Origin of the sequence: Xanthomonas maliensis, from assembly GCF_009192945.1 — a bacterium.
In the GTDB taxonomy this organism is placed as follows: domain Bacteria; phylum Pseudomonadota; class Gammaproteobacteria; order Xanthomonadales; family Xanthomonadaceae; genus Xanthomonas; species Xanthomonas maliensis.
The window spans coordinates 1-57,671 of record NZ_NSET01000044.1 but is presented as its reverse complement, the minus strand read 5'-3'; the positions used below and the strand labels follow the sequence as shown (position 1 = coordinate 57,671).

At 66.4% G+C, this 57,671-nt stretch carries 35 protein-coding genes, 1 other RNA gene and 1 pseudogene (1 of these 37 running past the window's edge); 28 read left to right on the top strand and 9 right to left on the bottom strand.

Annotated features, from left to right (window positions below):
• Positions 1-1,790: the 5' portion of a hypothetical protein gene (locus CKY51_RS22725; RefSeq protein WP_244952540.1), read on the bottom strand. 319 nt of this gene lie to the left of the window's left edge; only the first 1,790 of its 2,109 coding nucleotides appear in the window; its start codon is at positions 1,788-1,790; the stop codon falls past the left edge of the window.
• Positions 1,791-2,041: 251 nt separating this feature from the next.
• The gene (gene prpR / locus CKY51_RS13415; protein ID WP_022974625.1) at positions 2,042-3,631 is read right to left on the bottom strand and encodes a propionate catabolism operon regulatory protein PrpR; all 1,590 of its coding nucleotides are present in this window, start codon (positions 3,629-3,631) and stop codon (positions 2,042-2,044) included.
• 145 nt (positions 3,632-3,776) lie between these two features.
• Between prpR and prpB the strand changes: the two genes are divergently transcribed.
• From prpB to pbpC, 16 genes and pseudogenes are all read left to right on the top strand, one after another.
• A complete protein-coding gene (gene prpB / locus CKY51_RS13410; protein ID WP_022974624.1) occupies positions 3,777-4,673 on the top strand; it encodes a methylisocitrate lyase in 897 nt (298 codons plus the stop codon).
• Between the two features lie 32 nt (positions 4,674-4,705).
• Complete coding sequence (locus CKY51_RS13405; protein WP_152249356.1) at positions 4,706-5,311, top strand: DUF1003 domain-containing protein; 606 nt, start codon at positions 4,706-4,708, stop codon at positions 5,309-5,311.
• A 40-nt stretch (positions 5,312-5,351) separates the two neighbouring features.
• Positions 5,352-6,518, top strand: a complete 1,167-nt coding sequence (gene prpC, locus CKY51_RS13400; RefSeq protein ID WP_152249355.1) for a bifunctional 2-methylcitrate synthase/citrate synthase — start codon at positions 5,352-5,354, stop codon at positions 6,516-6,518.
• 163 nt (positions 6,519-6,681) lie between these two features.
• Complete coding sequence (gene acnD, locus CKY51_RS13395; protein ID WP_022974621.1) at positions 6,682-9,276, top strand: Fe/S-dependent 2-methylisocitrate dehydratase AcnD; 2,595 nt, start codon at positions 6,682-6,684, stop codon at positions 9,274-9,276.
• A 182-nt stretch (positions 9,277-9,458) separates the two neighbouring features.
• Positions 9,459-10,658 (top strand): 2-methylaconitate cis-trans isomerase PrpF, encoded by a 1,200-nt coding sequence (gene prpF / locus CKY51_RS13390; RefSeq protein WP_022974620.1) that lies wholly within the window; start codon positions 9,459-9,461, stop codon positions 10,656-10,658.
• Between the two features lie 194 nt (positions 10,659-10,852).
• Positions 10,853-13,069 (top strand): TonB-dependent receptor, encoded by a 2,217-nt coding sequence (locus CKY51_RS13385; protein WP_152249354.1) that lies wholly within the window; start codon positions 10,853-10,855, stop codon positions 13,067-13,069.
• An 82-nt stretch (positions 13,070-13,151) separates the two neighbouring features.
• Positions 13,152-14,171: a nucleoside hydrolase gene (locus CKY51_RS13380; protein WP_238319599.1), complete on the top strand. Its 1,020-nt coding sequence runs from the start codon at positions 13,152-13,154 to the stop codon at positions 14,169-14,171.
• 151 nt (positions 14,172-14,322) lie between these two features.
• Positions 14,323-19,236 carry an alpha-2-macroglobulin family protein gene (locus CKY51_RS13375; RefSeq protein WP_022974617.1) on the top strand — a complete coding sequence of 1,638 codons (4,914 nt, stop codon included), beginning with the start codon at positions 14,323-14,325 and terminating at the stop codon, positions 19,234-19,236.
• A 340-nt stretch (positions 19,237-19,576) separates the two neighbouring features.
• A pseudogene (locus CKY51_RS13370) lies at positions 19,577-22,333 on the top strand (TonB-dependent receptor); the annotation flags it as partial.
• A gap of 38 nt (positions 22,334-22,371) precedes the next feature.
• Positions 22,372-23,322, top strand: coding sequence for a glycerophosphodiester phosphodiesterase family protein (locus tag CKY51_RS13365; protein WP_022974613.1), 951 nt, complete (start codon positions 22,372-22,374; stop codon positions 23,320-23,322).
• 319 nt (positions 23,323-23,641) lie between these two features.
• Positions 23,642-24,721: an efflux RND transporter periplasmic adaptor subunit gene (locus tag CKY51_RS13360; RefSeq protein WP_238319597.1), complete on the top strand. Its 1,080-nt coding sequence runs from the start codon at positions 23,642-23,644 to the stop codon at positions 24,719-24,721.
• Positions 24,722-24,740: 19 nt separating this feature from the next.
• Entirely contained in the window at positions 24,741-25,517 is a 777-nt protein-coding gene (locus CKY51_RS13355; protein WP_022974611.1) for an ABC transporter ATP-binding protein, read from the top strand.
• Positions 25,514-27,952, top strand: coding sequence for an ADOP family duplicated permease (locus tag CKY51_RS13350; protein WP_152249352.1), 2,439 nt, complete (start codon positions 25,514-25,516; stop codon positions 27,950-27,952). The genes CKY51_RS13355 and CKY51_RS13350 overlap by 4 nt, the downstream gene beginning before the upstream one ends.
• A gap of 82 nt (positions 27,953-28,034) precedes the next feature.
• A complete protein-coding gene (locus CKY51_RS13345) occupies positions 28,035-29,429 on the top strand; it encodes a sigma-54-dependent transcriptional regulator (protein ID WP_022974608.1) in 1,395 nt (464 codons plus the stop codon).
• 805 nt (positions 29,430-30,234) lie between these two features.
• Entirely contained in the window at positions 30,235-30,738 is a 504-nt protein-coding gene (locus CKY51_RS22590; protein WP_202902293.1) for a sensor histidine kinase, read from the top strand.
• A 124-nt stretch (positions 30,739-30,862) separates the two neighbouring features.
• Complete coding sequence (gene pbpC / locus CKY51_RS13335; RefSeq protein ID WP_022974606.1) at positions 30,863-33,244, top strand: penicillin-binding protein 1C; 2,382 nt, start codon at positions 30,863-30,865, stop codon at positions 33,242-33,244.
• 271 nt (positions 33,245-33,515) lie between these two features.
• Here pbpC and CKY51_RS13330 read toward each other — a convergent pair whose 3' ends face one another.
• Entirely contained in the window at positions 33,516-34,076 is a 561-nt protein-coding gene (locus tag CKY51_RS13330; protein ID WP_022974604.1) for a ferritin-like domain-containing protein, read from the bottom strand.
• 36 nt (positions 34,077-34,112) lie between these two features.
• The gene (locus CKY51_RS13325) at positions 34,113-34,598 is read right to left on the bottom strand and encodes a peroxiredoxin (protein WP_022974603.1); all 486 of its coding nucleotides are present in this window, start codon (positions 34,596-34,598) and stop codon (positions 34,113-34,115) included.
• Positions 34,599-34,752: 154 nt separating this feature from the next.
• Here CKY51_RS13325 and CKY51_RS13320 point away from each other — a divergent pair, with 154 nt between their 5' ends.
• From CKY51_RS13320 to CKY51_RS13265, 12 genes are all read left to right on the top strand, one after another.
• Positions 34,753-35,226 carry an Hsp20/alpha crystallin family protein gene (locus tag CKY51_RS13320; protein ID WP_022974602.1) on the top strand — a complete coding sequence of 158 codons (474 nt, stop codon included), beginning with the start codon at positions 34,753-34,755 and terminating at the stop codon, positions 35,224-35,226.
• A gap of 139 nt (positions 35,227-35,365) precedes the next feature.
• On the top strand, positions 35,366-36,253 hold the full coding sequence (locus CKY51_RS13315) for a DnaJ C-terminal domain-containing protein (RefSeq protein ID WP_022974601.1): 888 nt from the start codon (positions 35,366-35,368) through the stop codon (positions 36,251-36,253).
• A 539-nt stretch (positions 36,254-36,792) separates the two neighbouring features.
• Positions 36,793-37,179 carry a twitching motility response regulator PilH gene (pilH, locus tag CKY51_RS13310; RefSeq protein WP_022974600.1) on the top strand — a complete coding sequence of 129 codons (387 nt, stop codon included), beginning with the start codon at positions 36,793-36,795 and terminating at the stop codon, positions 37,177-37,179.
• Between the two features lie 414 nt (positions 37,180-37,593).
• The gene (gene hflK / locus CKY51_RS13305) at positions 37,594-38,718 is read left to right on the top strand and encodes an FtsH protease activity modulator HflK (RefSeq protein ID WP_022974599.1); all 1,125 of its coding nucleotides are present in this window, start codon (positions 37,594-37,596) and stop codon (positions 38,716-38,718) included.
• A complete protein-coding gene (gene hflC / locus CKY51_RS13300; RefSeq protein WP_022974598.1) occupies positions 38,718-39,581 on the top strand; it encodes a protease modulator HflC in 864 nt (287 codons plus the stop codon). The genes hflK and hflC overlap by 1 nt, the downstream gene beginning before the upstream one ends.
• Positions 39,582-39,972: 391 nt before the next feature.
• On the top strand, positions 39,973-40,437 hold the full coding sequence (locus CKY51_RS13295) for an REP-associated tyrosine transposase (RefSeq protein ID WP_031341000.1): 465 nt from the start codon (positions 39,973-39,975) through the stop codon (positions 40,435-40,437).
• Positions 40,438-40,563: 126 nt separating this feature from the next.
• Positions 40,564-40,749 (top strand): DUF2065 domain-containing protein, encoded by a 186-nt coding sequence (locus CKY51_RS13290; protein ID WP_022974596.1) that lies wholly within the window; start codon positions 40,564-40,566, stop codon positions 40,747-40,749.
• Between the two features lie 514 nt (positions 40,750-41,263).
• Entirely contained in the window at positions 41,264-42,556 is a 1,293-nt protein-coding gene (locus tag CKY51_RS13285) for an adenylosuccinate synthase (protein WP_022974595.1), read from the top strand.
• A gap of 169 nt (positions 42,557-42,725) precedes the next feature.
• Positions 42,726-43,949 (top strand): DUF1444 domain-containing protein, encoded by a 1,224-nt coding sequence (locus CKY51_RS13280; protein WP_031340999.1) that lies wholly within the window; start codon positions 42,726-42,728, stop codon positions 43,947-43,949.
• A gap of 267 nt (positions 43,950-44,216) precedes the next feature.
• Positions 44,217-46,901: a M1 family metallopeptidase gene (locus CKY51_RS13275; protein ID WP_022974593.1), complete on the top strand. Its 2,685-nt coding sequence runs from the start codon at positions 44,217-44,219 to the stop codon at positions 46,899-46,901.
• Between the two features lie 294 nt (positions 46,902-47,195).
• A non-coding RNA gene (locus tag CKY51_RS13270) (sX9 sRNA) lies at positions 47,196-47,271 on the top strand.
• A 93-nt stretch (positions 47,272-47,364) separates the two neighbouring features.
• On the top strand, positions 47,365-48,156 hold the full coding sequence (locus CKY51_RS13265) for a hypothetical protein (RefSeq protein WP_238319596.1): 792 nt from the start codon (positions 47,365-47,367) through the stop codon (positions 48,154-48,156).
• A gap of 370 nt (positions 48,157-48,526) precedes the next feature.
• Here the strand turns inward: CKY51_RS13265 and CKY51_RS13255 are convergent, their stop codons facing one another.
• From CKY51_RS13255 to hsdR, 5 genes are all read right to left on the bottom strand, one after another.
• Positions 48,527-50,329, bottom strand: coding sequence for a GmrSD restriction endonuclease domain-containing protein (locus CKY51_RS13255; protein WP_152249350.1), 1,803 nt, complete (start codon positions 50,327-50,329; stop codon positions 48,527-48,529).
• Between the two features lie 36 nt (positions 50,330-50,365).
• Complete coding sequence (locus CKY51_RS13250) at positions 50,366-51,709, bottom strand: restriction endonuclease subunit S (protein ID WP_152249349.1); 1,344 nt, start codon at positions 51,707-51,709, stop codon at positions 50,366-50,368.
• Positions 51,702-53,240, bottom strand: coding sequence for a class I SAM-dependent DNA methyltransferase (locus tag CKY51_RS13245; protein WP_022974588.1), 1,539 nt, complete (start codon positions 53,238-53,240; stop codon positions 51,702-51,704). Before CKY51_RS13245 ends, CKY51_RS13250 begins: the two co-directional genes overlap by 8 nt.
• Positions 53,237-54,439 carry a Fic family protein gene (locus CKY51_RS13240; RefSeq protein WP_022974587.1) on the bottom strand — a complete coding sequence of 401 codons (1,203 nt, stop codon included), beginning with the start codon at positions 54,437-54,439 and terminating at the stop codon, positions 53,237-53,239. The genes CKY51_RS13245 and CKY51_RS13240 overlap by 4 nt, the downstream gene beginning before the upstream one ends.
• An 88-nt stretch (positions 54,440-54,527) precedes the next feature.
• Positions 54,528-57,671, bottom strand: a 3,144-nt coding sequence (gene hsdR, locus CKY51_RS13235) for a type I restriction-modification system endonuclease (protein WP_152249348.1), incomplete at its 5' end; no start/stop codon positions are given.

The following is a 57,671-nucleotide window of genomic DNA, read 5'->3' as shown; positions in this document are numbered from 1 at the left end:
GTGCAACTCTTGGGCAGATTTGCAATGCCGAATGCGGCGCGAATCGAATCTGCGCCGCGTTCCTGCAGCCGAGCCCGATCGGTGAGTAGTCCGATCAGATTATCGTGCTTCGCATATTCCCTTTTGATCTCTGTCTCCAGTAGTTGCCTGAAGCGGTTTGCGAAGGTCCGCCAACGCATACGTAAGGGAGTATCGAAGAATTCCCACACCGGAAGGCAATTGTCGTAACCAATGATGTCCCAGGTGGTCGGATCCTCCAGCGACTTGATCCACTCTGTCGGCGATTCCGCCAACCCCGCGGCGCCGCCGATCATATGCAGTCGCCTGCTTGCGGCCTGCTTGCTGTTGCTGATGCTCGACCCTTTGTTGTCCGCGTTGCCAATCTGCGTTTGTGCATCGACTTTGACGCCCACCTCCTTGACCTCTGCTGCCACGTCCTGTTCGAACGTGATCTTCTTCTCATCCTCGATGGAGGTCAGCGATTGGTCGCTTAGCATCTGGTCTTTGATGGTGATCTGCCCGCCAAGCAGATACGTCCTGGGAATCAGGGCGCCCTTGGAGCCAAGGAGGCGCAGCACATCGCTTAGGGCTTGTTCCGGATTCTGCGGGCTTTGTCCAGCGAAGTTTGCACTCCCTTCAAGCGTATCCAGTGCATTCTCGAAGACGGATTGGATGTCCGCGGAAACATGGATCAGCTCGTGAGGCAGGGTGATCGAAGCCTTGGTCACCCGACGTACCGAGGACACATGCACCGAGCGTGTCCGCTGCTTGGTCAGTTGCCGGTTGCTGCTCTGATAGGAGAAGTGGTCTTCGCCGCCTACCATGATGCCGTCCACAGTACCTTCTGCGCCCGCAGCGTAGACCAGCTTGAATGCAGATGAACCGTGCAGATCACGCAGCAGCAAGGACTCGCTGGCCCAGACGTCCTTGATATCCTCGCTGCGCACATTGATTCGGATGCTGGCTTGCAACGCTTGATTGACTGCGGCGCCATCTGCGGCAGGGTCGTGTGGTAGCCCCAGCGAGATGGATTCGTCCTTCAGCGACAGCGCGTTGTCCGCCCTGACCAACAGCGGGAATTTTCCGCGCTTGCGCGCAGAGTCGAAAACCGAATAGGCGGTCTGGGTGCCGCTGGGACTCTTGATTGTCTCACCGCTCTGCAGTGCAGCCTTCCAGAGTTCTTCGAAGGATTTAAACGAGTCGGCCTCCAGCTTGCCTTCTGGAGGTTTCGGCGCGTCGACGACCAAGGCTTGCTTGTTGCTTTTGCGCACTGGCGACGCCTTGGGCGCGGGAGCTGCTGTCTTATCTGGAGTGGCAGATGCGTCGGTACTCTTGGCGGTTGTGGTTTTGATTGTGGTTGTGGTTGTGGATGGCTTGGCTGGTGTCGTCGACGGTGCGTCCGATACGGTTGCGCCTGGAGCCTTCTGGGTTGATGTGCCGGACCGGCCGCTGCTGGCGTCCGTATGCCTGCCCGTACTGGCCGGCGTCGCTGACACCGTTGCGTCGGGCTTGGCGTTGGCCTTTGCTGCGCTCTTGCCTGGCTTTAAAGCGGTTTTGGCTTTCGGTACAGCTGCGATCGTGACCTTGCCGTCGATGGCGATCAGGCTGGCGAGAATTCCGCGTTCCGCTTCCACAGGCAACGCGTCGTCTATTTTCATGAACTGCCAGGCCGGTGGCAGTGAGATACCGAGGCCAGCAATATCTGTTCGCAGTGCCTGCAACGATTTATTGGCGATATCGATGGGCATCTCGTTGATGGCATTGCCTTCTAGGAAAATACGTATCTTCACAGCTGCCCTCCTGGTGTGATCGCTCGGCTATCCAAGACGATGGCATGTGGCTTGATCGCCATTGCGATGCCGTGGATTGATCGAGCATAAGGCAGTGCATCCAAGACATGTGATTGCTAGCGATGTCCGTTGCTACGGTGATGTCTTGCTGTGCGCGGGAGCGGGACTCAAGCGTGATATGCGTCCAGTCCGGGCGGCGAGCGCGAGCGATCGAAGTCGCGAAAGCTAACGAGATGCGTTGCGTCGATGGCTCAACGATCGCCGCGTATCCAACGCCATAGGGTGGTGCGCGATACGCCCAATGCCTGAGCGGCGAGGGTGCGATTGCCGCCGGCATTGTCGAGTGCTGCGCGCACTGCCGCAGCGGTGAGCTGCCTGCGCGATGCAGTCAGCTCGTCCGGCGTTGAGGACTGCGTCGCAGCCCCAGCGTTGCTGGTGTACACATCGAGCAGTTCAGGTGCCCAGCGTTGCAAATGTTCCAGGCTCAGGCGGTGGTGTGCTTGCGCCTTCCAGTGAATGCACAGCCGCTCGACCAGATTGCGCAGTTCGCGGACGTTGCCTGGCCAGGCGTAGCGCTGCAGCCACTGCAGCGTTTCCGGCGCGAGGGGTGAGGCGATGCCGCCCAGCTGCTGGAAATAATGCGCGAGCAATTCGGCGATCGCGTCGGGCCGCTGCCGCAGTGCAGGCAAGACGATGCGCAAGGCGGCCAGGCGATAGAACAGGTCGCGGCGGAACCGCCCCTGTGCGACCAGGTCCTGTAGCGGCTGCAAGCTGGCAGCGATCACGCGTACGTCCACGGGTGTAGGGACGGTGGCACCCACGCGCAGCACTTCGCGTTCTTCCAATACCCGCAGTAGCCGGGTCTGCAACGGCAATGGCAGTTCGCCGATCTCGTCCAGGAACAGGCTGCCCGCGTGGGCGGCTTCGATCAGGCCGGTGTGGCCGCCGCGACGGGCGCCGGTAAAGGCGCCGTCGCTGTAACCGAACAGCTCCGACTCGAGTAGCGCTTCGCTGATCGCGCCGCAGTTGATGGCGACGAAGCGACCACGGCGACGGCTACCGGCGTGCAGCTGACGGGCGACCAATTCCTTGCCGGTGCCGGTCTCGCCGCTGACCAGCACGGTGCCTGCGTGCGGCGCGTACAACTGCACCAACTCGCGCACCTGGCGCATCGGTGCGTCTTCGCCGAGCAGCACGTCGCTGCGTCGCGCTCGCCGGATCGCGCGGCCGCCGCTGCGGTCCTCGCGCGCGGCCGCGGCCAGTGCGAGCGCCTGTTCCAGTGCCTGCCGCACCGAGTCGGCCGAGTACAGCAATACGCCGGGCAGCCCCGCCTGTTCGGCGAAGTCGATCGCCATGCCGGTGCCGACGATGACCTCGATGCCGGCTGCGCGCAGATCGGCGATGCAGTCGCGTGCGTCTTCTGCAGTGACGAAGCGGCGGTGTTCCAGATCCAGTTCGAAGCTGTCCTGGAAATTGCGGAACGAGGGAACGTCGCTGGCGTGGGTGACCACGCCGATGCGGCGGCCGATGCGCCGCGCCCGCGCCAAGGCTTCCAGCAGATCGAAGCCGGTGGCCTGGATGGGCGCCAGCGGCAAGGCCAACCGGCTGCGCAGGTAGGCGGCATTGGAGCCGCCGGCCACCAGCACGTCGCAGCGCTCGCGGCGCAGGCGCTGGCCGATGCGCTCCACCGCCTCGGCGAAGCCGAGATTGACCTGCTCGATGCGCGCGCGTTGGTCGAATTCGGGAATGACATCGGCCAGCAGGCCGGTCAGGCGCGAGACGCTGACGGTCCAGATGATTGGGAGCTCGGTGTCGGCGTTGGGCGGGGATGTGGGCGGCATGACGGCAATGTTACGGGTGTTTCAGATGTTGCGCTTGTTGTTTCAGTGTTGCAACGTATGGCCGTGTGGCGGCTTGCGAATCAATGACTTGGGGTTGGCATGTGATTTGCGATCATGTCGGTGTCTGCCTTCCCAGGATTCCGCCATGACTGCCTCGCCTTCCGCCTCCGCTGGCGCCCGCTTCCGCGTCGCGCTCGCTGCCGAGTCACCGCTGCAGGTGATCGGTGCGATCAACGCCAATCACGCCCTGCTGGCCGAGCGTGCCGGCTTCCAGGCGATCTATTTGTCCGGCGGCGGCGTGGCGGCCGGTTCGCTGGGCTTGCCGGACCTGGGCATCAACACGCTCGAAGACGTATTGATCGACGTGCGCCGCATCACCGATGTCTGCGCGCTGCCGCTGCTGGTGGACGTGGACACCGGCTTCGGCCCGAGTGCGTTCAACATCGAACGCACGATCAAGTCGCTGATCAAGGCCGGTGCGGCTGGTTGCCATATCGAAGACCAGGTCGGCGCCAAGCGCTGCGGTCATCGGCCGGGCAAGGAGATCGTCAGTCAGGGCGAGATGGTGGATCGGGTCAAGGCTGCGGCCGATGCCAAGACCGATCCGGACTTCTTCCTGATCGCGCGCACCGACGCGATCCAGATGGAGGGCGTGGACGCGGCGATCGAACGTGCGATCGCCTGCGTGGAGGCCGGGGCGGACGGCATCTTTGCCGAGGCCGCCTACGATCTGCAGACCTATCAGCGCTTCGTGCAGGCGGTGCAGGTGCCGGTGCTGGCCAATATCACCGAGTTCGGCAAGACCCCGCTGTTCACGCGCGAGCAGTTGGCACAGGCGGGGGTGGCGATCCAGTTGTTCCCGCTGTCGGCCTTCCGTGCGGCCAACAAGGCCGCCGAAGCGGTGTACACGGCGGTCCGCCGCGACGGCCACCAGCAAGCCGTGCTGGAGACGATGCAGACGCGCGAAGAGCTGTACGAGCGCATCGGCTACCACGACTACGAACAGCGCCTGGATGCGCTGTTTGCCCGCAAGGGCGCATGATTCACGCCTGCCTCCCTTGCCCGAGTCCGTGCATGAACACGCAACACGCCGCCACCGCGCGCCCGCGCGGCCGCATCGATCGCCGCAAGACGGCGCAACAGCTGCTGCAGACCGAGCTGGAGAGCCTGCCCCAGGCCGAGCGCGAGGTGGTGGAGCGGTTCATCGCCCGGCGGCATGTGGCGCGCGACATCGTCAAGCAGGCCGATCGGGACCGCTCGCTGGGCGAGCGCATCGCCGATCGCGTTGCCGAGATCGGTGGCAGTTGGAACTTCATCCTGGGCTTTTGTGCGGTGCTGTTGCTGTGGATCGCGCTCAACAGTCTGGTGCTGACGCATGCCTTCGATCCGTATCCCTACATTCTGCTCAATCTGGTGCTGTCCTGCCTGGCGGCGATCCAGGCGCCGGTGATCATGATGAGCCAGAACCGTCAGGCGGCGGTGGACCGCCTGCGTGCGCAGAACGATTACGAAGTGAACATCAAATCCGAACTGGAAATCCTGCAAGTGCACGAAAAGCTCAATCAGCTGCGCGAGCAGGACTGGGCCACTCTGGTGGAGCAGCAGAACCGCCAGATCGCCATGTTGCAGCAGTTGCTCGAGCGCGCCGGCGGCAGTCCTGCCGCCCAATCCGCCCCTTGATCCACATGCGTCGCTAAGACCGCACCCCTGGAGATTTTGCATGAACGACAGCACCACTTCGCAGCCTGCACCCGCCTTCAAGCCGAAGAAGTCTGTGGCCCTGTCCGGCACGGCCGCCGGCAATACCGCGTTGTGCACGGTGGGCCGCAGCGGCAACGACCTGCATTACCGCGGCTACGACATCCTCGATCTGGCCACCACCAGCGAGTTCGAAGAGATCGCCTACCTGCTGGTGCACGGCAAGCTGCCCAATAGCGGCGAGCTGCGCGGTTACAAGGCCAAGCTGCGCTCGCTGCGCGGCGTGCCTGCCGGGGTGAAGGCGGCACTGGAGCAGTTGCCGCCGTCGGCGCATCCGATGGATGTGATGCGCACCGGGGTGTCGGTGCTGGGCTGCCTGCAGCCGGAAAAGGACGACCACAACCATCCCGGCGCGCGCGATATCGCCGACAAACTGATGGCCTCGCTGGGCTCGATGCTGCTGTATTGGTACCACTACAGCCACAACGGCAAGCGCATCGAGGTCGAGACCGACGACGATTCCATCGGCGGGCATTTCCTGCATCTGCTGCACGGGTTTGCGCCGAAGGACTCGTGGGTGCGGGCGATGCACACCAGCCTGATCCTGTACGCTGAGCATGAGTTCAACGCGTCCACGTTCGCCTGCCGGGTGATCGCCGGTACCGGCAGCGATATGTACAGCGCCATCGCCGGCGGCATCGGTGCGCTACGCGGTCCCAAGCATGGTGGCGCCAACGAGGTGGCGTTCGAAGTGCAGAAGCGCTACGACACCCCCGACGAGGCCGAGGCCGACATCAAGGCCCGCGTGGAGCGCAAGGAAGTGGTGATCGGCTTCGGCCATCCGGTCTATACCGTGTCCGATCCGCGCAACAAGGTGATCAAGGAGGTGGCGCGCGAACTGTCCGACGAGCAGGGCAGCCGCAAGATGTACGACATCGCCGAACGCCTGGAAACGGTGATGTGGGACATCAAGAAGATGTTCCCCAACCTCGACTGGTTCAGCGCGGTGAGCTACCACATGATGGGCGTGCCGACGGCGATGTTCACCCCATTGTTCGTGCTGGCGCGTACCGCCGGCTGGAGCGCGCACATCATCGAGCAGCGTATCGACGGCAAGATCATTCGGCCTTCTGCGCATTACACCGGTCCAGAGGATCAGGTGTTCGTGCCGTTGGATCAGCGCTCCTGAGTATCGCTGCCTGCGAGCGGCCCTCATCCGCCCTTCGGGCACCTTCTCCCGCTTTGCGGGAGAAGGGAGAGAGGCGAGACGTACGTGGTGAATAGCAATACCCGCAACAGAGCCCGCAACAGACTCCGCAATAGACCCCGCCCGCTTTGTGATATCGCTAGCCATGAATAGCCAGTACCGCACGCCCTTGCCGGGCACTTCCCTGGACTACTTCGATGCGCGCGACGCGGTCGATGCGCTGCAGCCTGGCGCCTACGCCACGCTGCCGTACACCGCCCGTGTGCATGCCGAAAACCTGGTGCGTCGCGCCGAACCGCAGCGGCTGCAGGAGTACCTGCGGCAGCTGATCGAGCGCCGGCGCGATCTGGATTTCCCGTGGTTCCCGGGGCGGGTGGTCTGCCATGACATCCTCGGCCAGACCGCGTTGGTGGACCTGGCCGGCTTGCGCGACGCCATCGCCGAGCAGGGCGGGGATCCGGCCCAGGTCAATCCGGTGGTGCCGGTGCAATTGATCGTCGACCACTCGCTGGCGGTCGAGTATCCCGGCTCCGATCCGCAAGCATTCGCGCGCAACCGCGCGGTCGAGGACCGGCGCAATGCCGATCGCTTCCATTTCATCGAATGGACCAAGCGCGCGTTCGAGAACGTGGAGGTGATTCCGCCGGGTAACGGGATCATGCACCAGATCAATCTGGAGAAGATGTCGCCAGTCATCGATGTGCGCGACGGTGTCGCCTTCCCGGACACCTGTGTGGGCACCGATAGCCACACGCCGCATGTGGATGCGCTGGGCGTGATCGCGGTGGGCGTGGGCGGCCTGGAAGCGGAAAACGTGATGCTGGGGCGCGCCTCGTGGATGCGGCTGCCGGACATCGTCGGCGTGGAACTGCTGGGGCGGCCGGCGGCGGGCATCACCGCCACCGATATCGTGCTTGCGCTGACCGAATTCCTGCGCCAGCAGCGCGTGGTCGGTGCTTATCTGGAGTTCTATGGCGCCGGCGCCAGCGCGCTGACCATCGGCGATCGCGCGACCATCTCCAATATGACGCCGGAATTTGGCGCCACCGCGGCGATGTTCTATATCGACCAGCAGACCCTGGACTATCTGCGCCTGACCGGTCGCGAGGACAGCCAGGTGGCGCTGGTGGAGGCCTATGCGCGCCAGGCCGGGCTCTGGGCCGACGCGCTGGTCGACGCGCAGTACGAGCGCGTGCTGCAGTTCGATCTGTCGAGCGTGGTGCGCAACATGGCCGGTCCCTCCAATCCGCACAAGCGCGTGGCCACCACCGCGCTGGCCAGTGCCGGCATCGCTGGCCAGTGGGACGACGTGCCTGGGCAGATGCCGGACGGCGCAGTGATCATCGCCGCGATCACCTCGTGCACGAATACTTCCAATCCGCGCAACGTGATTGCCGCCGGCCTGCTGGCGCGCAACGCCAATGCACGCGGACTCACCCGCAAGCCCTGGGTCAAGAGTTCGCTGGCGCCCGGCTCCAAGGCGGTGCAGCTGTACCTGGAAGAAGCCGGTCTGCTGGGCGAGCTGGAACGCCTGGGCTTTGGCATCGTCGCTTTCGCCTGCACTACCTGCAACGGCATGAGCGGTGCGCTGGATCCGGCGATTCAGCAGGAGATCATCGACCGCGATCTGTATGCGACTGCGGTGTTGTCGGGCAATCGCAATTTCGATGGCCGCATCCATCCGTATGCCAAGCAGGCATTCCTGGCCTCGCCGCCGCTGGTGGTGGCCTATGCCATCGCCGGCACCGTGCGCTTCGATATCGAAAAGGACGTGCTTGGCATCGATGCCGATGGCGTGCCGGTGACCTTGCAGGACCTGTGGCCCAGCGATGCGGAGATCGATGCGGTGGTGGCGCGCAGCGTCAGGCCGGAGCATTTCCGCAGCGTCTACGCGCCGATGTTCGCGCGCCCGGCCGGGCAGGGCGCGCGGGTCAGCCCGTTGTACGACTGGCGGCCGATGAGTACCTACATCCGCCGACCGCCGTACTGGGAAGGTGCGCTGGCCGGGCAGCGCACCTTGCAAGGCATGCGGCCGCTGGCGGTGCTTGGCGATAACATCACCACCGACCATCTGTCGCCGTCCAACGCCATTCTCGCCAGCAGCGCCGCAGGCGAGTATCTGGCCAGCATGGGCGTGCCGGAAGAGGACTTCAATTCCTACGCCACCCATCGCGGCGACCATCTGACCGCTCAGCGCGCCACCTTCGCCAATCCGAAGTTGATCAACGAAATGGCGGTGGTCGATGGCCAGGTGAAGCAGGGTTCGCTGGCGCGCCTGGAACCGGAGGGGCAGGTGCTGCGCATGTGGGAGGCGATCGAGACTTACATGCAACGCAAGCAGCCGTTGATCATCATCGCTGGTGCCGACTACGGCCAGGGCTCCTCGCGCGACTGGGCGGCCAAGGGTGTGCGCCTGGCCGGTGTGGAGGCGATCGTGGCCGAGGGCTTCGAGCGGATCCATCGCACCAATCTGATCGGTATGGGTGTGTTGCCGTTGGAGTTCAAGCCGGGCAGCAACCGCACCACGCTGGCGATCGATGGCAGCGAGACGTTCGATGTTCTCGGTGCACGCACGCCCGGCGCGACGCTGACGCTGTGCCTCCACCGCCGCGATGGTACCCAGCTGCAGGTGCCGGTGACGTGCCGCCTGGATACGGCCGAGGAGGTGTCCATCTACGAAGCCGGCGGCGTGTTGCAACGCTTTGCGCAGGATTTTCTGGAAGCGAGCAAGGCAGCCTAGGGCACGACCACAGCAGGCAGCCCGGTCGCGATGGTCAAGCGCCGATGGCCTCCCTGCCATTGGCGCGCCGCGCATGTTGCGCCACTGTCTGGCCGCTGCCTGCCGAGGGATCGCCACGCAGCATCGCTGTCTTCAAGCCGTCTCTCACCGCCGCGACGTACGTCATCCCCGAGGAACCTCCCATGTCATTCGCCCCGCAACTCCGCATTCCTGCCACCTACGTGCGTGGCGGTACCAGCAAGGGCGTGTTCTTCCGCCTGCAGGACCTGCCTGTCGCCGCACAGCAGCCCGGGCTGGCACGCGACGCGCTATTGATGCGGGTGATCGGCAGCCCCGATCCCTATGGCAAGCAGATCGATGGCATGGGCGGTGCGACCTCGAGCACCAGCAAGACGGTGATCGTGGCGGCGAGCGCGCGCGCCGCGCATGACGTGGACTATCTGTTCGGGCAGGTCGCCATCGACAGTGCGTTCGTCGACTGGAGCGGCAACTGCGGCAATCTGTCGGCCGCGGTCGGGCCGTTCGCGATCGCCAATGGCCTGGTGGATGCGGCGCGCATCCCGCGCGATGGGGTCGCCACGGTGCGGATCTGGCAGGCCAATATCGGCAAGACCATCATCGCCCATGTGCCGATGCGCGGCGGGCAGGTGCAGGAGAGCGGCGACTTCGAACTGGATGGCGTGACCTTCCCGGCCGCCGAAGTGCAGCTGGAATTCCTCGACCCCGCCGACGAAGGCGAGGGCGAGGGGGGAGCGATGTTTCCGACCGGCAACCTGGTCGACCGGCTGGAGGTGCCCGGCTTGGGCACGATCGATGCAACCTTGATCAACGCCGGCATCCCGACCATCTTCGTCAACGCGCGCGACCTGGGATACACCGGCACCGAGCTGCAGGATGCGATCAACAGCGATCCGCGTGCGCTGACGATGTTCGAAACCCTGCGTGCCCACGGTGCGGTGCGGATGGGGCTGATTGGCCGGGTCGAGGACGCCGCCACGCGCCAGCACACACCGAAGGTGGCGTTCGTCGCACCGCCGGCCGATTACACCGCCTCCAGCGGCAAGCCGGTGCGCGCCGGCGAGATCGACCTGCTGGTCAGGGCCATGTCGATGGGCAAGCTACATCACGCGATGATGGGCACGGCAGCGGTGGCGATCGGCACCGCCGCTGCCATCCCAGGCACCTTGGTCAACCTGGCGGCAGGCGGCGCCGATCGGTCGGCGGTACGTTTCGGCCATCCGTCCGGCGCGCTGCGGGTGGGCGCGGAAGCGGCCCTGGTCGATGGTCAGTGGCAAGTGACCAAGGCGGTGATGAGCCGCAGTGCGCGCGTCCTGATGGAGGGCTGGGTGCGGGTTCCGGCGGCGAGCGTTTCAGCGGACTGAGATGTACCGAGGCATGACCTGTGACGGGTGTAGCGGAGTGGCTAGCAGAAGAGTGTTGCAATAATTAGAGCGGCTCGGCGCATTTGGGAAGATTTTTCGTACGCGGGCTGCCTTAATTGTGTAAAACGTGTTAATTCTGTTGCATTGCGGCATACAGCCTCAGCCGCCTCACCACCTGCCTCCGGAGTCTTTCCATGTCGCCCATCAGGTCGCTTCAGGTCAGCGCGCTTGCCGTTGCCGTCGCTTCCCTTCTTCCGTTCCATGCCGCTGCTCAGCAGGCCTCCAGCGACGACGGCGTCGTGCGCCTGGATGCAGTCAAGGTGACGGTCGAGCGCCGCTCGGAAGATTCCAAGTCGGTGCCGGTATCGGCCTCGGTGTTGCGGCCGGAATATCTGGACGTCATGTCCACCAGCGGCTCGGATATCCGCGTGCTGGCCGGCAAGGCGCCCAGCCTGAACATCGAATCGTCCAACGGCCGTGTGTTCCCGCGCGTCTATATCCGCGGCTACGGCAATACCGATTTCAATACCTATGCCTCGCAGCCGGTGTCGCTGATCTATGACGACGTGGTGCAGGAAAACGCCTTCCTGAAGGGCTTCCCGATCTTCGACCTGGAGGGCCTGGAAGTGCTGCGCGGCCCGCAGGGTACCTTGTTCGGCCGCAACACGCCGGCCGGCGTGGTCAAGTTCAATTCGGTCAAGCCGACCATCGGCGCCAACGACGGCTACGCCAGCCTGTCCTACGGCACCTACGGCACGATGACGCTGGAAAGCGGTCTCAGCATCGCCATGGGCGACCACTGGGCGGCGCGCCTGTCCACGCTGGGCCAGCGCCGCGACGGCTGGGTGGAGAACCGCGACGGCCGCGATCTGGAAGGCTATACCGATTCGGCCGTGCGTCTGCAGCTGCTGTACCAGGCCAGCGACGACTTCAGCGCGCTGTTCAACGCGCATGCGCGTCACCTCGACGGCACCGCGCGGCTGTTCCGCGCCAACATCTTCAAGCCGGGCACCAACCAGCTGGTAGACGGCTTCGATCCGGAGAAGTCCGAGATCGACGGCGGCAACCAACAGGAACTGCAGACCTACGGCGGCAGCGCCAACCTGACCTGGGACCTGGGCGATATCGCCCTGCATTCGATCACCGCGTATGAGGGCATCGGCAAGTACTACAGCCGTGGCGACATCGACGGTGGCTACGGCGCGGTGTTCGCACCGCCGTCCGGCCCGGGCGTGATCCCGTTCCCGGTGGAGACCGCCGGCGGCATCAAAAGCCTGGACCAGTACAGCCAGGAACTGCGTGCCGAATCGCAGTACAGCGGCCCGCTCAACTGGCAGGCCGGTCTGTACTACTTCCATGACGACGTGGAAGGCGAAAACTACACCTACAACACGCTCAGCGGCGGCGATCTGGCCAGCTACCAGCTGACCCGCCAGCGCAATACCTCGTGGGCGGCGTTCGGCTCGTTGAACTATGCGGCCAGCGATCGCCTCAACCTGCGGGCCGGTATCCGCTACACCTACGACAAGAAGACCTTCGACGTGCTGGCGCTGGATCGCGTCACCCTGCAGACCCCGTCCAACGGCGAGACCGACAACTCCAAGGTCACCGGCGACCTGGCCGCGACGTTCGTGCTCAACGACAACGTCAACGTCTACGCACGTGCCGCGCGCGGTTTCCGCGGCGCCAGCTTCGGCGTGCCGTCGGCCACCGCGCCGCTGACCGTGGCGCAGCCGGAGACGGTGGATTCGTTCGAAGTCGGCATCAAGTCCGACCTGTTCGACAATCGTGCGCGGCTGAGCTTCGATGTCTACGATTTCCGGGTCAAGAACCAGCAACTGACCGCGGTGGGCGGCGCCTCCAACGACATCCGCCTGCTCAATGCCGACAAGACCAAGGCGCGCGGCGCCGAGTTCGACTTCGAGGCGCTGATCACCCAGAACCTGCGGGTGACCGCTGGCGGCGCCTACAACTGGACCCGTATCGACGATCCGGGCTTGTCGGTGGGCATCTGCCGCACCTGCACCGTGACCGACCCGATCAATGCCGCCGGCCGTGCGGAGATCGACGGCAATGCGCTGCCGCAGGCGGCCAAGTGGATGGCCAATGCCACCTTGCGTTACGGCATCCCGCTGAGCGATGCCAGCGAGCTGTTCTTCTACACCGACTGGTCCTACCGCAGCGAAGTCAATTTCTTCCTGTACGACTCGCGCGAGTTCGTCGGCCAGCCGCTGGTCGAAGGCGGCGCCAAGATCGGTTACAGCTGGGATGCGGGTGCCTACGAGGTGTCGGTGTTCTGCCGCAACTGCACCAACCAGATCCGCGCCACCGGTGCGATCGACTTCAACAACCTCACCGGCTTCATCAACGATCCGCGCATCGTCGGTGCGCAGTTCCGCGCCAACTTCTGATCCTGGCGTGGTGTGAGGCAAGCGAACCGCCGGCTATCCTGCCGGCGGTTTTTTTATGCAGCGAGGCAGGGCGATGGGCGGGATGCAGACGAACAGGTGGGTGCTGGCGGCAATGTGCTGGCTGGCCGGCGCGGCCGCCGCGCAGGCACCGGTGGCCACCACCCCGGCGGACGAGGCCGGCGCGCCCGGCTTCGAGCGGGTGGTGGTGTCCACCGATATCGGCGATGACATCGACGATGCCTTCGCGCTGGGGCTGCTGCTGCGCAGCCCGCAGTTGCAGGTGCTGGGGATCGCCTCGGCCTGGGGCGACACCCCCCTGCGCGTGCGCCTGTTGCAACGCTTGTTGCAGCAGGCCGGGCGCGGCGAGGTGCCGCTGGCGATCGGGATGCCGACCACCAGCAGCATCCCCTTCAGCCAGGCGCGCTGGGCCGCGCAGGGCAGGTTGCCGCGCGCGCTGCCGCAGGCATCGGCGTTCATCCTGCAGCAGGCACGCCGCTATCCGGGGCAGGTCACCGTATTGGTGCTTGGCCCGATGACCGACGTGGCGCTGGCGCAGCAACGCGACCCGGCTGGCTTCGCCAAGCTCAAACGCATCGTGGCGATGGGGGGTTCGGTACGCGTCGGCTATGGCAAGTCGCCGTATCGCCCGGCCAGCCCGCCGGCGGCCGAGTACAACATCCTGGCCGACGTGCCTGCGGCCCAGCGCGTGTTCGCCGCCGGCGTGCCGATCGTGCTGATGCCGTTGGACGCCACCCAGCTGCCGTTGGAGGAACCGGAGCGGATCGCCTTGTTCGCGCATGGCGACGGCCTGACCGACGCGCTGACCCAGCTCTATTACCAATGGCGCAATACCGACCAGCCCTGGGCCAGCGCCACCCCGACCCTGTTCGATGTGGTGCCGGTGGCCTGGCTGCTGGATCCCAGCGTCTGCCCGACGACGCCGTTGCATCTGGACGTCGATGCCCAGGGCTATACCCGCGAAGGCCCGGGCGCAGCCAATGTGCAGGCCTGCCTGCGGCCCGACCGCCCGGGACTGACCGCCTTGTACATGCGCCAGCTGCTGCGCGGAGGCGACACCACGCCAGCACCGCCAGCCGAATGACACGCCGGCAGGCGATACGCCTATCGGCCGCGTGGATAGGGGCGACCGCTGCTGTCGGCAGTCGCCGCCGCCACGTCGGAACGCCAGTGCGACTGGCTATACTGCCGTCTTCCATCAACGGACGGCGGATATGGACAGGCAGCGATCAGGGATGAAGCGGTCGGCGACGCGGCTGCTGCTGTGGCTGGTGATGCTCGCGCTGGCGATCGGCAGCGTTGCCTGCCGGCGCAACGAGAGCGGCCAGCTGCCGGCGGCCAGCGGCCAGGCCATCAAGGCCGATCGGCAGGCGATCAGTGGCTTCGCGCTGGCACGCGCCTATCCCGACGAGTCCAGCGACGGCGTTGCGCTGGCACTGGAATTCACTCGCCCGCTGGTCGGCACGCAGGATTTCGATGCGCTGGTGCGCTTCGAGGAAAAGGTCGGCAACGGCGACAGCAGCTGGTCGCTGTCGGAAGACGGCAAGACCCTGCGCTATCCGTATGTGGAAGCGGCCAAGGATTACACGGTGGTGATCGACGCCAACCTGGTGGCCGCCGACGGCAGCCGCCTGGGCAAGCAGATCAAGCAGAAGGTCTATACCGGCGCGCTCAAGCCGGTGGTCGGTTTCGCCTCGCAGGGCAGCGTGCTGCCGGCGCGCGAGAGCCGTGGCCTGCCGGTGGTATCGGTGAACGTGCCGGAAGTGGACGTGGAGTTCCTGCGCGTGCGCGAAAGCGCGCTGCCGGCGTTCTTCCAGCATTTCCAGCGTGGCGGCCGGCGCGGCAGCTGGGAGCTGGAGAGTGAGTACAACGATCGCGTGCCGCTGTCCAAGCTGGCCGATCCGGTCTACGTCAATCGTTTCATCCTTGGCGGCAAGCAGAACGAGCGCGTGCTGACCTATCTGCCGACCCAGGACATCAAGCAGTTGCAGGAGCCGGGGCTGTACTTCGCCGTGCTCAAGCGCGCCGGCAGCTTCGACAATGCCTACGAAACCGCCTTCTTCACCGTCAGCGACATCGGCCTGCACACCCGCGCCTACAAGGACAAGCTGTTCGTGCACACCGCCTCGCTGCAGAGCGGTGAGGCGGTCAAGAACGTGGAGCTGCGGGTGCTCGATGCCAAGGGCGAAACAGTGCTCAAGGGCACCACCGACGCCAACGGCAATGCGCTGCTGAACTACACGCTGGATGCCAGCCAGGTGCTGGTGGCGCGCAGCAAGACCGATCTGTCGCTGCTGCCGTTCAACCAGCCGGCGCTGGATCTGAGCGAGTTCGCGGTGGCCGGGCGGCAGAACGCCTGGTTCGATGTCTTCGCCTGGTCCGGACGCGACCTGTATCGGCCGGGCGAAACGCTGCGGGTGTCGGCCATCCTGCGCGACAACGACGGCAAGCCGACCAAGGGGCCGGGCAAGGGCGGCCAGCCGGTGTTCCTGCGGCTCAAGCAGCCCGACGGCAAGACTTTCCGCGAGACTCGCTTGCAGCCCGGCGAGCAGGGCTATTTCGAGTTCACCCAACGGATTCCGGACGATGCCCCGACCGGGCGCTGGCAGGTGGAATTCCGCACCGACCCGGCCAGCAACGAGGCGGTGCAGGGCATGACCGTGCGGGTGGAGGAATTCCTGCCCGAACGCATGAAGCTGGACCTGGACAGCCCGCAGAAGACGTTGACCGGTGGCCAGCCGCTCAAGCTGGTGGCCAATGCCGCCTATCTGTACGGCGCGCCCGCGCAGGGCAACCGCTTCACCGCCAAGCTCGCCGTCAGCGTCGAGCAGCACCCGCTGGAATCGCTGCCGGGCTGGTTCTTCGGCGATCCCACGCTGGAGCTGCCGCGCGAGGCCAAGGACGTGATCGACACCGAACTGGGCAGCGACGGCGTGCTGCGCGAGGACATCGCCTTGCCGGCCGAGGCCAAGCCGGTCAGCACGATCGCCGCGGTCGTTTCCGGCAGCGTCTACGAGACCGGTGGCCGTACCGTCACCCGCACGCTCAAGCGCGTGCTGTGGCCGGCCAAGGCCTTGGTCGGCATTCGCCCGTTGTTCGACGATGCCGATGGCGCCGACGCCAATGCCGCGGCGCGCTTCGAGATCACCCGCGTCGATGCCGACGGCAAGCCGCAGCCGGCCAAGGGCCTGAAGGCCACCTTGGTCCGCGAACTGCGCGACTACCACTGGAACTACACCGACGATCATTGGGATTACGACTTCACCCGTCGCTTCGAGAACAAGGAGACGCGCACGCTCGACATCGCCGACGGCACCGTCAAACTCGATGTGCCGGTGGAGTGGGGCGAGTACCGGCTGGATGTGTTCGACCCGAGCACCGGGCTGACCACCCGCTATCCGTTCCGCGCCGGCTGGAGTTGGAACGACGAAAACCGCGGCCTGGATGCGCGGCCGGACAAGGTCAAGCTGGCGTTGGACAAGACCGCCTATCGCGCCGGCGACACGCTGAGCGTCACCCTGACCCCGCCGCATCCCGGCAAGGGCGTGCTGTTGGTGGAAAGCGACACGCTGCTGTACGTGCAGGACATCGACGTCAAGGCCGGCAGTCGCTTCGAGATCCCGGTGACCGAGGCCTGGGAGCGTCACGATGTCTATGTCACCGCACTGGTGTTCCGCGGCGGCAGCGCACCGAGCAAGATCACTCCGGCGCGTGCGCTGGGCGTGGCGCACGTGCCGATGGACCGCAAGGCACGGCGGGTAGCCGTTGGCCTGTCGGCAACCAAGCAGATGCGTCCGCAGCAGCCGTTGGCGGTGACCGTGAGCGTGCCGGAGCTGGCCGGCACCGCGGCCCATGTCACGGTCTCGGCGGTGGATGTGGGCATTCTCAACATCACCCGCTTCCCGGTGCCCGATGCCAACGCGCAGTTCTTCGCGCAGCGCCGCCTGGCCACCGATGCCTACGATATCTACGGCCGGGTCATCGAAAGCTTCGACGGCGCCAGCGGCAAGCTCAAGTTCGGCGGCGACATGGCGCTGGAGGCGTTGCCGCAGGCCAAGCGGCCGACCGCGCGCGTGCAGACGGTGGACCTGTTCTCCGGTGCGGTGAAGCTCGACGCCAAGGGCAATGCGCGTGTGCAGCTAGCGGTGCCGGATTTCAACGGCACCTTGCGGGTATCGGCGCTGGTGTATTCCGATACGCGCTACGGCAATCGTGACATGGAAACCATCGTGCGCGCGCCGATCCTGGCCGAAGCCAGCATGCCGCGGGTGATGGCGCCCGGCGACCGCAGCACGGTGACGCTGGACGTGCAGAACTTCACCGGCAAGCCCGGCGAGTTCAGCGTGCACGTGGATGCCAGCGGCCCGCTGGCGATCGGCGAGCCGAGCCGCAGCCTCAAGCTGGGCGTGGACGCCAAGCAGACCTTGAACTTCCCGCTGACCGCCACCGAGGGTTACGGCGTGGCCAAGCTGCGCGTGCGGGTGGAGGGCAACGGCAACAAGGCCGATCGCAGCTACGACCTGCCGGTGCGCGCCGGCTGGCCGCAGGTATTGCGGGCGCAGACCCGCGTGCTCGATCCGCTGGCGCCTGTGACCCTGGACAGCGGCATCGCCGACGGCCTGATGGCCGGCTCGGTGACCGCGCGCATGGTGGTCAGCCCGTTGCCGCCGATCCCGTTCGCCAGTGCCTTGCAGGGCGCGCTGGAGTATCCGTACGGCTGTGCCGAGCAGACCACCAGCAAGGGTTATGCGGCATTGCTGCTGGATGATGTGACCGCGCGCGCACTGGGCACCAAGGGGCTGGATGCGAGCAAGCGTCGCGAGCGCATGGAAGGCGCATTCGGTCGCCTGGCCTCGATGCAGATCGCCAGCGGGCACTTCTCGATGTGGGGCGACGATGGCTACGTCAATCCGGGCCTGACGCCCTACATCGCCGAATTCCTGCTCGATGCCAAGCAGGCTGGCTTTGCGGTGCCGGACAATGTGCTGCAGAAGGCGCTCAACCGCCTCAGCGAGGACCTGCTGTCCGGTGGCAACGAGTTCTATGGCCACGATCGTCGCGAAAACCTCAAATTCGCCAACCAGGCCTGGTCCGGCTACGTGTTGGCACGGGTCAACCGCGCACCGCTGGGCACCTTGCGCGCGCTCTACGACAACCAGCGCGACAAGGCGCTGACCGGGTTGTCGCTGGTGCATCTGGGGGTGGCGCTGTCGCTGCAGGGCGATAGCAAGCGCGGCGAGGCGGCGATCAAGGCTGGGTTTGCCAAGGACAGCGGTGAGCGTCCGCGCTACTTCGGCGATTACGGCAGCGCCATCCGCGACGATGCGTTGATGATGGCGATCCTGCACGAACGTGGATTGTCCAAGCCCGAGTACGACGCCCGCGCGGTCGCCTTGGGCCGCGCGCTGGACGCGCGTCGCGCGTCGGGCTGGCTGTGGCTGAGCACGCAGGAGCAGGTGGCGCTGGCGCGGCTGGGCAAGGCCTTGATGGTCGGCCAGGGCAAGCAGGTGGCTGGCAGCCTGACAGTGGATGGGCAGACCGAGCAGGTTGCCCCGGCGCGCCTGTTCGCACGCAGCTTCGACAGTGCCGCGCTGGCGCGTGGCGTGCAGTTCGTTCCGCAGGGCGAAGCGCCGATGTATGCCAGCCTGGAAGTTGCCGGCATTCCGCGCAGCGCTCCGGAACCGGACACGCGCAATCTCAGTGTGGAACGCAGCTGGTACACCACCGACGGCAAGCCGTGGACACCGGGCCCGCTCAAGGAAGGCGAGGCGCTGATCGTGCGCGTCAGCATCACCGCCAACGAGGACATGCCCGACGCCTTGTTGACCGACCTGTTGCCGGCCGGGCTGGAGATCGAAAACTTCAACCTGGGCGATGCCAAGCAGTGGGCCGACGTGGTGGTCGACGGCATCGGTATCAGCGAGCGCTCCAGCGCTGCCGACGTCAAGCACGAGGAGTTCCGCGACGACCGCTACGTGGCGGCGCTGGCGCTGTCCTCGGGCAGCAAGGCTCAGCTGTACTACCTGGTGCGCGCGGTCACGCCAGGCACCTACACGGTGCCGCCGTCGCTGGTGGAAGACATGTATCGACCCGAGTTGCGTGGGGTTGGGCGTGGCGCTCCCAGTGCCATCACGGTGGTGCAGCCGTAACACCGTGCGTATCGCGGCCGGCATTGCCGGCCGCGATACGCGATCGCCGCGATTCGCAAATGCGGCGATGGTTGCGTTGTGCTTCGCCTGCGGCGACGTGATCGCGCGCTGTCTTGTGGTTGTATTGGCGCTGCCGCAGGAGCGTCATTCGGGCTGACTACGGTTGCCGACTTCGTCACAGAAACGGCGCCTGGCGCGCACGCCCCACTCCATGCAGTGTTCCGTTCCGCGTCATCGATCCGTCACCGTGCTTGCCGCGGCCATCGTCATGGCCATGTCCACCGCTCAGGCGCAATCCAATACGTCATCCCCGGCGATCCAGGCGAGCGCAGAGGTAGTGGCTGCCACCGATGCGACTGCCGCTTCCGCGTCGCCGACGAGCGCGGTGCAGACGCTCGATGCGATGCAGGTCACCGGTGTGCGTCGCGCCAACGCGGCTGCGGTGGAGAGCAAGCGTGCGGCCACCAATATCACCGACGTGATCAGCGCCACCGACGTGCGCGCGCTGCCCGACAGCACCATCGTCGAGGCCTTGCGGCGCGTGCCCGGCCTGTCGGTCTTGCCGGCCACCGACAACGAACACCCGCGCGACGAGGCGGCCACGCCGGTGCTGCGTGGCCTGGGGCCGTCCTACAACAACGTCACCATCGACGGCTTGACCATCGCCTCGCCAGGCACGCCCAATGGCACGCTGGGGTCGATCACCCGCGGCGTGCGGCTGGATCTGTTGCCGGCGTCGATGGTCAGCGAACTGCAGGTGGTCAAGACCTTTACCCCGGACCTGGATCCCAACGCCACCGGCGGTGCGATCAATCTGAAGACGCGCAGTGCCTTCGAGCTCGGCGGCAAGCCGTTCTTCAGTGCCGATGCTGCCCTGGGCCACGCCAACGATGTCGGCAGGCCGCGCCATCAGGACGACCCGGGTTATCGCCTCAATGCCACCGGCAGCCGTACGTTTGGCAGCGAGCAGCAATACGGTGTGACCGTCTCGGCCAACTATCAGACCCTGAGCAGCTATACCGAGACCCATATGACCACCGACACGGTGCATTACGGGTTCTACGACGCCAACGGCGTGCTGCAGACCGGCAGCAACCTCGGCAATGGTTGGGCGGTGCCGCAGCAGGACAAATATTGGTACGTGCAGGACCAGCGCGACCGCTACGGCGTCACCGCCAAGTTCGAGGCCCGTCCCAGCGCGGCGCTGGAAGCGTATGCGCTGGCCGGCTATTACGTGTTCAAGGACAACATGCAGCGCAACGAGGTCATCATCGACCCGCGCAATCGCAACCAGGTCTTCGACCAGACCGCGACCTCCGGCCGCTATCCCGGTGGCGACATCGAGGTCGGTTATTCCAACCAGATCACCACCACCCGGACCAAGGTCGCGCAATTGGGCACCCTGTGGCGGCCAACCGATCGTCAACAGCTCTCCGTGCGCGGGTCCTGGTCCGACGCGACCTACGAGGAGCCGATCCGCATGATCAAGTACGCCACCGGCATCACCCGCCCGGCGGCCGTGCCGGTGGGCCAGACCGGCAATGGCGTGACCCTGCATGCCACGCCGAACTACGCCTTCGACTACGACACCTCCCAACTCAACCAGCGCTTTGCGGTGTCGCCGCAGGCCTACGACAATCTCGACAACTACAGCCTGTCGTACTGGCGCCCGGACTACCAACGCAACGCCGCCGATCGCATCCTCACCGGTCGCCTCGATTACGGCTTCAACCAGGGCGAGAGCGACCAGGGCTTCGGCATGGCCGCCGGCATCGCCTATACCACCGACAAGCCGTCCTTCGATATCTATCGGGTGGAATACCAGCCCAATGCCAGCGCACCCGCACTGGGTCTGCGCGATGTCGTCGGCAGCGGACGCGCGCCGATGCGCTATGTCGGCCTCAACCTGTTGACGATCGATCCGGACAAGGCCAACCGCGTGCTTGCGGCGACGCCGTTGAGCGCCTTCAACAGTACCGACCAGTCGGCCTTCAGCAACCAGGACAACTTCACCCACACCGAGAACATCTTCGGCAGCTACGGATTGCTCAGCTATCGTGCCGAGCGTTTCAACTTGCAGGCTGGCCTGCATTACGACAGTACGCGCATCGAGACGGTGGGGCGGCGGCGCCAGCTCGATGCCGCCAGCCAGCAGTACGTCTATGTCGACGATCCTACGCGCTCCAGCTATGGCTACCTGTTGCCCTCGGCGATCTTGACCTACCACCTGAACGATGCGCTGGACCTGCGCGTGGGCGCCAGCCGCACGTTGGGGCGACCTCCTTACGACGCTTACGCCGCGCGCACCTCGATCGGTTTCGTCAACACCAGCGATGCCGGTAACCCCAATGCGCAGGGCGTCACCGTCACCCTCGGCAATCCGGACATCAAACCGCGCGTGTCCAACAATCTCGACCTCTCGCTGGAGTGGCGCCTGCCTGGCGATTTCGACGGTTTCCTGTCGGCGGCGATATTCGACAAGCACATCGAGGACGAGATCTTCACGCTCTCGCGCACCGACCGCTTCACCTTCGATGGCACCACCTATGCCAATGCGTTGATCAGCACGCCGGCCAACGCCTCCAAGGCGCAGATCCGCGGCGTTGAATTCAACGTCATCCTCAACACGTTGGAGCCACTGGCGCCCTGGCTGCGCGGATTCGGCGTCAGCGCCAATCTAGCCCTGCTCGATGGCAGTCTGCAGGTGCCCTACAGCATCGGCAGCGGCACCACCCTCAGCCAGCAAACACGCACGCTGGATAATTTGGTCGGCCAGCCGGACAACACCGCCAACGCGACGCTGTTCTATAACACCGGTGGTCTGGAGCTGCGGCTGGCATACAACCGCCAGGGCAAGGCACTACGCTCCATCGTCAGCAACGTCGATTGGCAGGATCTGTACTGGTCGCCGCGCACGCAACTGGACTTTTCGGCCACCTATGCGGTCAGCAAGCAACTCAGCGTGATCGGCCAGATCGGCAATCTCACCCATAGTCGCATCACCAGCGTGACCGGGCCGGGCGAGAACCTGCTGAAGGACAGCTATTCGGTCCCGACCACTTACTGGGTCGGCCTGCGCTTCACGCCTTCCCTCTAAAGGCATTCCCTCCTTTCCTCCTGCGGATTCCTGTTGCCATGAAGTCCTTCCTGTTGCCGCTGCTATTGCTGGTCACTGCCCTGGCCGACCCCGCCGCGATGGCGGCCAATGCTGGGGCCGGCACGGCGATCCAGGCACGCCTGGCCAATCCCGACGGCGGGATCTTCGTCGTCGCCCATCGCGGCTGCCATAACCCTGCGCCCGCGCACGGCTTTGCTGGTCATGCGCCGGAGAACTCGCTGGCTGGCCTGGAGCGCTGCGTAGCGATAGGCGTGGACATGCTTGAAACCGACATTCGCCGCGCCGCCGATGGCACCTTGGTGATGTTCCACGACGCCACGGTCGAGCGCACCACCGACGGCAGCGGCAAGGTCGCGGAACTGACCTGGGCGCAGCTGTCGCAACTGCGGCTGCGCGATGACGAAGGCGGCGCCGATGCCGCACTCACCGACCAGCATCCGCTGCGCCTGGAGCAGATGCTGGCGGCGGCCAAGGGCCGCATCATGCTCAATCTGGACGTCAAGGCGCCGATCTACGCGGAAGTGGCGGACGCGGTACGGCGCGCCGGCATGGAGCGCCAGGTCGTGCTCAAGACCGAGGTCGGCGTGTACAGCCAGCCGCTGGCGACGCTGCCGCCGTTCGACCGCATCAACTTCACGCCGATACTGCTCAATCCGCCGGGCAGCGATGACCTGCTGAAGACCTTGCGCACCCAGATGGGCGGCAAGGTACGGCCGGTGGCGATCGAGCTGCCGCGGATACCCGCCGAACAGCTACCGGCGCTGGCCGCGCTGGCCAAGCAGCAGCATGTGCGGTTGCTGGTCAACACGCTGTGGGATGGCTTCGTTGCCGGTTACGGCGGCGACGCCGATGCGGTGCGCGATCCGGATGCGGTATGGGGCCGGCTGCACCGCGCCGGCATCAGCGCGTTCCAGACCGACGAACCCGAAACGCTGCTGCGCTACCGCGCGTCGCTCGAGCAACGCTGAGCACAGGCGTCGCCGCGCAACCGTCCGGAATCGGTCGCTGCGCGTCCACTTGCGGACGCTGTGCCCGTGACCGGCAGACACGCTGTGTAGCGGTTTCAATGACTTATCGCGCTTTTCGACCTGGCATGCGGCCTGCTTTGCAATGGCCATGGATATCGCGAAGTCTCCGCAGCGTTCGTTCTGGCGCCATCGTCGCCGCTGGCTGTCACTGGCCGCAGGCGTCACTGTCCTCGTTGCAGTGGTGGTGCTCGGCGCCGGCCGCGCTGCGCCGCGAGTGGCACGCAGCGAGCTATGGATCGATGCGGCCACGCGCGGCGAGATGCGCCGCGAAATCCGTGCCAACGGCGTGCTGGTGCCGCGGCAGATCCGCTGGATCACCGCCGGCGCCCCGGCGACCGTGCAGCAGCAAGCAGTCGATGCCGGTGCGCGGGTCCAGGCCGATACGCTGATCCTGCAGCTGCGCAATCCCGAGCTGGACGCGGCACTGGATCGCGCCCGCGCTGCGCTGAGCGCTGCCGACGCCGACCTGGCCGCATTGCGCGCGGCGTTGGCGTCGCAGTTGCTGGACCAACGGGCGCTGCAGGCCCAGGCCGCGTCCGATCTGCAGATCGCACAGGTCAAGGCACAAGCCTATCGGCGCGGTCACGCCGGTGGCGCCATCTCGGCAATCGACCTGACCCAAAGCGAGATCGTCGAAGCACAGCAGCGCGGCCGCGCCGCCATCGAGACCCAGCGCGTGGCTGCATTCCGACAGAACATGGCCGCGCAAATGCGGGCATCGCAGGCGCGCCGCGCGCAGGCCGCCAGTGCGCTGGCCATCGCCACGCAACAGGCGGCGTCGTTGCAGGTGCGCGCCGGTAGCGACGGCATCCTGCAGCAGGTGGAAGTGGAACCGGGCCAGCGCGTGGAAGCCGGTGCCAAGCTGGCGCGGGTCGCGCGCCCGGACGATCTGCTGGCGCGCTTGCAGGTGCCCGAGGTGTTGGCCAAGGACGTGATCGACGGACTGCCGGTGGCGGTGGATACGCACAATGGTGTGGTGCGCGGGCAGGTGGCGCGGATCGACCCGGCGGTGCGCAGCGGCAGCGTGGTGGTCGACGTGCGGCTGGCGCCACCACTGCCGCCGGGTGCGCGTCCGGACCTGTCGGTGGACGGTCGCATCCTGCTCGGCACCCTGCGCGATGTGGTCAGCATTCCGCGTCCGGCACTGGCCGTTCCCAACACCGCCGGCACGTTGTTCGTGCTGCGCGACGGTGGCGATCGCGCGCAGCGCACCCGCGTCCGCTTCGGCGCCGCCTCCAGCGATCGCATCGAAGTCCGTGCCGGCCTGGGTGCCGGCGAGCAGGTCGTGCTGTCCGATACCAGCCAATGGAACGCCGACGACACCTTGCGCTTACGCTAGCGCCATCAGGAGAGACCGCATGACCGCCATTGCCGTATCCGTCCCTGCGACCGAGCCGCTGATCCGACTGCACGGCTTGAGCAAGGTGTTCCATACCGACGAAGTGGAGACCCACGCGCTGGCCGAGATCGCGCTGGAAGTGGAACGCGGCGATTTCATCGCCATCACCGGGCCGTCGGGCTGCGGCAAATCCACCCTGCTGTCGATCCTGGGCCTGCTCGATGCGCCCAGCAGCGGCAGCTATCAGCTCAATGGCCGTCGCGTCGCCGAGCTCGATGCGGTCGGCCGTGCGCGCATCCGCAATGCCGAGATCGGCTTCATCTTCCAGGCCTTCAATCTGATTGCCGACCTTACCGTCGAGGAGAACGTGGCGCTCCCGCTGACCTACCGCGACGGTGCCGAGCGCGGCAGGATCCGCCAGCGCGTACGCGAGGTACTGGAGTTGGTCGGCATGCATCATCGCCACAAGCACTATCCAGGGCAGTTGTCCGGCGGCCAGCAGCAGCGCGTGGCGGTGGCGCGCGCGCTGGCCGGTAACCCGTCGATCCTGCTGGCCGATGAGCCCACCGGCAACCTCGACAGCCATAACGGCGAGGCGGTCATGCAACTGCTGGAACAACTGCACGACAACGGCACGACGCTGTGCATGGTCACCCACGATGGGGCATTTGCGCGGCGCGCCCAGCGCATCGTGCACATGCTCGATGGACGCATCGTCGACGAGGACAGCTTCGAACGCCTGCGTCACGCCCAGGACATCACGCTGCCGCTGCGCCCGGTGGAGCAGGCGCGATGAGCGCCGTCCTGTACTGGACCGAGGCGCGCCAATCCTGGCGCGCGCTCGCACGCAAGCCAGGCTACCTGCTGCTGGCGATGCTGACCCTGGCGCTGGGCGTGGCCACCACCACCACGGTGTTCGCGCTGCTCGACCAGGCTTTGCTCAAGCCACTGCCGTTTCCGCAGCCGCAGCAGCTGGTCACCCTGGGACAGGCCGACGGCGGCAGCAACGTCGCCGCACCCGGCTATTACCCCGTGCTGCGGCAGATGGCCGGCATACAGGCCATCGGCATCGCGCGCGGCTTTCCGGTGCCGACCAATATCGCGCGTGGCGGTACCAGCGAGGTGGTCCAGGCGATCAGCGCCGATGCGGGCTTCCTGCACACCCTCGGCCTGCCGATGGCGACCGGACGCAACTTCAATGCAGAGGAGAGCCGGCCCGGCGGGCCGCAGGCGGTGATCCTGGGGTATCGCTTCTGGCTGCGCTATTTCGGCGGCGATCCGGCGACGGTGGGACGCACGCTGCAGGTGGAGGGTGTGCCGGTGCAGATCGTCGGCGTGCTGCCGGCAGACTTTCCCTGGGCGCAACCGTTCGATCTGATCCGCAACATGCAGCCGGACCTTGCCACGACCAATCTGTCCACCAACGAAGTCATCATTGCGCGGCTGCGGCCCGGTGTCAGCGTGGAGGCCGCATCCGCGCAGACCGCGGTGGTGATCAAGCGCTTGCTGCGCAACAACCCGCACATGGACGACGCCTGGTGGCAGAGCCTGCAGCGGCAGCCGCCGAACGCGTTGCCGCTGCAGGACAGCCTGTACACCTCCTACAGCGGCAACACGCTGTGGCTGTTCTTCGCCGCAGCGTGCTGCGTGCTGTCGATCGCGGCGATCAACCTGACCAGCCTGATGCTGCTACGCGCGCTGGGGCGCGGCCACGACAGTGCGGTGCGCGCTGCGCTCGGTGCGCCGTGGATGCGACTGAACCTGCCGGCATTGGCCGAAGGCGTGCTGATCGGTGCGCTCGGCAGCCTGGCCGGGTTGGCGCTGGCCTGGCTCGGCCTGCGATTGCTCGGTGGCTGGGTGCCGTTGTTGTGGATGCGCGGCGAGCCGGCGCACCTGACCGGCAGCAGCGCGCTGTTCGCTTTGTTCGCCGGCGGCGCCACCGCGCTGCTGGCTGCGGCGCTGGGCATCGTGCGCGGGCGTCGCCGCAACCTGGTCGCGGAACTGGCTGGCGGCGGTCGCGGCGGCTGGAGCCTGCAGGCCGGCCGCATCGGTCGCATGCTCGTCGTCGCGCAGGTGGCCATCGCCGTGGTGCTGCTGATCGCCGCGGCGCTGTTCATGCGCACCCTGCAGCAGCTGGCGCAGGTACCGATGGGCTTCGAGAGTCGCTCGGCGGTGGTTTTCACCCTGGCGCCGGTGAAGGAGCGTTACGCCACGGCGCAAGCCGCGGTGGAGCAGACCCGGCGCATCGTCGCACGGCTGCAGCAGGTGCCAGGCATCGAACGGGTCGGCGTATCGAGCAATCCGCCGACGGCAACGCGGCTGAGCTGGAGCGTGGAGGTGGATGGCATGCCCATGGTCAACAGCCAGTACCGGATGGCCACGCCGGACTTCCTGGAGGTGTTCCGCATCCCGCTGCTGGCCGGGCGCGGCATCGCCGACGGCGACGTGGCCGGTGCCGAGAAGGTGTGCCTGGTCAGCGCCACATTCGCCGCGCGTTACCTGCATAGGCAGCCGCTTGGCAAGATCGTCAGCGTCCCCGACGACGGCGGCGATCAGCGGATGTCGATGCGCGTGGTCGGCGTGGTTGGCGACGTACGCCACACCAGCCCGGCCGAGCCGCCGGAGCCGATGGTGTACCAACCGCTGGCGCAGATGAGCGAACCGATGTGGCAGATCATGCGCGGTTTCGGCGCCCTGACCTATGCGGTGAGGTTGCGCGCAGGTGCGCTGGGTGCCGACGAGCGTGCGTTGCGTGCGGCGGTCGACGAAGTGGCACCGCAGCAGCCAATTGCCGATCTGCAGCCGATGCAGGTGCTGGTGGCCACCACCACCGACGAGCAGAAGCTCAATCTGCTGCTGGTAGGCTTGTTCGCGGGATTGGCGTTGCTGCTGGCGGCGGTCGGCCTTTACGCCGTGATGGCAGTGGCGGTGGCCGCGCGGCAGCACGAGTTCGGCGTGCGTGCCGCACTCGGCGCGCCGCCGGCCCGGTTGCGCCAGCAGGTGCTGTACGAAGCCGGCCTGCAGATCGGCGTCGGCTTGCTGCTCGGCCTGGGCGTGGCGATGGCGCTGTCGCGGCTGCTGCAGCGCTTCCTGTTCGAGGTGCGCGTGGCCGACCCGCTGGCGATCGGCACGGTGTTGCTGGTGTTGGCGGCCGCCGGTCTGCTCGCTGCGCTGGCGCCGGCGCAGCGTGCGGCGCGGGTGCCGCCAATGCAGGCCTTGCGCGCCGAATGAGCCGCTCGCTCAACCTCGGCACGCGCGTCGCAGGCGCGGCCATGGCGCCCGTTCGCGATGTCCGCTCGTTAGACTCTGCGCCATGAACGTCGCTCGCACGCCTCCATTGCCACGCATCCTGGTCGTCGACGACCAGGCCGATGTACGCGAGGCCTTGCGCATGCTGCTCAAGAGCGCCGGCTACGGCATGGTCGGCGCCGAGTCGCCGGCGGTGGCGCTGGCCTGCCTGCGCGGCGACGCGTTCGCCGCCGTGCTGGTCGACATGAACTATGCCCGCGACACCACCTCCGGTGCCGAAGGCCTGGCCTTGATCAGGCAGATCGCCGAGCAGTGGCCGCAGCTCCCGGTGATCGCCATGACCGCGTGGGCCAGTATCGAGCTGGCGGTCGCGGCGATGCGCGAAGGTGCGGTGGATTTCATCGAAAAGCCCTGGCAGAACGCGCGCGTGCTATCGGTGCTGGAGAGCCGCATCGCGCTGGATCGCAGCCGCCGCGCCGCGCAACGGCTGGGCGAAGCGCAGTCCCGGCTGCTGCAGGACACGGCCGAGGGTTTCGTCGCCGAGTCCGAACCGATGCGGCGCTTGGTCGAGGACCTGATGCGCATCGCTGGCAGCGACGCCAACGTGTTGCTGCTGGGCGAGAACGGCACCGGTAAGAGCTTGCTTGCACAGTTGCTGCATCAATGGTCGCCACGCCGCGCGCAGCCGTTCGTCAAGGTCAATATCGGCGGACTCGCGCACACCTTGTTCGAAGCCGAACTGTTCGGTCATGTGCGCGGTGCCTACACCGACGCGCGCCAGGACCGTGCCGGGCGCTTCGAACTGGCCGATGGCGGCACCTTGTTCCTGGACGAGATCGGCAATCTGCCGTTGCAGCAGCAACCCAAACTGCTGCGCGCCATCGAAGATGGCGAGTTCGAGCGGCTCGGCTCTTCGCGCACGCAGCGTGTGGATGTGCGCATCGTCTCAGCGACCAATGCCGACCTGGACGCGGACGTGGCTGCCGGCACCTTCCGTCAGGATCTGCTGTACCGCCTCAATACCTTCCAGTTGCGGGTTCCACCGTTGCGCGAGCGCGGTGCCGACATCCTGCCGCTGGCGCGACATTATCTGGCGATCGCCTGCCAGCGTTACCGGCGGCCATTGCCAGCGCTGGCGCGCGAGGCCGAGCGTACCTTGCTCGGCTACGCCTGGCCGGGCAATGTGCGCGAACTGGCGCATGCGATGGAGCGCGCCGCGCTGCTCGCCGATGGAGCGACGCTCGACAGCGACGCGTTGCGCTTGCAGCCCACCCAGGCCGCAGCGCCGGCGCTGTCGACCCAGCTGACCCTGGAAGCGGCCGAGGCGCTGTTGTTGCGGCAAGCGCTCGCGCAGCAGCGCGGCAATCTGCAGCGCGCCGCCGATCAGCTCGGCATCACCCGGCAGAGCCTGTATCGGCGCTTGGGCAAGCACGGTCTGCGCAGCGATGACGACGGCTGAGCGTCGCTCCTGGCGGCCGTTGTGGCTGGCGGCGCCGGCCACGGTGGCGCTGATCCTGGTGCTGCTCGTGGGCACGCCACGGCGGCCGGAGGCGATGCTGCTGCTGGGTTGCGTGCTGCTGCTGACCGCCGCACTCTGGCACTGGCAGCAACGTCGTGGCGGCCAGCATGTACGGACGCTGGCGGGCCTGCTGGACGCCTTGCGCGAAGGCGATTACAGCGTGCGCATGGCACAGGCCACACGCGTTGCTGACGAGGACAGCGTACCGCAGCGATTCAATGCGCTGGCGCAGCGACTGCAGGACGAGCAGCGCGCTTCGCATGAGAGCCTGCAATTGCTCAGCAAGACCTTGGCCGCCCTGGACGGCGCGGTGTTCGCGTTCGAACAGGACCAGCGCCTGCGCCTGGTCAACCCGGCTGGCGAGCGGCTGCTGGCTGCTCCGGCCGAACGACTGCTCGGACGCTCGGCGCAGGAGCTGGGCCTGGCCGATCTGTTCGCGCTGGGATCGGGCGGCGTGCACGCGCATGCCTTTCCCGGCCAGCAGGGGCGCTGGCAGATCGGCCAGGCGGCGCTGCGCAGCCGTAGCCAGGCCGGGCGCCTGCTGCTGGTGCAGCCGATGGAGCGCGCACTGCGCGACGAAGAGGCGCAGGCATTCCGGCGCCTGCTGCGCGTGCTCAGCCACGAAATCAACAACTCGCTGACACCGATCGCCTCGATCGCCGATACGCTCGGCCGGCTGTTGCCGGCCGCGCCTGCGATGCTGGATCAGGAGCTGCATGCGGATTTGCGCAACGGGTTGGGCGTGATCGAACAGCGGAGCGCGGCCTTGCAACGCTTTTTGGCTGGCTATGCGCGCCTGGCGCGGCTGCCGGCGCCGGTGCCGGCACCGCTCGCGCTGGCGCCGTTGTGCGCGCGCGTGCAGCGGCTGCTCGGCGATGCGCGGGTGCAGCTCGCGCTGGCGCCGGCGTTGCGGCTGTGCGCCGATACCGACCAGCTCGAACAGGTGCTGATCAATCTGCTGCGCAACGCATTGGAGTCCGGCGGCGCTGCACCGGTCATCCTGCGCGCGTGTGCCGTGGGCGCGATGGCACGCATCGAGGTGCTCGACGAAGGTGCCGGATTGCCGCCCAGCGACAACTTGTTTGTCCCGTTCTTCACCACCAAGCCCGGCGGCTCGGGCATCGGCCTGGTGCTGTCGCGGCAGATCGTAGAGGCACAGGGCGGCAGCCTGGAACTGCGGCCGCGCAGCGATGCGCCGGGCAGCGTCGCCACGCTGTGGCTGCCGCTGGCGACAGACGGCACCGGATGATGCCGGTGCGGTGGCCATGGCCTGCGCTTGGAACAGGACGCTTGCGGAAACGCAGCGCCAACACGCCGTATCGCCCATGACGTCGCCGCAACGGGCAAAATGGCGGCTTCCATCGGGAGCACGCATGCTGCAGGACGACACCGCCGTCACGCATCCCGCGCGGCGCACCCGGCGCTGGACGCGCTGGCTGCGCTGGGGCACGGTGGCGCTACTGAGCGCACTGCTGGTGCTGGACCTGGCGTTTCCGCCGCCATTGCCGCGCTCGCCCGACACCTCCACCCTGGTGGTTGCGCGCGATGGCACGCCGTTGCGGGCGTTTGCCGATCGCAATGGGGTGTGGCGGTATCCGGCCACGCCGCAGAGCGTGTCGCCGCTGTACCTGCAGGCGTTGCTGCACTACGAAGACCGCTGGTTCTGGCGGCATCCCGGTATCAACCCCTGGGGACTGTTGCGCGCCGGCGGGCAGTGGCTTGCCCATGGCCGCATCGTCTCCGGTGGCTCCACCCTCACCATGCAGGTGGCGCGCATCCTCGACCCGCATACGCGCACGCCCTGGGGCAAGGCCAAGCAGTTGTTGCGCGCGTTGCAGCTGGAAGTGCACCTGAGCAAGCAGCAGATCCTTGCGCTGTATCTGGAGCGCGCGCCGTACGGCGGCACGATCGAAGGGGTGGAGGCGGCCAGCTGGGCCTACCTGGGCAAGCCCGCCGGCAACCTGTCGCATGCCGAGGCCGCACTGCTGGCAGTGTTGCCGCAGTCGCCGAGCCGGTTGCGGCCGGATCGCCATCCCGAGGCGGCGCAGCGGGCGCGCGACAAGGTGCTCGAGCGCATGGTGGAGCTGGGTGTGTGGACGCGCGCGCAGGTCCAGGACGCCCGCATCGAGCCGGTGGTCACCCGCGCGCTGGTGCCGCCGTTGCATGCCGCCTTGTTGGCGCAGCGCCTGCATGCCGCTCAGCCACGCGCTGCACGCATCGTCACTACGCTGGACGTGGAGTTGCAACGCACGCTCGAAGAACGCGTCACCACGTATTTCTCGCAATTGCCCGAGCGCACCTCGGCCGCCTTGCTGGTGGTGGACAATGCCACCATGGAGGCGCGCGCCTATGTCGGCTCGGTGCGCTTCGGCGACCGTCAGCGGCTAGGGCATGTGGACATGGTGCAGGCCTGGCGGTCGCCCGGCTCCACGCTCAAACCGTTCCTGTATGGCATGGCGCTGGACGATGGCCTGATCCATTCGGAGAGCCTGCTGGTCGACGCACCGCAGAGCTTCGGCGATTATCGGCCGGGCAATTTCGATGCGGCTTTCAACGGGCCGGTCAGCGCGGCCACCGCCTTGCGCTTGTCCTTGAACGTGCCGGCGGTGGACCTGCTCGATCGCATCGGTCCGGCGCGGTTCGCCGCGCGCCTGTCCAATGCCGGCATCGGTCTGCGCTTTCCGCACGGCAGTTCGCCCAACCTGGCGCTGATACTCGGCGGCACCGGCGCGCAGCTGGAAGAACTGGTCGGCGCGTTTGCCGCCTTCAACCGCGGTGGCATCGCCGGCCGCGTGCGCTACACCCCGCAGGATGCCCAGGTGGATCGCCGGGTGATGTCGCCGGGCGCGGCGTGGATCGTGCGCGAGGTGCTGCAGAACCATCCGCGGCCCGGGTATGGCAGCGATACCTTCGACACCACCGCACGCCCGGGCGTGGCCTGGAAGACCGGCACCAGCTACGGCTACCGCGATGCCTGGGCGCTGGGCAGTACGCGCCGCTACACCGTCGGGGTGTGGGTCGGGCGGCCGGATGGCACCCCGCTGCCCGGGCAATATGGGGCGGTGACTGCCTTGCCGCTGATGTTCGAGGTGATCGACGCGCTGCCGCGCAGCCCAGGCGACAGCGCGCCGCTGCCGATGCCGTCCAATGTGCAGGAATTGGAAATCTGCTGGCCACTGGGCACCGCTGCGGCCCAGACCGAGCCGGCCTTGTGCGCACGACGACGCCAGGCCTACGTGCTCGACGGTGCGGTGCCGCCGACCTTCCCGGAGCGGGATGCACGCCTATGGCAAGCTGGCGCGCTCGCCTATGAGGTCGATGCCGGCAGCGGACAACGCCTGTCGCAAGACTGCAGTGCGCCGCATCTGCGCCAATCGCGCGTGCTGGCGCGCTGGCCGGCGCTGACGTCGCCCTGGTTGAGCGCCGCCGAACGGGCTGCCGCGCAACTGCCACCGCTGGCGGCCGACTGCGTGCCGGATGGCCGCATGACCGGCGGCGGTGTGTTGCGCATCGACGGCCTGAGCGATCGCGCCACCCTGGCGCGCGCCGACGCCGGTGCGCGTCCGGTGCGCCTGCAGCTGCGCGCACTCGGCAGCGAAGCGACGATCGACTGGTTGCTGGATGGTCGCTGGATCGCTCGGACCCAGGGGCGGCAGAGTTTTCAGCGCGATTTCGCCGACATCGGCACGCAGACCTTGACGGCGTTGGCCAGCGATGGCGCCTGGACCCAGCTGCACTTTCGGGTAGTGCGTTGAGGGATGGCTTCGCGGCGTTCGCGCGCTACGGCATGGCCAGATCGCGAACGATGGGCGGCACGATGCGGCGACGATTCATTCATGCATCGGCGCTCACGTGGCAGGGCAGGGCGCGCGGTTCCTGTCCGGCGAAGCAGCGGCCCATGCTTGCGGCGATGGCATGCATGGGGCGCGTGTCGACAATGTCGCCATCACCCTGTTTCTCTGGCATCGCCGCCTCAACGCACACAGGGCGCCGAAGCGCCCTGTGGAGTAAACCGAAAGGCAAGGCTTACTCGCCGATCCAGCCTTCCAGCAGGTCGGCGAACTCGTCGGCGTGTTCCTCTTCCTGCGCCAGGATGCTTTCGAGGATGCGCTTGGTGGTGGTGTCCTTGTCGCCGATGAAGTCGATCATCTCGCGATAGCTGTCGATCGCGATGCGCTCGGCGATCAGGTTCTCGCGCACCATGTCGCGCAGGTCGCTGCCCTCCTTGTATTCGGCATGCGAGCGCTTGGTCAGCGTATCGGGATTGAGGTCCGGTTCGCCGCCCAGTTGCACGATGCGCTCGGCAAGCTTGTGGGCGTGCTCCTGCTCCTGCTGCGCGTGCTCCAGGAACTCGCCCTTGACCGCGTCGGCCAACATGCCCTTGGCCATGAAGTAGTGGCGGTAATAGCGCAAGGTGCACACATATTCGGTGGCCAGCGCTGCATTGAGGAGCTTGATCACCGCCTCGCGGTCGGCATGGTAGCTGGCAGTAATGGCACCGTCTTCGATGCTCTGGCGTGCGCGGGCGCGCAGGGTGGCGGTATCGCTGATACCGGCGGGATGGTGGTTGGCTGGCTGATCAGACATGGCTGGCCGGTGTCCTCTGTTGTGGATGGAATCAATTCATCGATCGGGGAGATGCTGCAGTACGTAGTCGGCAGCGGAGACTTTGAATTCGCCGGGTTCCTCGACGAACAAGGCCTTGACCACCGCGTCTTCGGCATACAGTGCGTAGCGGCGCGAGCGCAGCCCCATGCCCGAAGCGCTGAGGTCGATGTCCAACCCCAGGGCGCGCGCCAGTTCGGCATTGCCGTCGGGCAGCAGGTGCAGGCCCTCGGGCACCAGTTGGCTACGGCCCCAGGCCTGCATCACGAACGGGTCGTTGACCGCGGTGCACAACACGTCGATGCCGCGCTTGCGGAAGGCCTCGAAGTGCTCGACGTAGCCGGGCAGGTGCTTGCCCGAGCAGGTCGGCGTGAAGGCGCCGGGCACGGCGAACAGCACGACATTGCGCTCGGCGAACAGGGTGTGGGTATCGACGGTCTCGATCCCCTCGCGCAGGTGCTTGAGCACCACTTCGGGAATGCGGTCACCAACGTGGATGGTCATGGGGCGGGCGCTCCTGAAGGCTGAACGGAGTCTAGAAACTCAGACCGGAAAAGCGCGTCAACGCGCTTGAAATCCGCAACGGCATGCCTATCTGAAGCGCATGGCCAGCACGTGAGCACGTCGCCGGCCCGTCACCCAACTTTTGGAGGCAATCATGAATATCGTCCGTTATCCGCAGTGGCCGACCCATGCGTTGCAGAACGAGATCAAGCAGGTCTTCGACCGCTTCTTCGAGCAAAGCGGCGATACCGACGAGTCGGCAGTCGTGACCGCGCAGTGGGTTCCGCGCGTGGACATCAAGGAAGAACCGAACCAGTTCGTGCTGTATGCCGACCTGCCGGGCATCGACCCCAGCCAGATCGAGGTGCAGATGGACAAGGGCATTCTGTCGATCAAGGGCGAGCGCAAGAGCGAGTCCAGCAGCGAGACCGAGCGGTTCTCGCGGATCGAGCGCCGCTACGGCAGCTTCCACCGCCGCTTCGCGCTACCTGACAGCGCCGATGCCGACGGCATCACCGCAGCCGGCCACAACGGTGTGCTGGAGATCCGCATTCCCAAGCGGCCGGCGGCCACCCCGCGGCGCATCCAGGTCGGCAACGGCCAGGACGGCGGCAACACCGTGCAGTAAGCACGCGGGCCTGGAGCGGAGCCATTGGCTTCGCTCCCCGGCGACGGCCGCGCCGTAGAATAGGCGCGGTCGCCCGCCCGGCTGTGAATGACTGGCTCGTGGCCTTGGCTGCGGGCCGTTTTTTTTCCAGAGGTGATTGATGGAATTCAAGGATTACTACGCAACGCTGGGCGTGGAGCCGAGCGCGGGCGAGGCGGAGATCAAGACCGCCTACCGCCGGCTGGCGCGCAAGTACCACCCCGATGTCAGCAAGGAAGCCGGCGCGGAAGAGAAGTTCAAGGCCGTCAACGAGGCCTACGAGGCACTGCGCGACCCGCAGAAGCGCGCGGCCTACGACCAGCTCAAGGCCCAGGGCTACCGCCCGGGCGAAGAATTCCGCGCGCCGCCGAACTTCAACGGCGGGCAGGGCTTCGACTTTGAGGAAGTGTTCGGCAACGGCGGCGCCGGTGGCGGCTTCAGCGACTTCTTCGAGAGTCTGTTCGCTGGCGGCCGCGGCCGGCCGCGCGGACCGGGGGCCGGTCCTGGCGCGGGTCCGCAGGCGCGCGGCGACACCCGCGCCAAGCTGGCGGTGCCGCTGGAGGCGGTCTATACCGGCGACAGCGTGCGCATCACCATCAACGGCAAGCAGCTGGACGTGCGCGTGCCCAAGGGCATCCAGCCCGGGCAGGTCATCCGCCTGAGCGGGCAGGGCAGCGGCGGCGGCAATCTGTTGCTGGAGATCGAATACGCCGCCCACCCGCACTTCGAGGTGGATGGTCGCAACATCCTCTATACCTTGCAGGTCATGCCCTGGCAGGCCGCGCTGGGCACCACCATCAGCGTGCCCACCCTCGGCGGGGCGGTGGAACTGAAGGTGCCGGCCGAATCGGAGGCCGGCCGCAAGCTGCGCCTGCGCGGCCGCGGCTTGCCGGGCACCACCCCGGGCGACCAGATCGTCGAACTGGAGATCCTGGCGCCGGCACCGACCGACGAGGCACAGAAGAAGGCCTACCGGAACTTGGCCAAGGCGTTTGGCGAGGCGGTTTGAGGCGGGAGGCGTTCTGGCGGCTGGTGCTGTTTGGGGCCGGGACTCGGGACCCGGGACCCGGCACCCGGTGGGGCAACGGCGGAGCAGATCAGTAGTCATGGCCAATCGACCCACGTCGCCTGGCCGGTGACTGCCTGCGGACGCCGAGCGACGTCGGGACTCGGGACCGGATAGGGCGACCGCGGGGCTGGATCGTTTGCTGAGGCGAACGTGCGCGGCGCGGTCGCCAGCGTGTGCGGCCGTCGAGCCTCGGCTAGGCGTCGATGGTCGGTCGCAGCCGTTGGTGCAGGTCCGTCGCTGGGGCGTTGGGCGATAGCGCACGGTGCGCTCCCGCGCTCTCCATGCCTGCCGTGGTCGGTTGGCGAGTGACGCGGATGGGGGGCGCTGCCGGAATGTGATCCACGCTGTCGCGTCTGCCACCGGGCCGTGCGGCCGTCGGCGTGTCCGTCGACGGCCGCCGGGGCCTGGTGCTGCCCTTCGGGCTGCTATCGCCGACGCGGCCGGCGCACTACACTGCCGATGCTGACTAGGGGAAACACATGGCACGTATTCTGATTGTCGACGACTCGCCGTCGCAGCTGTTGGGGATTCAGCGCATTGTCGAGAAGCTGGGCCACGAAACCATCACCGCCACCGACGGTGCCGCTGGCGTGGAAGCGGCCAAGTCGGCGTTGCCCGACCTGGTATTGATGGATGTGGTGATGCCGAACCTCAATGGGTTCCAGGCCACTCGCACGCTCAAGCGCGAGCCCAGCACCCAGCACATCCCGGTGATCCTGGTCACCACCAAGGACCAGGATACCGACCGCATGTGGGGCATGCGGCAGGGCGCACGCGCCTACATCACCAAGCCGTTCTCCGAAGACGAATTGCTGGAAGTGATGGAGCGCGTCTTCAACCAGAAGGACGAGCCGCCGGCTCCGTAAACCCGCCGACGGCGCGTGGCCGGATAGCGCGGTCGGCCGCCGCCGGGTCCCGATGCCGGGGCGCCGCACCTTCAGTGCGGATGGCCGGCGCCGCCTCGTCGATTGCCGATGTCGCCTGCCTGTTCGCCGCTGGCGGCGCCCTGCCAGTCTGTTCTCCAATGCCCGTTGGCGTGCGCGGGCACGCCGTCGGCGTGTCCCCGATCTGCCGCCGCGCGCCGCTGCGCCGCGACGGTTGCGGTGCTTCCCGCTATGTCTTGAGCGAGAGGGCGCGCCCGTTGCGGGCAGCTAAACCGCAACGCACCCGCGCAGGCCTTTCAAAACGGCCGGTCTGCCCCATCTAGTAGAATCAGCGATTCAATCAACTTGGCGGCACTGCGGGACTGGCCCGCGCAGCCCCTCGATCACGGAGCGTGCATGGCCTGGAACACACCCGGCAGCAAGGGCGGAGATGGCCCGGACCCCAATCGGCGCAGGTCCTGGGACCCGCGCGGCGGCGGCGGTTGGGGCGGCTTGCCCGGCCCGCTCAAGGACTTGTTCGATGGCGGGGTGTGGCGGTGGATCCTGATCGCCGTCGTGCTGATGCTGCTGTTTTCCAGCTTCAACCTGATCGGCGAACAGCAGCGCGGCGTGGTACTGCGCTTTGGCCAGTTCGCGCGCATCCTGCAGCCCGGTCCCAACTTCACGCTGCCCTGGCCGTTCGAGTCGGTGCGCAAGGTCAACGCCACCGAGATCAAGACCTTCAGCAACCAGGTCCCGGTGCTGACCCGCGACGAGAACATCGTCAATGTCTCGCTCAACGTGCAGTACCAGATCAGCGACCCGCGCAAGTACCTGTTCGGCTCGCGGAATGCCGATCTGGTGCTGGAGCAGGCCGCGCAGAGCGCAGTGCGCGAGCAGGTCGGCCGTTCGGATCTGAATACCGTGCTCAACAATCGCGGCCCGCTGGCGATCGCGTCCAAGGAGCGGCTGCAGGCGTCGCTGGACGCCTACAACACCGGCCTGTCGGTCACTGGCGTGACCCTGCCCGACGCCCGTCCGCCGGAAGAGGTCAAGCCGGCGTTCGATGAGGTCAACGGTGCCCAACAGGTGCGCGAGCGACTGATCAACGAAGCCCAGGCCTACGCCGCCAAGGTGGTGCCGGAGGCGCGCGGCCAGGCCGCCCGCACCCGTACCGGCGCCGAAGGCTATAAGCAGGCGGTGATCTCCCGCGCCGAGGGCGATGCCGATCGCTTCTCGCTGCTGCAGCAGCAGTACGCCGGCGCCCCCGAGGTGACCCGCAAGCGCCTGTGGCTGGAGACCGTGCAGGACGTGCTGTCCAAGAACCGCAAGGTGATCGGCGCCGACGGCCGCCAGGTCATCTACGTGCCGATGCCCGCCGATGCCGGCAAGAGCGGCAACACCAGCAGCAACAACAGCTTGCCGACGATGGTGCCGCAGGATGTGTTGCTGCAGCCGCTGCAGAACACCAGCAGCAATGCCGAGGGCATTCGCAACCCCGAGCGCGGCCCGCGCCCGACCGGTCGTGAGGGAACCGAGTAATGAAGAATTCGCTGATCGTCGGCCTGGTGGTCGTGGTGTTGCTGGGCTTGATGAGCTCGCTGTTCGTGGTCCGCGAGGACCAGACCGCGATGGTGCTCAATCTGGGCCGGGTGGTGCGTTCGGATCTCAAGCCAGGGCTGCACTTCAAGATCCCGATGGTGGAAACGGTGCGGGTGTTCGACCGCCGCTTCCAGGTACTGGATACCGCGCCGGCGCGCTATTTCACCGCCGAGCAGAAGGACGTGAGCGTGGACTTCTTCGCCATCGGCTACATCTCCGATGTGCGGGCGTTCTATCGCGCCACCGGTGGCGAGGAGTCGGTCGCCAATTCGCGCCTGGCGCCGATCATCACCGACTCGCTGCGCAACCAGATCAACTCGCGCACCTTGCAACAGCTGGTATCGGGCGACCGCAGCGAATTGATCGCCAACCAGCTGAAGGGCATCAACGCCGCCATCAAGGGGCTAGGCATGCAGATCACCGACCTGCGCATCAAGCAGATCGATTTGCCGACCGACAGCCAGGTGATCACCGACGTCTACGAGCGCATGCGCGCCCAGCGCAAGCAGGAAGCCAGCAAGCTGCGCGCTGAAGGCGAGGAGCAGTCGCTGAGCATCCGCGCCCAGGCCGACCGCGAGGCCACGGTGATCGTGGCCGATGCCGAGCGCGATGCGCAGAAGCTGCGCGGCGAAGGCGATGCCGAGGCCGCCCGCATCTACGGTCAGGCCGGTGGCCGCGACCCATCGTTCTACGCGTTCTATCGCAGCCTGGAGGCCTACCGGAACTCCATGACCGACGGCAATGGCGTGGTGGTGCTGGACAAGAACGACCCGTTCCTGCAATACCTCAAGAGCGATCGCTGAGCACTCTGCTCGGACCAACAACGCCCGCGCAATGCGGGCGTTTTTTATGCCCCATCGCAACCGAAGCCCCGAACGCACCCTCCCCACACACGTAGGAGCGCCCCCCCGGGGCGCGACCGCTCCCGCCCAGACCACAACCGCAACGCATCCTTCCGCCCTCGACAGGCCTCCCCACACACGTAGGAGCGCCCCCGGGCGCGACCGCTCCCGCGCAGGCCGTAACCGCAACGTATCCTTCCGCCCCGATACGCCTCCCCGCACACATAGGAGCGCCCCCGGGCGCGCGCCCCTCATCACCCAGCCCCGAACACCAGGCGCCAAGCAGATCTCCTAGGCCACGCCACCCCAATCGCTGATGGTGGCTAGCGTCGACGCTCCTCAGTATCGCCTGATGCTCACGCCCCGCTCTCCTGGGCACCGTGCACTGCGCAAGGGCAGGCACTCGATGCCCGGCGCTTGCTACCTGCTGACGACCACGACATGGCAGCGACGCGCCGTGTTCGCGGATTTTCTGCACGCCGCAACGGCGTGCAGCACCTTCACCGCCGCCATACCGTCCGATGCCAGGCTACTGGCCTGGGTCTTGATGCCCGATCACGCGCACTGGTTATTGCAACTTGGACACGGTACCTCGCTGGGCCAGGCGGTATCGCGCATGAAAGCCTGCTCGGCACGGGCGGTGAACGCGCAGCGTGGGTCGGATGCGCCGGTCTGGAGTCGCAGCTATCACGACCATGCGGTGCGCAAGGAAGACGACCTGCAAGCGGCGGCCCGTTACATCATTTCCAACCCGCGAAGGGCGGGATTGGTCACCCGTCTTGGAGACTATCCGTTTTGGAATGCCGTTTGGCTTTGAGTGTCGCTGTGTCCCTGCGGACGCGTCTTGTTTTGTCGGTGAAGCCTGTCGCGCCCGGGGGCGCTCCTACGCAGCTGGGCCACGGAAGCAGGCACACTACCGCGTCACCCGACTGCCGCACCGCCCATGCATGACCTGCTGACTGCCTTATGCCTGCTCTTCGTGATCGAAGGCCTGCTGTTGTTCGCAATGCCGATCGCGTGGAAGCGCATGATCGACCAGCTGTTCAGCCTGCCGACCGCGCAGGTGCGCGCCATTGGCGCGGTGACGCTGGTGCTGGCCGCCGCAGGACTGTGGATCGTGCGCCACTGAACCCGCGGCCACTGCATCGATACGGCGCGGGCGCGGCGGATGACGGCGACGCAAAAGATCGCCAGATCCGGCAACTGTTGCGGACGGTCGGGTCCGAGGCACTGGCCGCCCGACAGGCTGACGGATGGAGAAGCCGACAGGCGGTCAGGCCGGAACGGCTATAAGGTCGACAGGGCGGAAAGCGCGGAAGGCCAGGCAAGACGGGAAGCCCGAAAGGCCCGAAGCCGCGCAAATCCGAAGCCCGAAAGCCCGCAAAGGGCCACCCCGCCAACCCTGGCGCAAGCGCGGCCATGTGCAGTCGCCAGGGGTAGTGCACGCCACCCGAAACCCGGATAATGCACAAAAGCCGGCCGGGCACGCTCCTCCAGAGCACCCCGGCCGGCTTTTTCCGTGTCAGGGCCCCGCGCCGCTGCACGCTCCCCGACGGAGCCGTGCGCCCGGCGACGCCAGGGTTCTGATGGCGGTCCCATCCCGCGGCCCCGATGGCCGCAGCAAAACTCAGGAGTCACCCGTCATGGGTCAATCAGTTGTCGTGCTCGGCGCCCAGTGGGGCGATGAAGGCAAGGGCAAGATCGTCGATCTGCTCACCGAGGAAATCGGTGCGGTGGTGCGTTTCCAGGGTGGCCACAACGCCGGCCACACCCTGGTCATCAACGGCAAGAAGACCGTGCTGCACCTGATCCCGTCCGGCATCCTGCGCGAAGACGCGCTGTGCCTGATCGGCAATGGCGTGGTGATTTCCCCGGCCGCGCTGATCAAGGAGATCGGCGAGCTGGAAACGGCCGGGGTGGAAGTGCGCTCGCGCCTGAAGATCAGCCCGGCCGCGCCGCTGATCATGCCGTACCACATCGCCCTGGATCAGGCCCGCGAAAAGGCTGCCGGCGGCAAGGCGATCGGCACCACCGGCCGCGGTATCGGCCCGGCCTATGAAGACAAGGTGGCGCGTCGCGGCATCCGCATCGCCGACCTGCACTATCCCAAGCAGCTGGAAGAACTGCTGCGTACCGCGCTGGATTACCACAACTTCGTGCTGACCAAGTACCTGGGCGTGGAAGCGGTGGACTTCCAGAAGACCTACGACGAGGCGCTGGCCTTCGGCGAGTACGTGCAGCCGATGAAGTCCGACGTCGCCGGCATCCTCCACGACCTGCGCAAGCAGGGCAAGCGCGTGCTGTTCGAAGGCGCGCAGGGCGCGCTGTTGGACATCGACCACGGCACCTATCCGTACGTCACCAGTTCGAATACCACCGTCGGCGGCGCACTGGCCGGCACCGGCGTGGGCGCGCAGGACATCGACTACGTGCTGGGCATCGCCAAGGCCTACGCCACCCGCGTCGGCGGCGGCCCGTTCCCGACCGAGCTGGACGACGAAATCGGCCAGGGTATCCGCGACCGCGGTGCCGAGTACGGCGCCTCCACCGGCCGTCCGCGCCGCTGCGGCTGGATGGACATCGTCGCGCTCAAGCGTGCGGTGGCCATCAACGGTATCTCCGGCCTGTGCATCACCAAGCTCGATGTGCTCGACGGGATGGAAAAGCTCAAGGTCTGCATTGCCTACGAATACCGTGGCAAGCGCACCGAGTACGCCCCGCTGGACGCCCAAGGCTGGGAAGAGTGCACCCCGGTGTACCTGGAATTCCCGGGCTGGAGCGAAAACACCCACGGCATCACCGTGTGGGACGAGCTGCCGCCGGCCGCCCGTGCCTACTTGCGCGCGCTGGAGGAGCTGGCCGGCTGCCCGATCAGCATCGTTTCCACCGGCCCGGACCGCGACCACACCATGGTGTTGCAGGATCCGTTCGCCTGATCGGTGCCCTCGGCCGATACTGAGGCCAGTACCGAACGAAGGCCCCGCAAGGGGCCTTCTCTTTGCTCGAACGAACACCTGCGAAGCATGTGCTGGGGCTGTTCGCCGACGGCTGTGCTAGCGTGCTGCGCGCACCAGGTACGACACCATTCCCGCAAGGACGATGCTGATGTTCACCGCACTCTTGGACAAACTGCTCACGCGCAAGCCCAGCCCCGATGCATTCGCCACGCTGTTCGAGCAGGCGCTGCGCGCGCAGGGTTACCGGGAAGACCTGGCCTACCGGCCCGATGAATTCCGCCTGGTGACGCAACACGGGCGCCTGATCAATCTGCACAACGCCTACCACGACTACAGCACAGCCGATCGCCAGCGTCGCGCCGAGGTGTTGCGCAGCTACGCCGCGGCGTTCGTGGAGGAAGGCGACGAACGCCGGATCGAGACGCTGGAGCAGGTGCGGCCGATGCTGATGCCTGTCGTGCGCCATCGCAGCATGCTGGAGGAAATGCGCCTGGAGCATGTCCGCAAGCATGGCTGGCAGACGCCGTACACGGCCGCCGTTCGTGAGTTGGGCGAGGGCTGCGTCGAGCTGCTGGCGATCGATCGCCCCGATTCGCTCTCGACCCTGGTCGCTGGGCCGAAAGACGCGTGGGGCATCACCTTCGAGCAAGCCCTGGCCATCGCCCACGACAATCTGCGCGAAGCCACGCCGGATCGCTTCGTCGAGGTCGCCGCCGGTATCTTCCGTGGCGCATGGCAGGATTCCTACGACACCAGCCGCGTGTTGCTGCCCGACGTGCTGCAGCGCGTGCCGGTGAAGGGGCGGCCGCTGTTCATGCTGCCCACCCGCGATTGCCTGCTGGTGGTGGGCGACCGCGACGACGCCGCGCTGGCCGGCATGCTGGAACTGAGCCTGCAAGCGGCCGAAAACGGCCGCTGCATCTCCGCAGCGGTGTTCGCCTACGATGACGCCCGACAGATGGTGCCCTTCGCGCTGACGCAGCCCGAGCACCGGCGTCTTCAGGCCGATCTGCAGCGAATGATGGATGCGCCAGCCTATTCCCTGCAGAAGGAGCTGTTGGACAAGATCCACGAGGCGAACCAGGTCGACCTCTTCGTCGCTTCCTTTCGCGTGCTCGAGGCGAACGACGGCAGCGGCCGGCAGTTTTCGCTGGCAACCTGGACGCGCGATGTCGAGACCTCCTTGCCGAAGGCCGATCGCATCGCCTTGGTCACGCTCAACGACGACCGCGACGCGGACGTGGTGGTGGCGGACTGGGACAGGCTCGTCGCGGTGGCCGGCGAGCTGATGGAGCAAGAACCGGACTTCCATCCGCCGCGCTTCCGCGTGCGTGGCTTTCCTGGCAAGGCGCAACTCCAGCAACTGGCATGACCTGGCCGCTGCCATCGGCTGACGCGGTGCAGGGGATTGCCGAAGCGCGGCGACGCGTTGCCGCCCTCCAGGCCCGGCCGATCGCCGCCGGCCTCCCCGCCGGGCGCGAAGCGGGAACTCGGCAAGCGAATCCAGGTCGTAGAGATCGGACCATGCAGGCGGCCGAGACGTGTTTGCCCGCGCCGGCCATGACTTCCGGCTGTGTTCGCTTATTGTGACGCAGGCCATCATTCGCGATTCCACCGTCGTTTTCCGTCTAGGACTCTCATGCGCTCCATCCTGGTGACCGCAATCGCGCTGGCGCTCGCCAGTGCCAGCCTGTCCGCTACCGCCCAGTCGGCTGCGGCAAGTCCCGCAGCTGCCGCCGTGACCCAGGCGGTCACCACCCAACTGCCGCGGACCGCCCGCCCGAGCCATTACGCGCTGGAGATCACCCCGCACGCCGATGCGATGCGCTTCGACGGCAAGGTGGCGATCGACCTGGCGGTGCTGCAGCCCACCGATCGCATCGTCTTGCAGGCGGCCAACCTGCAGCTGCAGCAGGCGAGCCTGCGTGCGGCCGACGGTCAGGGCAAGCGCAAGGGCAAGGCGCGCGCCGCAAAGATCAGCCTGGATGCCGACGCGCAGACTGCCAGCTTCGCCTTCGATGCGCCGCTGGCGCCGGGCAACTACACCCTCACCATCGATTACCAGGGCACCATCAACACCCAGGCCAATGGCCTGTTCGCGCTGGACTATCCCACCGCGCAGGGCCAACGCCGTGCGCTGTTCACCCAGTTCGAGAATTCCGATGCGCGCCGCTTCATGCCGTCCTGGGACGAGCCTGACTACAAGGCCACCTTCGACCTGACGGTCACCGCGCCGGACGCGCAGATGGTGGTGAGCAACATGCCGATCGCGCGTTCCAGCGCATTGCCTGGCGGCTTGAAGCGGGTGGCCTTCCAGGCCACGCCGAAGATGTCGACCTACCTGCTGTTCCTGAGCCTGGGCGAGTTCGACCGCGAGACCGTCAAGGGCGACAACGGCACCGAGATCGGCGTCGTCGCCCAGCGCGGCAAGGTCGAGCAGGCGCGCTACGCGCTGGAATCGGCGCGCGACGTCCTGCACGAATACAACGGCTATTTCGGCATTCCCTATCCGCTGCCCAAGCTGGACAACGTGGCCGCACCAGGGCAAAGCCAGTTCTTCGGCGCGATGGAGAACTGGGGCGCCATCTTCACCTTCGAATATGCGCTGCTGCTGGATCCAGCCACGTCCGACATCAACGATCGGCAGAACGTCTTCACCACCGCCGCGCACGAGATCGCCCACCAGTGGTTCGGCAATCTGGTGACCATGGCGTGGTGGGATGACCTGTGGCTCAACGAGGGCTTCGCCAACTGGATGGAGGCGCGCACCACCAGCAAGCTGCATCCGGAGTGGGATGCCGACAAGACCACCGCGGCCTTCAAGAGCCGTCGCGCGATGGGCCGCGATGCCTATGTCACCACCCACCCGGTGGTGCAGCACATCGCCACCGTCGAACAGGCCAGCCAGGCCTTCGACGAGATCACCTACGACAAGGGCGAAGCGGTGATCGCCATGCTGGAAGACTACGTCGGCGCCGAGACCTGGCGCACCGGCGTGCACAACTACATCCAGCAGCATCAATACGGCAATGCCGTGACCGACGCACTGTGGCAGCAGCTCGATGCGGTGGCACCGGGCAAGCAGTTCACCCAGGTGGCGCACGACTTCACCCTGCAACCGGGCGTGCCGCAGATCAACGCCAGCACCCGCTGCGTGGGCGGCAAGACCGAACTGACGCTGGAACAGGGCGAATACACCTTCGATCGCCCCGGCAAGACGCCGTTGCACTGGCATGTACCGGTCGCCGTGCGCGGCGCCGACGGCAACACCGTGCGCGTGCTGGTCGATGGCCGCGCACAGCTGCAGCTGCCCGGCTGCGATGGCCCGGTGCTGGTCAATGCCGGCCAGAAGGGCTACTACGTGACCCGCTATGCGCCGGCGCAGTTCAAGACGCTGGCTGCCGGTTTCTCCCGCTTGCCGGTGGTGGACCAATTGGGCGTGCTGATGGACACCGGCACGCTGGTGACCGTCGGCCAGCAGCCCGAGGCCGATTTGCTCGGGTTGACCGAGCAGGTGGCGGTGGGTGGCCCGACCGACCTGTGGCAGGCCACCACCGGCATTCTCAGCAGCATCGATGACATGTTCGATGGCGATGCCAAGCAACAGGCCGCCTGGCGCCGGTATGCACGCGCGCGGCTGGCACCGCAGTTCGCCACCCTCGGCTGGGACGATCGTCCTAACGACTCGGCGCAGACCAAGCAACTGCGTGCCGCGATGCTGAGCGCCCTGAGCGTGCTCGACGACGCGCAGGTGGTGGCCGAGGCGCGTCACCGCTTCGCGAGCTTGCAGGCCAACCCGGAGGCGCTGTCGCCGGAAGGACGCAACACCGTATTGGGCATCGTTGCCCGCCATGCCGACAGCGCCGAGTGGGACGCCTTGCATGCGCTGGCGCGCAAGGAAACCTCGGCGATGTTGCGCGACCAGTATTACGGCCTGCTGTCGCAGGCGCAGGACCCCGCGCTGGCGCAGCGTGCGCTGGACCTGGCGCTGAGCAAGGAGCCCAGCGCCACGCTCGCCGCCAGCATGATCCGCGGCGTCTCGCGCGAGCACCCCGAGCTGGCGTTCGACTTCGCCCTGGCGCACCGCGAGCAGGTGGACACCCTGATCGACACCACCTCGCGCGCGCGCTATTTCCCGCAGTTGGCCAGCAGCTCGGTCAAGCTGGAGACTGCCGACAAGGTCAAGGCCTATGCCGAGCAATACCTGGCCCCCACCTCGCGGCGCGATGCCGACACCGCCATCGCCGGTATCCAGACCCGCGTCAAACTGCGGGCGCAGCGCCTGCCGCAGATTCGCGCCTGGCTGAAGCAGCACAAGGGCTGAGGCGTTCCGTCGCTCCGCATCCCGCGCCTGTCTGGCGCCGGATGCGGTAGCGGATGCCCCATGGCTTACCCCGTAAGCCGGTGCTGCGAGGGCTTCGCAGCCGTCGCACGCGTGCGTTGATCGATCTGCCATCAGGACGACCGACGTCGATCGTAAGCCGCGTGTCGTCACACACCAGCGCCGTTGCCGGCCGCGCAGCTGCTGACAAGGGCAGGGCTGATGCCCATGGCGAAGCGCAGCTAACAAAACGACTGCGCAGCCGCCAGGCGGGCGCGGCCGATGCGCGGAATCCTCATGGACCACTCGTACACTGCGGTTCCTGCGCGCCGTCCGCGCCCACCTGACGGCTGCTCGTTCCGTTTTGTTGGCCGCTCTAGGCGCAGCGGTGGCTACGCAAACTCAGTGGTGGTCGCCCACCGCTTGCGCCAGAATGCGGTTCCGTTCCCTTCGAGTGGTGCCAATGATGGCGATCTCCGTGCAAGCCCATCGTCGTGCGGTCGCCTTGCTGCCGTGGCTGGCGATCGTTTTTTTCGGCATCGGCACATCGCCCTGCCAGGCGGAAGCGCCGTCCGTGCCGGACGTGCAGTACCCGCGCATCGCCGCCCACACCAGCAATGCCGACGCGCTGGTGCCCAAGGACTGGCGAGTGGAGCGCCGGCTGCAAGGCGACCTGGATCGCGACGGCCGTCCCGACCTGGTGCTGGTGCTCAAGATGACCGACCCGGCGAACGTGCTGCAGGTCGACGACCTGACCCCCGAACCGCTGGACACCAACCCCCGCCTGCTGGTGGCCGCGCTGGCCGACCCGGCCGGCGGCTACCGCACCATCGCCCAGGACCACGCGCTGATTCCGCGACGCGAATCCAACTACCAGGACGATGCGCTCGACGAGGACGGCGTCGCCGGCGGCGGCGGAGTCAGCATCGACAAGGCCGGCGCACTGATCGTCACCCTGACTCAGTTCGCCTCGATGGGCTCCTGGCAGATGGGCGACACCAGCTTCAGCTTCCGCTACCAGGACGGCTGCCTGCGCCTGATCGGCTACGACCGCTCCATCGTCCAACGCAACACCGGCGACACCTACGGCCTGAGCATCAACTACCTCACCGGCCGCGCCTGGCGCAGCCACGGCAGCATCGAACACGACGGCGAACCGCCCAAGCACTGGCTGCGCCTGCCCAAGCGCCCACCGCAGTGCCTGGAGCAGGTGGGGAATGGGATGGAGTTTGATCCTGGGGTGGAAGCGGCGCCATGACCGCGATCAGGCGAGACGGCCGACACATGATTGCTAAGCGATCGGCCTCTGCTCACTACGTCGCTGCGCCGCTCCCACGCATAACGCACACATCAGAATTGGTAGCGGACTCGCGGATGACATTCGTGGCGACCAAGCTCGAAGCCTTCGCTCCCCGAGGCAACAGTGACCTCCTTTCCAGTCACGACCTGGAGGACGTCCTCAATGCCGTCGAAAGACAGTTGGAGTACGGTGCACGCGGATGTGGTCTACGCGAACCGCAGGCGCGCCATGGCGTCGGATGTCTTCGATACGTACCCTGTTAGCTGGAAAACGCAGCGCCCTGGGGCGCTGCAGTACGAGCCGGCGGCGAAGCTCTAAGAGATGGCTGTCAGTCAGTCTCCACCGCTGCAGCGCGCTTTCCCATTGCCGCCTCGATCAGCGCCAGGAGGTTCTGCTGGCGCTGAGCGCAGAAGCTGTCGAAGTCATCGGCACGCAGGGCGGCGACCGGGATGCGATGGCTGGCCAGCAGCGCGTCCATGCCAACGTTGTCCAGCTGAACTTGCTTGTGGGCCTGCAGGGCGGCCAGATAGCTGGAGGGAGCTGAGCCTCCGATCATGCGGTTTGCCTTGTAGGAGATCGGCGTTTTGTTGATGATCGAGTCGTAGCGCCGGCGCGGGATACTCTGCTTCTCGCACCAGTCGCGCGGGAAGATGTGGTGGATGTCCAGCGCCACCTCGTCGGCCTCCAGGTCGCGGATGCGCGACTTCCAGAACAGGTCCTGTGCACCTTCGCGCAGTACCAGCACGTTGATGCCCTTGTAGGCGGCGCTCAGGCGCGAGGTCAGCGAGGCGAGGCGGTCGACCTGGAAGGTGGCGTCCACAATCGTGCGCGGCGGTTGGTCATCGTGCTCAATCCAGCTCAGCAGCTCGTCGACGTCATTTGCGATGCGGGTCTCCACCGCGCCGCCGTAGAGTTCGCCCAGCACGCCGCACCAGAACCACTGCGCCAGCTTCTGGTGGATGCGCGGCTCGCGCCAGTGCTCGTCGGCGCCGATCAGTGCCAACACCGCCGCCAACGGCGCCAGCTGGGTGCGGTAAGGCAGGTCGCGTGGCGCAGTGAAACATTCCTGGCGCAGGAACTTGGCCGCACGCAGGAACCCTTGTTCAACGGGGGCAGCCCAGCGCTTGTAGGCATCCATCGGTAGTTCCAGCACCGATGCGCGCTTGGCGCTGACCGGGGCCACTTGCTTGCCGGTCTTGCCGGCCTCGATATCGGCACGGCGCTTTTCCAGCGTGTGCAGCATGGTCACCGCTTGCAGAAAGTCGGTGTTCTCCACCCCGCGTAGGATGGGTTCCTTGGCCAGCCGCTTGTAGCGCGAGGACACCTTACGCAGCTCGCTGCCGTACCAGTCGTCGCGCAGGTTGTAGCCATCGGCCGCGTAGCTGGCGGTCACCAGCTCGAACACCGACAGCGGGACGCCGCCGGTATTGACCTTCTCGAACACCAGGCACACTGCTTCCTTGCTGGTCTCCTTCTTCAGCACGATCAGCGGGATCTGGTACTCGTTGTATGCATCGAGCACCTTTTCTTTGAACTCAAAGAACTGCGCCTGCGCAGCGGCGTTGAACTTGAACAGGTCCTGCAGCCAGCCCATCGCCTCCAGAATCTCCGAGCATGGGAAGTACAGCTGTTTGCACTCCAGCTCGCGCGTGGACAGGTCCAGATCCAGCCTACGGCCGAAATCGCTGCGCTGCTGGCGGCTGCCGTCGGTGGCGATGATGGCCTCGTCCAGCCGGTCCGGGCCGGCCAGGGCGGTGGGGATGTGGATGTAGTAGTGGCGGTCGACCGGCTTGCCTTTGTCGGTGGTGGTCTTGACCGGGCCGGACAGCTTGAGCACCTGGGTCAGTGTCGTCAGACGCTGCTGACCGTCGAGGATCAGCTTCTCCGGCGCGGCCAGTCCTTCCAGCGGCACGTTCTCCACCGGGCGGACCTGGAAGCGCACCTCGCCGCCGGTTTCCAGCAGCATCACTGCACCCACCGGGAACGAGCGCCCCAGGCTGACCAGCAGGCTGCGCACATGTTCGTCATCCCAGACCCAGCCGCGCTGGAAGTCCGGTAACTGGATCTTGCCCTGGACGACGTCCTTGAGCAGGTCCTTCAATGGCAGTTTGGTGCTGTCGAATGTGGTCATGGGTTCGCTTCCTTGTGATGGATGGGATGGATCGGATCAGCTTGTCGCCGCCTTGCGGCCGCGCTTTGGTTTGGGCGCGGCGGCGCGCTGGGTGCGGATGCGTTCCAGCAGCACGCTGGCCGGTTCGTCGGTGGGGTCCTGCGGCACGAGTTCGCCGCGGAAGGCCTTGGCGAGCAGGCTCTGGGTCAGTGCGTCGATGCGCTGCTTGGCAGTGGCGACCTTGGCTTCCAGCTGGTCGGCATAGGCGAAGAGCTGTTCGACGCGGCGAACGATTTCAGTTTGAGTTGCTATCGACGGGAGAGAAAATTGGATCTCTCTTACCTTGCCAAGGTTGAGATTCGGTTGGTTTCCGCCCACAGCCATCTTTCTGATGGCTTCATAGTTCTCCTCGAGCCTGAGCTTTACGAAGCTCTGTAGCGCCAACTCGCCATTGACGCTGATCGCAGCGCAGGCTTGATTGCAGGCAGCTTGAATCTTCAGCTCGGTCACCTGGCCTCGCGTCTTTCCCTCGCCATACATGGCGAGCAGAAGAGTTCCCGGTGAGAAGAGTTTGAGGCTGCATTCGCGCAGCGCGAGCGGAGTGACGAATTCCTTTGCCTCTTTGCAGAAGCTCAATCCAGTAGCTGCACTGGTGACCCAAGGTATCGATCCAGCTTGCCAATAATTGGCTTCGCTCCTGTCAGGAGTCTTGCCCGTTTCGACAGAGGCCAGATCAGAAAGCGTGCACTCATTCCATGCCGAGAAATCCTCCTTCGAGTCAGAGATTAGATCGCCTTTCAACGCTGAAGCGCGCACTGCTTGGCGGAAACGCTTGAGTAGTGCGGGGATGGCGTCGATGCGGGCCTTGAGGGTGTCGACCTGGGCCAGCAGCGCATCCAGCTTCTGCGCGATGCGTTTTTGCTCTGCGAGCGGTGGCAGGGCGATTGTGATGTCTTCGACGTCACTTTTTCTGATGGAGGGGATCGTAGTTGAACGTGACAGCGATGCGAGATCCTGTGTCCGAAGGAAGTGATACAGAAAGCCGTCGTGGATTCCTTGGTCGGCTTTGAATCCCATGACATTGTTATCAGCAAGTCCTTCGCGAAAGATTATCGCACGCCGATTCAAGCGCAGCGCCTCGCCAATTTTTGCAAAGAGAATGCTGCCCTCAGGAAAAATGTGCCCCTTCAGAGCTGCCGCAGCCTCTGCGTCGACGTAGTTCGTTGAGCGGCGAAGTATTCCTCTATCGAGCAGTACTCCGCGAGAAACGTCCCCAACTTTATAGACTGGGTACACCCCATCCGTTTGTCCTTGCATTGCAACGGGAAAACCCATCCCGCTTTGGACGCTTCCTATAGCCCCCAGGGTTGTTTCTGCCCATCCCGCCGGCAACTCACTCACCGTCCACCTCGCCGCTGCTCACTTCCAGCCCCATCACCTCGGCCAGCAGCCGCTTCTGTTCCAGTGCTTCGTCGCCGGCGCCCAGCGCCTGCATCAGTGCGTCGAGTTCGCGCAGGGCTTCGCTGAGTTCGGCCATTGCTTCGGCGGCCAGCACTTCGGGCGCGGGCAGGCTATTGGCATCGACGCTGTCGGCGTCCTTGAGCCAGCTGAGATCCAGCGAGTCGCCGCGCTCGGCGATCTGGGCGCGGGTGAAGCAACGGAAACGGCCTTGCTCCCCTTCGTCGGTGCGTGGGCTGGCGCCGTTGGGGTCGGTGCCGTAGGCCTGCTCGAACGGTTTCAGATGCGTCGGCCCGAACGGGGTGCGCTTGCCGAAGTTGGGCATGTTGCTGCGCAGGTCGTAGACCCACGTCGCCTGCGTGCAGCCGGTGTCCTGGCGCGGGTTGGCGGCGCTGCCTTTCTGGAAGAACAGCACATTGGTCTTGACGCCCTGCGCGTAGAAGATGCCGGTGGGCAGGCGCAGCAGGGTGTGCAGGTTGCACTTGTCCATCAGGTCGCGGCGAATCTCGGTACCGACGCCTGCCTCGAACAGCACGTTGTCCGGCAGCACCACGGCGGCGCGGCCACCGGGCTTCAGGCCACGGTAGATGTGCTGCAGGAAGGCGAGCTGCTTGTTGCTGGTCTTGTAGGTGAGGTCGTCACGGGTGGGTCCGCCGCCGCCCTTGGCGGTGCCGAACGGCGGGTTGGACAGGATGATGTCCGCCTTGGGCAAGGCGGCGCCGGCATTGCCGAGGCTGTTGCCGAGCTGGACCACGCCGGCGCCTTCGCCGGACATGCCGTGCAGCAGGCAGTTCATCAGCGCCAGGCGGCGGGTGCCGGGCACCAGCTCCATGCCGGTATAGGCCTTGTGCTGCTGGAAGCGGCGGGCCTTGTCGTCGAGCGTGTACAGATCGTCGGTGTTGGCCTTGATGTACGCATCGGCGGCGATCAGGAAGCCGGCGGTACCCGCGGCCGGATCCTGCAGGGTTTCGCCGGGCTGCGGCTGCAGGCAGCGGATGATGGAATCGATCAGCGGGCGCGGGGTGAAGTACTGGCCAGCGCCGGACTTGGTCTCGTTGGCGTTCTTCTGCAGCAGGCCTTCGTAAAGGTCGCCCAGGCCGTCCTCGCGCGCGCTGAACCAGTCCAGCCCGTCCAGCGCGGTGATCAGGGTTTTCAGATGGCGAGGCTCCTCGAGCCGGGTCTGTGCGTCGGCGTAGATGGCCGCGATCATCGGATCGCTGCTCTGGCCCAGGTTCAGCAGCATCTGCCGGTAGTGGTTGAGCAGGTTGCGGCCAGACTTGCTTTTCAGATCCGGCCAGCGGCTGCCTTCAGGTAGCTTGTGCTCGAAGTTGGGATTGTTCTGCACCTGCTCGTATTCCATCTTGACGAACAGCAGCAGCACCAGCTCGGTGACGTAGTCGCTGTAGTTGATGCCGTCGTCGCGCAGGACGTCGCAGAGGTTCCAGAGTTTCTGGACGATGTCGTTATGGGTCATGGGGTGCTGCCTTGTTCTGAAGTGGTGCGGGCCGGCAGCGCGATGCTGGAGGCCGGCGTGTTGATGGCATAACGGGTGCTGCGGCCGCTGCCGGGCAGGCGGCGCAGGCAGCCTTTTTCCAGCAGGTCGGCCAGGTGGCGGGTGGCGGTGGCCTTGGAGACCTTGGCCACGGCCTGGTATTGCGAGGCGCTGATGCCGTGTTCGAAACCGCGCTCGCCGCCATCGAGCAGGCGGTTGAGCACCTTGACCTGTTCGGCGGACAACGGCTGGGCGTGGTGCAACTGCCAGAAGCGTGCTTTAGCCAATACCCGATCGATGCGGTGCAGTGCCTGCACCAGGCTGTCGTGCAGGGTGGTGAGGAACCAGCGCAGCCAGCCGGTGATGTCCAGCGAGCCTTTCTGGGTGGTTTCCAGGCTGCGGTAGTAGCCGCTGCGGTCGGCGAGGATGCTGGCCGACAGTGCATGGAGGCGGATCGCCTGCGGTTGCGCCTGGGCCAGGGCGAGATCGGTGAGTGAGCGAGTGAGGCGGCCATTGCCGTCGTCGAACGGGTGCAGGGTGACGAACCACAGATGGGCGATGCCGGCGCGCAGCAGCGGGTCGAGCGTGGCGTCGGTGCGCGAGCTGGCGAACCAGTCGAGGAAGGCGGCGAGCTGGGCGTCCAGGCCGTCGCGCGGCGGGGCTTCGAAGTGGACGGTGGGGCGGTCGAGCCGGCCGGAGACGACCTGCATCGGCTCATCGCCACGCAGCGCGCCGATGCGGATGCGACTGGGCAGCAGGCTGTCCTGTTCGGCAAACAGCCAGCGGTGCCATTGCAGCAGGCGGGGCAGGTCCAGCGGGGTGTCGGCGTGGCCGGTGGCGTCCAGCATCAGCGCGGCCAGCCCCTCGCTGCGGCCAGTGGTGCGGCGAGGGCTGTCTTCGGCCAGGCCCAGATGGCGGGCCAGCGAGGAGCGTACCGAGCCGACATCCAGCCGCTCGCCCTCGATGGCCGAGGAGGTGACGATGTTGGAGAGCAGGGTGTCCAGTGCTTCGGCGGCCTGCTGGTCGCCGGCGACCGCGCCGGCCATGCCGAGCAGCTGGCCGTGGGCGTGCTGGCAGTCGCGCAGCAGTGCCGCCAGGGCATCGGCCTGCCAGTGGAAGCGGGGCCAGTCGGGCTGCTGCCAGATCCAGCGGGGCCGTGGTTCGGTTACTTGGTTGGACATTGGTGAGCCGATTGGCTGGATTAATTGGCTCTTTGGATGAGCCGATTATCCCGACTAATCGGCTCATATGCCAGTGTGAACCACCGACTCAGCCGGTCTGATCCCACAGATGCTCGCCCAGATCGCCCAGGATCTGGTCCAGCCGGCCATCGAGCAGGCGGTCCAACTGCAGGGCGCCGCCGTCGCCGCTGAAGTTGCGTTGTACGGTGTCGCGGTCCATCACCACCTCGTGTATCAGCTGCTGGGCCAGCCGCTTGAGCCAGCGCCGCTGCACCGGCGTCCAGCTGCGCTGGGCATAGATGCCCTGCATGGCCTTGTCGACACGCTGCTCGAACGGCACTAATGCCTCGCCCAGCGCTGCGCGACGGATGTAGCCGATGATGCTGGCGGCGACCTCCTGCTGAGTGCTGTCGCGCCACGCGCCGCGCAGGTGGGCCTCGCTGTAGCCGTGCTGGTCGAGCAGCAGGCGCACCTCGCGCAGCTGGGCGCGGGTGAGGTCGCGCGGGCGGTTGACGATGACGCTGAGCGCGGCGGACTGATTGATCTGCTCGCGGATGAAGGCGTTGAAACTGTCCAGGTAATCGGCCGGGGCTTCGTTGACGCCGTAGTTCTGTGCGCGTTCGAGCAGGGTGTCAGTGTGTTCGGAAATGACCGGGTAGCGGTCCGTCCCCAGCAGTACACCCACTTCGGCCAGTTGCTCCACCAGGCGCGGGTGTTCGCGGAGGAAGCTGGCGGCATTGCGCGCGCCGAGCTTGTGCAGGTGGGTGTGCAGCACGGCCGGCGCCACGCCCCAGGAGGTTTCCAGCTCGCTGAGCTTGTCGCGCAGGTCCGGGCGCTGCTCGGCGCGATGCTGGGCCTTGCGCAGCACGCGCATGATGCGCTGGCTCAACTGGTCGAGCGCGTCGTCGGCATGGCTGCCGCCGTCGCTGCCGGGGGCATCGAAGCTGCGCTGCTGGCCGAGCTCGTGGACCAGCTGCTCGATGCTGATGTTGGGGTCCTTGACCAGCGGACGCATGGTGTCGACGTCTTCGAGCGCGGCGTACAGATCGACCGGATCGAAGATGCGGAACACGGTCTTGCCGATATCGTCGCAGCGGCGGGTGGCGCGGCCCTTCATCTGTTCGTAGAGGATGCGCGAGCGGACCCGGCGCATGAACACCAGGTTGGCGATACGCGGCACATCGATGCCGGTGGTCAGCAGGTCCACGGTGATGGCGATATTGGGGTAACGCTCGTTCTTGTAGTTGCGAATCAGCTGGTCGACCTTGTCGCTTTTGCCGGTGATCACCGCGACGCTGGCCTGGTTGTAGTAATTGCCATGGACCTGTTTGAAGGCCTCGTCCAGCTGGTTCTTGACGCGTTCGGCGTGGGGCTGGTTGACGCAGAAGATCAGGGTCTTTTCCTCGCCGTCCGGGTCCAGTTCGATGGCGAGCTGCTCGCAGACGACCCGGTCGAAGTCTGCGGTGATCACACGCCGGTTGAACGACTCGATATTGAAGTCGAGTTCGTCTTCCAGGTCTGCGGTGTCGACTTCGCCGGTCTGCGTGTTGATGACGCTGACGCGCTCGCCGCGATCGAAGTGGATGCCGTTCTTGCCTAGCGCGGTGGTGTAGCGGATGGGCGGCTCGTGGTCGATCAGCCAGTCATCTGCCACCGCTTCGCGGTAGCTGTAGGTGTAGATCGGCTTGCCGAAGATTTCGGTGGTGTGCTTGGCCGGCGTGGCGGTCAGGCCGATACGGCAGGCATCGAAGTAGTCGAGCACGCGGCGGTATTGCGACAGGTATTGCGCGTGGTCGCGCACGGCCAGCTCGCCGTCGGTCATTTCCTGGTCGAGCGTGTAACCGCGGTGGGCCTCGTCGACGACGATACAGTCGAAGGTGCCGATCGGAGGCGGGTCATCGGACTGGAAAATGCGCCGGACCATGGCCTGCACCGTGGCGACCTGCACGCGGGTCTCATCGGCGGTGCGGGTGTCGTCCAGGCCATCGAGGTTGTAGATCTGCGCCAGCGTCTGGTTCTGCTCCAGCTGCATGTCCTGCATCGTCTCGGTGGCCTGGGTGCCGAGCGCGGAGCGGTCGACCAGGAACAGAATCCGGTGGAAGCGCTCGGCCTTGAGCAGACGGTAGATCAGGCCAATCATTGTGCGCGTCTTGCCGGTGCCGGTCGCCATCGCCAGCAGGCAGTTGCGTGCGCCTGATGCCAGCGCGCCTTCCACTGCCTGGATCGCGCGCTGCTGGTAGTCGCGCAGGCTGAGGTAGGCGAAGCCTTCCTGGGCCAGGTCGCGCTCGGCCTGGTCGCGATCGCGGGTGAGCAGATCGGCGATGTCCCCGGGCGTGTGGAACTTCTGCAGCGGGCGCCGCAGATTGGCCGGTGAGCGCAGGTCGCGGAACCAGATGCCCGATTGCTCGGCCAGCTGTTTCACGAAAGGACGGCCATTGCAGGCGAATGCCAGCGGCACCTGGAAATGGCCGCCCTGGCCATCGGGCCAGCCTGCGATCGAGGTGGTGGCCGGGTAGGCGGGGGCCAGCTCGTCACGCATCACAAAGTCGCGCGCGTAGCGCTCGGCTTGGGGAATCCGGTCGGCGATGTTGATCCGCTTGCGCTTGGCCTCGACGATGGCGACTGGCGTGAGGCCGGCGAACAACACATAGTCGGCGTTGGCACGTGGCGCCTTGGTGGGCCATTCGGCGATGGCGAGGTTGCGGCCTTTTTCCGGGCGGATGCCCTTGGCATGGGTGAGGTCGAGCGAGTCGGCTTCCCAGCCGGCCTCGCGCAGCTGCTGGTCGATGAGGATGCGGGTAAGGTCTTCGCTGAGATCGAAGTTGTTGCTGGCCTGCTGGGTGGCCCCGGCGACCTGTTGGGTGGCGGCCTGGCGGGCGGTGTCCGGCTGTTGCAGGCTGGCGATGCGTTGTTCGAAGTCCTGGCGCAGCCGTTGCAGTTCCTGTTCGCGTTGGACTGCCAGCGCCGACTGTTCACGCGCTTCGATGTCCATCGCCTCGGCGAGCTCGGCGTTGAGCTTGGCCTCTTGTTGTTTCAACTCGGCAAGCGCCCGGCTCTGGTCGTGCTGCTGGCGGGCAGTATCCAGCTCCGCTTTCAGGCGATGGACTTCGGCCTGCACTTCACGCAACGGCGCAGCTGGATCCTTCGGAGGTACGAAAGCCCCCGCCTTGAATTCCGCGGCGTTCCTGCCGAAGGCGCGGTGGTACCAGACCGCCAGGTCGCGGGCGACCTT

Excerpts from the sequence above, each read along its gene's own strand:
- CKY51_RS13295 (WP_031341000.1), top strand. The coding sequence starts at position 39,973 with ATGCTCACGCCCCGCTCTCCTGGGCACCGTGCACTGCGCAAGGGCAGG.
- acnD (WP_022974621.1), top strand. The coding sequence starts at position 6,682 with ATGAATAGCCAGTACCGCACGCCCTTGCCGGGCACTTCCCTGGACTAC.
- CKY51_RS13265 (WP_238319596.1), top strand. The coding sequence starts at position 47,365 with ATGGCGATCTCCGTGCAAGCCCATCGTCGTGCGGTCGCCTTGCTGCCG.
- CKY51_RS13350 (WP_152249352.1), top strand. The coding sequence starts at position 25,514 with ATGAGCGCCGTCCTGTACTGGACCGAGGCGCGCCAATCCTGGCGCGCG.
- CKY51_RS13365 (WP_022974613.1), top strand. The coding sequence starts at position 22,372 with ATGAAGTCCTTCCTGTTGCCGCTGCTATTGCTGGTCACTGCCCTGGCC.
- CKY51_RS13290 (WP_022974596.1), top strand. The coding sequence starts at position 40,564 with ATGCATGACCTGCTGACTGCCTTATGCCTGCTCTTCGTGATCGAAGGC.
- CKY51_RS13280 (WP_031340999.1), top strand. The coding sequence starts at position 42,726 with ATGTTCACCGCACTCTTGGACAAACTGCTCACGCGCAAGCCCAGCCCC.
- hflC (WP_022974598.1), top strand. The coding sequence starts at position 38,718 with ATGAAGAATTCGCTGATCGTCGGCCTGGTGGTCGTGGTGTTGCTGGGC.
- CKY51_RS13375 (WP_022974617.1), top strand. The coding sequence starts at position 14,323 with ATGAAGCGGTCGGCGACGCGGCTGCTGCTGTGGCTGGTGATGCTCGCG.
- CKY51_RS13385 (WP_152249354.1), top strand. The coding sequence starts at position 10,853 with ATGTCGCCCATCAGGTCGCTTCAGGTCAGCGCGCTTGCCGTTGCCGTC.
- CKY51_RS13315 (WP_022974601.1), top strand. The coding sequence starts at position 35,366 with ATGGAATTCAAGGATTACTACGCAACGCTGGGCGTGGAGCCGAGCGCG.
- CKY51_RS13380 (WP_238319599.1), top strand. The coding sequence starts at position 13,152 with ATGCAGACGAACAGGTGGGTGCTGGCGGCAATGTGCTGGCTGGCCGGC.
- prpF (WP_022974620.1), top strand. The coding sequence starts at position 9,459 with ATGTCATTCGCCCCGCAACTCCGCATTCCTGCCACCTACGTGCGTGGC.
- CKY51_RS13405 (WP_152249356.1), top strand. The coding sequence starts at position 4,706 with ATGAACACGCAACACGCCGCCACCGCGCGCCCGCGCGGCCGCATCGAT.
- CKY51_RS13320 (WP_022974602.1), top strand. The coding sequence starts at position 34,753 with ATGAATATCGTCCGTTATCCGCAGTGGCCGACCCATGCGTTGCAGAAC.
- CKY51_RS13345 (WP_022974608.1), top strand. The coding sequence starts at position 28,035 with ATGAACGTCGCTCGCACGCCTCCATTGCCACGCATCCTGGTCGTCGAC.
- CKY51_RS13330 (WP_022974604.1), bottom strand. The coding sequence starts at position 34,076 with ATGTCTGATCAGCCAGCCAACCACCATCCCGCCGGTATCAGCGATACC.
- CKY51_RS13240 (WP_022974587.1), bottom strand. The coding sequence starts at position 54,439 with ATGTCCAACCAAGTAACCGAACCACGGCCCCGCTGGATCTGGCAGCAG.
- CKY51_RS13245 (WP_022974588.1), bottom strand. The coding sequence starts at position 53,240 with ATGACCCATAACGACATCGTCCAGAAACTCTGGAACCTCTGCGACGTC.
- CKY51_RS13325 (WP_022974603.1), bottom strand. The coding sequence starts at position 34,598 with ATGACCATCCACGTTGGTGACCGCATTCCCGAAGTGGTGCTCAAGCAC.
- CKY51_RS13275 (WP_022974593.1), top strand. The coding sequence starts at position 44,217 with ATGCGCTCCATCCTGGTGACCGCAATCGCGCTGGCGCTCGCCAGTGCC.
- pbpC (WP_022974606.1), top strand. The coding sequence starts at position 30,863 with ATGCTGCAGGACGACACCGCCGTCACGCATCCCGCGCGGCGCACCCGG.
- CKY51_RS13255 (WP_152249350.1), bottom strand. The coding sequence starts at position 50,329 with ATGACCACATTCGACAGCACCAAACTGCCATTGAAGGACCTGCTCAAG.
- prpR (WP_022974625.1), bottom strand. The coding sequence starts at position 3,631 with ATGCCGCCCACATCCCCGCCCAACGCCGACACCGAGCTCCCAATCATC.
- prpC (WP_152249355.1), top strand. The coding sequence starts at position 5,352 with ATGAACGACAGCACCACTTCGCAGCCTGCACCCGCCTTCAAGCCGAAG.
- CKY51_RS13355 (WP_022974611.1), top strand. The coding sequence starts at position 24,741 with ATGACCGCCATTGCCGTATCCGTCCCTGCGACCGAGCCGCTGATCCGA.
- hflK (WP_022974599.1), top strand. The coding sequence starts at position 37,594 with ATGGCCTGGAACACACCCGGCAGCAAGGGCGGAGATGGCCCGGACCCC.
- CKY51_RS13360 (WP_238319597.1), top strand. The coding sequence starts at position 23,642 with ATGCGCCGCGAAATCCGTGCCAACGGCGTGCTGGTGCCGCGGCAGATC.
- CKY51_RS13285 (WP_022974595.1), top strand. The coding sequence starts at position 41,264 with ATGGGTCAATCAGTTGTCGTGCTCGGCGCCCAGTGGGGCGATGAAGGC.
- pilH (WP_022974600.1), top strand. The coding sequence starts at position 36,793 with ATGGCACGTATTCTGATTGTCGACGACTCGCCGTCGCAGCTGTTGGGG.
- prpB (WP_022974624.1), top strand. The coding sequence starts at position 3,777 with ATGACTGCCTCGCCTTCCGCCTCCGCTGGCGCCCGCTTCCGCGTCGCG.